This is a genomic window from Methylotenera sp. (genome assembly GCF_013141425.1).
Taxonomy (GTDB): Bacteria; Pseudomonadota; Gammaproteobacteria; order Burkholderiales; family Methylophilaceae; genus Methylotenera.
Map to the genome: position 1 here is coordinate 1 of NZ_JABFRA010000042.1, position 46,102 is coordinate 46,102.

The window sequence follows — 46,102 nt, forward strand, 5'->3', positions numbered from 1 at the left end:
GCTATATAAAGTTAATGACCGACGGTATTTTATTGGCAGAAACGCAGGGCGATAAGTTCTTGAATGCTTATGACACCATTATTATTGATGAGGCGCACGAGCGAAGCTTGAACATCGACTTTCTGCTGGGTTACCTCAAACAGTTGCTGCCAAAGCGCCCAGATTTAAAAATTATTGTGACATCAGCCACCATCGATGCAGAGCGCTTTTCGAATCATTTTGTTGGCGCTCCAATCATAGAAGTGTCTGGGCGGACTTACCCAGTTGAAATTCGTTATCGTCCACTTGGTAAGGCGGGCTTTCGCGCCAGAGAAATCGCGGAAACTGAAAATTCACAGTTTGATTTAGATGATGATACAGACTTTGGGTCTGGTAATCTTTTGGGAATCCCTCGCAAAGTCAAAACAGAAGCACGCTGGCTGGAAGAGGATGACGAAGAGGAAGCGATAGAAGAAGCGATTTTAGATGCGGCGGATGACTTGCTGCGGCAAGGCGATGGCGATATTTTGGTGTTTCTGCCAGGTGAGCGTGAAATACGCGATGTTGCCGACCACTTGCGTAAATATCAAGGACGTTCGACGAAGTTAAAGCATATTGAAGTGCTGCCTTTGTTTGCGCGTTTAAGTATTGAAGATCAGCAAAAGATTTTTAAAAGCCATAGTTCGCGCCGCATTGTGTTGGCAACTAACGTGGCAGAAACGTCACTCACTGTGCCGGGTATTAAGTATGTGATTGATGCTGGGCTGGCACGGATGAACCGTTACAGCACGCGCGCAAAAGTTGAGCAATTGCAGATTGAAAAGATTAGCCAAGCTGCTGCAAAGCAGCGTGCAGGCCGTTGCGGGCGGGTTTCAAGCGGCATTTGCGTGCGTTTGTATTCCGAAGAAGACTTTAACGGTCGCCCAGAATTTACTGAGCCAGAAATTTTACGCAGTTCATTAGCTAGCGTCATTTTACGTATGGCGGCGTTAAAGCTTGGCGATGTTACAGAGTTTCCATTTATTGAAGCGCCTTCCTCAAGATTAATTAGCGATGGATATTTGTTGTTGCAGGAATTGGGCGCGGTGGATGCTAAGCGTCAAATTACTGAAATCGGCTTGCAGCTTGCACGTTTGCCTTTAGACCCGCGAGTAGGGCGTATGATTTTAGCGGCTAAACGAGAAGCTTGTTTGAATGAAATTCTGATTATCGCCAGTGTACTGAGTATACAAGACCCTCGCGAGCGCCCAATGGATAAGCGTGAGGCAGCAGATAATGCACACGCCAAGTTTGCTGGTGAAGGCTCAGATTTTATGAGCTACCTCAAGCTTTGGGATTGGTTTGATAGTGCGTTGAAAAACAAAAAATCAAACAAAGATTTGCTGAACCAGTGTCATAGCAACTTCTTGTCATTTTTACGCTTAAAAGAATGGCGCGAGCTACATAGCCAAATCAAGCAAATCACAGACGAGATGGAGTTTAAGCTCAACGAAAAAGAAGCCAATTTTGAGCAAATCCATAAAGCCTTGTTAGCTGGTTTATTGGGTAATATCGGTTTTAAAGATGGCGATAACGACGCTTATTCAGGCGCACGTGGTATTCGTTTTTATGTAGCGCCCGGTTCTTGCCTCAAGAAAGCGCGACCAAAATGGGTGATTGCCGCGGAGCTGGTGGATACCTCTAAGCTTTATGCGCGTTGCGTGGCAAAGATAGAGCCAGATTGGATTGAGCCGTTAGCGAGAGGTTTAACCGAAAGCCAATATTCGGACCCGCGCTGGGATAGAAAAATGGGTATGGTGAATGCGTGGGAGCGTGTTTCTCTATACGGTTTAACGATTATTCCAAAACGTCGTGTGCATTATGGGCCAATCAACCCAAAAGAGGCACGCGAGATATTCATTCGCGAAGCCTTGGCGAGCGGTGAGTTTGATACCAGAGCTGCATTTTTCACCGCAAATGAACGCCTAATTGCAGAAGTTGAAGAGTTAGAACATAAGGCGCGTCGTCAAGATGTGCTGGTGGATGAGCATCAGTTGTTTGCCTTTTACGATGCAAAAATTCCTGCTGATATTTTTCAAGCTGCGACTTTTGAAAAATGGAGTGAAACGGCTGAAAAAGAAAATCCAAGGTTATTGTATCTCACTCGTGATGATTTGATGCGTCATGGCGCAGATGCTATTACTGCCGTGCAGTTTCCTGAAATGATATTGTTTGATGGCGTTGAAACGCATCTGAAATATCGCTTTGAGCCAGGCCATGTGTTGGATGGCGTCACCGCGACCATTCCGTTGGCTTTGTTGAATCAGTTAAACCCAACGCAAACTGAGTGGCTTGTGCCCGGCATGTTGCGTGAAAAACTTACTTATTTGATTAAAGCATTACCGAAAGCATTCCGTCGTGTTTGCGTGCCTGTGCCTGAGTTCGTGACTGTTTTTTTGGAAGAGGCCTCAAATCCATTATCGTCATTCCGACGAAGGTCGGAAACCGGCGTCGTTATTGCAAAGTCAATGAGTTTAGAAAAGACGCTAGATTCCGACCTTCGTCGGAATGACAGTGTTGAGCTACATAAATTTGCACTGCTGGAAACTTTAGCCACTTATATTCAATATAAAACCACCTTAAAAATTTCAACAGCAGATTGGACAGAAGAAACACCAGCTCACTTACTGATGAACTTCAGTATTATCGATGATGCTGGCCGCGAGCTTGCGATGGGGCGCGATTGGAACGCGCTTAAAAAACAATTAGGTTCTGCCGCGCAACTCACCTTTAGAAACACCTCGCCAGACATTGAAAAAACGGGTCTAAAACAATGGGATTTTGGCGATTTGCCGCAAACCTTAAGCTTTGAGCGTGATGGCTTAAAAGTGGTAGGTTACCCTGCGCTTGAAGATGAAATCGATAGCGTTTCTGTGAAGCTTTTTGATACTGAACGCGAGGCGGTTGTAAATCTACGTAAAGGTGTTTGCCGACTCATTCGATTTGAGTTAAAAGAACAAATGAAGCAGCTGGAAAAAAGTCTACCCAACTTTAACCAATACGCATTAACGCTTAGAAACATAATGTCGCCAGAAGATTTACGTGAAGATATGATTACTGCCATTGCCGATCGGGCCTTTATTGGCGAGGATGATTTGCCACGCACCAACGCTGAGTTCATGAAGTTGAAGCAACGTGCCAGAACACGTCTGCCAGCAGTTACGGATGCCGTAGCTAGACAAGCGCAGGCGATTGCAACTGAATATCAATTGTTGACAGTTAAACAAGGACAAATGACCGCTACTGCTAATCGTTTAAAGCGTGATTTGGATCAGCAAGTTGGGCAATTGGTTTATAAAGGTTGTTTTAGCCAAACGCCTTGGGAGTATTTGCAGCATGTGCCGCGTTATTTGAAGGCTTTAAGGTTACGAATAGAAAAACACCCGGCAAACCCAGACCGTGACGGCAAAAATGCTGGTAGCGTAGGTGTTTTGTGGGAGAAATGGCAGAATAAAATAAACGCACTCAACCAAGCCCATTTAGATATTCCACAAGACTTAAAAGATTACCGCTGGCTGATTGAAGAACTACGCGTTTCATTATTTGCACAAGAACTTAAAACACCATTTCCAGTCTCGATAAAGCGCCTAGAAAAAACTTGGGTAGACCTACGCCTTTAATCCTCCATGAATTTTAATCCATCGTCAGAACTGTTTGATACATTAGAACTTACGTCGCGAGGTGATAAATCGATTCGTATCGACATTAGTCGTAATACTCTGATTGCGATTATTTTTTCGCTCATCGTACACGCGATTATTTTGTTGTTTGTGTTACCTAATATTTTGTTGAATAATGCGGCTTCGCCAGTACCCACGACCATGCAAGTGAGCTTGGCACCACCAAAGCCTCCCAAGGCGATTGCGCCAGTAGAAAAACCTGAAGAACCGGTCAAAAAGCCAGAAATCAAGCCTAAACAAACCAAAGTCATTACACGCAAGCCTAGCCAAGACGTCAAAACACCGACGTTTTCTGTGCCTGATGTCATCGCTACTCCAACTCCTGCGCCTGTTGTTATTACGCCCAAAGAAAACACGCCTGATGCTCCTACAGACATGGCGTCCTATGTTAAAGCGCGGCAAGCGCAGCGATTAGCGCTAGAGGCAGATGCCGCTAAACAAAACGCGGAAGCCGTTGCGCGTGAAATTGGCCCCAGCCCAGAGCAAATTCGGGATGAAAGAATTAAAGCTAATTTTAAAACAGGGACTAATGGAATTTTTGAAATCACCAGTTTAGACGGGCGACATGCGGCATTTTCATTCCGTGGCTGGACCAACGATTATAGCAACGCAAGACGCGAGTCGTTTGAGGTGGAAGCTGCCACTGGCCAAGATGTCAGATTAGTGATGGTTAAAAAAATGATCAGCTTGATCCGACAACATTATCAAGGTGACTTTAACTGGGAGTCGCATCGTTTGAATCGCGTGGTGGTGCAGTCAGCTCGACTGGAAGATAACGCGGGACTGGAAGACTTTATGATGATGGAGTTTTTTGGGTCGAATTATAAAAATAACTCTTAAGTACCGTTGTTTTAACAAAGTAAGTGACTGCATTGCGTAATTTTAAGTTTATTGCGCTAGGTCATATCAAATCCAGCGTAATGCGCTAACATAGCAGCTAATCAATCACGATAGTGTAAAGCCATGAGTCAGCATCACCTGAAACCTTTATTTGAGCCAAAATCAGTCGCCATATTTGGTGCTAGTGACAAAATAGATTCGGTGGGGCAAATCGTATTTCAGAACATGCTGCAAAGTGGTTATCACGGTAGTCTTTACCCAATCAACCCAAATCATACCGAGGTGCAAGGTTATAAGGCTTATGCTTCCATCGCTCAAATCGCAGATTCTGTCGAATTGGCGGTAATTGCAACGCCACCGCATACAGTGCCTGGCATTATTGAAGAATGTGGTAAGCAGCATGTGAAAGCGGCTATTATCATTACGGCGGGGTTTGGTGAAGCAGGGGACGCTGGCAAAGCGCTAGAGCTGGAAGTTTTAGAAATCGCCCAGCGCCATCATATAAGGCTAATTGGGCCAAATTGCCTCGGTGTGATGCGTCCCGATATTGGTCTGAACGCGACTTTTAATAAAGGTAGCGCCATTGCTGGCAATATCGCTTTTATTTCGCAATCGGGCGCATTGTGTACTGCTATTTTGGACTGGGCAAGTGCCAATGATGTAGGTTTTTCCAGTGTAGTATCAATGGGCGCCTCGGTCGACGTAGATTTTGGCGAGATTCTCGATTACCTGATTTCTGACACAAAAACCCGCAGTATCTTGTTATATATTGAAGGCATACATAATGCCCGCAGTTTTATGAGCTCGATTCGTGCCGCGGCTCGCATCAAGCCAGTAATTTTAGTGAAAGTAGGGCGCCATGCGGCAGCCTCAAAAGCGGCGATTTCACATACCGCTTCTATCGTCGGTTCGGATGATGCATTTGATGCGGCCGTGCGCCGTGCTGGTGTGGTACGCGTGCAAACCATTACGCAGTTATTCTCCGCGGCCAAGGCACTTTCATGTGGTTTTGACCCGACGGGTAATCGGCTTGCCATTGTAACGAATGGCGGCGGGCCAGGTGTGATGGCAACGGATTATGCGATTGAACTCGGCTTGGAAATGGCGAATTTATCCGATGTCACCATACAAACACTCAATCAGGTGCTGCCAGCTACATGGTCGCATGGCAATCCTGTTGATATTATCGGCGATGCGCAAGCCGACCGTTACCAGCATGCTGTGCAGGCTTGTTTAGAAGACCCGAATGTAGACGGCGTGCTGACCATATTGACGCCGCAAGCCATGACCAAGCCTTTGGAAGTGGCGAATGTTGTGATTGCGCTCTCGAATCAATATAAAAAACCTTTGCTCACTTCTTGGATGGGTGAGGCACAGGTAGATGAATCTCGTCGGGCATTTAACCATGCCAAAAAGCCCAGCTTCCGCAATCCTGAATCTGCGGTGGATGTGTTCTCATTTCTTTCGGCGTATCATAAAAACCAAAGACTCTTATTACAGGTACCTGGTCCAATTTCACATCATTTGGCCCCAGATGTAGAAAGTGGGCGCATGATTATCGAAGGTGCGCTACAAGAAAAACGAAAGATTCTAGGCGAAATGGAATCAAAAGCATTGTTATCGGCTTTTCATATCCCAGTGGCGCAAACCATGGTGGCGCGGTCACCGAACGAAGCCCTGCTAATCGCGCAGCAATTGGGTTTTCCCGTGGCGATGAAAATCAATTCACCGGATATTACGCATAAATCAGACGTAGGCGGTGTGATGCTTAATCTAGCCAACGCGCCAGAAGTGCGTGCGGCTTATCATGAAATTATCGAGCGCGTGAAGAGCATTCGCCCAGACGCACACATCAATGGTATTTCGATTCAACCGATGGTGGTAAAACCGAACGGACGTGAGCTGATGGTGGGCGTGACAAATGACCCAGTGTTTGGTCCTATTATTACCTTTGGTGCGGGCGGTACTACGGTTGAGATTATGGCCGACAGATCGGTTGCCTTGCCGCCGCTCAATCATTTTTTGGTCAAAGATCTGATTCAAGGCACGCATGTGGCCAAAATGCTGGGAACGTTTCGCAACATGCCACCAGTGAATATTGAGGCACTTGAAAGCGTGTTACTGCGTGTGTCTGAAATGGTATGTGAACTGCCGATGTTAATGGAAATGGACATTAACCCATTGATTCTGGATGAAAATGGCGTATTAGCCGCAGATGCAAGAATCGTTGTAGAGGTGCGTCCACCAAGTGAAGATCGCTATGCACACATGGCGATTTATCCGTATCCAACCCATTTAGTTAGCAATTGGCAACTTGCCGACGGCACGGATGTGGTGATACGCCCGATTCGACCAGAAGATGTGTGGCTAGTGCAAGATTTTGTGAAAAACCTATCTGAAGAAGCCCGTTACTTCCGCTTTATGAAGAGTGTAGAACAACTCAGTGAGACTTTGCTGGTTCGCTTTACGCAAATTGACTATAGCCGAGAAATGGCGCTTATTGCAGTTAAAGACGAACAAGGGCAAGAAATCGAGTTAGGCGTCACACGCTACGCGATTAACCCAGACGGCGAAAGTTGTGAATTTGCCTTGGTAGTGGCAGATAGCATGCGCGGCACAGGGCTTGGCCAGAAGTTGATGACAGCCTTGATGGAGATTGCACGAAGCAAAGGTCTCAAGCGCATTGAAGGGGAAGTATTAAAGAACAATGCCAGCATGTTAAAACTCATGAAACGACTTGGTTTCACTGCGGTCGTTAATCCAGACGATAGCAGCATTAAGAATGTGTATAAAGCACTGTAAGCCCCTGCATGCATACCGCATATATTACCCACCCAGAATTTCTCAAACATGACATGGGGCCAGACCATCCCGAATGCCCGGCACGTATTCACGCGATTCAAGATCAACTGATTGCTTCAGGCTTGTTTGATTTTCTTGTGAATATTGAAGCGCAAAAGGTGACTAAAGATACTTTGGCTCTAGCCCATACGCGCGACTATATTGAATGGGTATTTAGTCAATCCCCTGAGTCAGGTCTCATCGACCTTGACGGAGACACCTTAATGAATCCGTATACCTTGGATGCAGCGTTATATGCTACCGGTGCGGTGGTTCAGGCCGTTGATTTAGTGATTTCAGGGGAAGTGCAAAATGCTTTTTGTAATATCCGTCCCCCTGGACACCATGCAAAGCGGGCGGGGGCCTCAGGCTTTTGTATCTTTAATAACGTCGCTGTTGCGGCGGCTTATGCGCTCGAACATTACGGTTTGGAGCGCATTGCGATTGCAGATTTTGACGTGCATCATGGCGATGGAACGGAAGATATTTTTCACGATGATCCGCGCGTGATGATGTGTTCTACTTTTCAGCACCCTTACTATCCTTATTGCGGCGCCGATAGTGGTAACGAACACATGATTAATATACCGCTTATAGCCGGTAGTACGGGCGAACAATTTCGCGAGGCGATAACCGAACATTGGTTGCCAGCACTTGAGTGTTTTCAGCCGCAGATGATTTTTATCTCCGCTGGCTTTGATGCGCATTGGGAAGACGAGATGGGCGGCTTGGCTCTGCATGAAAAAGACTATTTTTGGGTCACGCAACAGCTCAAAAATGTGGCGAAACGCCATGCTAACAATCGTATTGTTTCTGCGCTAGAAGGTGGGTATTCTTTGCATGCGTTAGGGCGTTGCGTGATGACGCATGTGAAATGCTTGGGTGAATTTTGATAAGACAAAAGATTGTTTATCGTTGGAGGTTTTGATTTTTCAAATTTATCGCATTTCAAATAACTCTTGGTGAAATTGATTCGCAGTTAAGCCCTCCGCCAGAAGGCTGGTTAGAATGGCTTTGCCAAATGATGCTGGTCCACAAAACCAAATATCCGCTGACTTCCAGTCAAACACTTTAGCGCGTATTTTCTCAGATGTTAACTCACCATCTCTTGCACTGATTATGAGGTGTAAGTTTACGCCAGCTGTCTTAGCCAATTCTGAAAGTCGGTCAAACTCTTCATCCCGGAATACTTTAGAACTATGAAAAAAATCAATACTACGTCCATCTGGTTGTAGTGCTAATAACTCCATGCGGGCTATAAATGGCGTAATGCCCACTCCTCCGCTAATCCAAATCTGTCTTTGCATTTTCCCATTAAAATCGAAGCACCCGTATGGCCCCTCAACTTTAACTAAAGCATCGTGTTTTAAAGTAGAAGCTAAAGTCTTTGTATAATCGCCCAGTGCTTTGACAAGAAAGCGTAATTTTCCATCATTTTGCCATGCAGATGAAATGGTAAACGGGTGAGCACCTTCATCGTTATCAAAAGTGACAAAGGCAAATTGCCCGGCCTGATGTCCGTTCCAGCGGCTTTTAAGCTGAACTGAAACTGCATTGACACTTACATTTTCGAGATATTCGATTTTATCAATCACACCCACAGCTATATGATTAATACCGATGTAATTAAATAGGCTTGTAAATGCCGCGGTAGTCCCAATTAGCATTAACGCACCCATGACTATTCCAAGTGGTGATGCCCAATAATTAAAGTCCATCAGCACTACTGAATGCCAAACAAGTGGAAAATATAGTAGTGCTATCCAGCGATGAATTTTATAAAAATACTTGTAGGGTAAACGTTTTACTAAAGCGATTAGAATCATTGCCAATGCTACATAAAATGCCCATTCACCTATCTGCTCTGCTATTTCACGCTGACTCTGAAAGAAACGAAATATTTCAATTGATTGTTCAGGCCTTTTGCCTTTTGGCGGTCGTACAGCCCAGCCAGCTTCGACTAGCCATTTTGGTGTTTTCACCCAAAGCCAGTGACAAATAGAAAGTGCCAAAACACTAATACCTAGCCATTTGTGTAGCCTGTACATTTTATCCAACCCGCCGAGATGTTTTTCGAACCAAGTAGGCCTAACCGCTAAAATTATAGCTAGACTGAATGCCCCAAAAGTTAGTATTCCAAAAAGCTGAGTCATTAAGCCACGCCATGGGAATAATCCAGATGCTAGAGCTATTTTAGTAAAATCGGCATACCACCACAGCGCCGACAAGCAGAATAAAAATAAAATTAGGGTGAATTTAATTGGTTTCATTTAAGTTTTCTTACAGTAGTTGAGATGTATCGCTTCTACTGACAGTACTACCTAAATTTTAATTTTTCTGTTCGGCTCCGAACATAACCGATACTTTAGAATTGCGCATATTAAAACTGCATCAATGCTTTTCTAATCTCAAGTTCGTCCAAACCTTTGCCAATAATCACAATGCGTGAAAGTGCTTCTTCCTCATCCCAACCTTCAAGCAGGGTCGGAGGATAAGGCGTAAAATGTACGGCGTGAATAGCCAGTGGCGCAGGCTGGTCAACTGCGTGAATAATGCCTTTGAGGCGGAGCAAATTTTTACCGTTTTTTTGGCAAAAAGTTAATAAATGAGGTTTGAGTTGCGACCAGTAGAGTGGGCTTGGCATGATGACGGTAAAACTGATAATGTCATCATGCTGGGTTTTTTGCGGCAATGTGCCTTTAGGTTGTGCTTGTTTAATAGGCGCGCGCAACCAGCGTTGTGGCTCTGGTTGTTTAGTTGTTAGGTCATATAAGCCGACATCTACGACAAACACCGGGTCTAATTCACCATGTACGATTTTATGCTGTGTTGCACCAGGGTTGATGGCGATAAGTTTTTCTTTAAGTGCGCTAATTTGTTTGGTGTTCGCTAAATCTGTTTTTGTTAGCACCAACACATCGGCTACGGCGGCTTGTTTTAAGGCTTCGGTGTTTTCTTCAATTTGCTGTAAGCCGTAAACACTGTCTATGGTCACCACAACGGCATCCAAACGATATACAGATTCAATCACAGGTTCATTCATCAAGTTGGCTAGTATCGGCCCTGGGTCAGCCATGCCTGTGGTTTCGATAATCAGACGATTAAATTGTGGAATAGCCTGCAAGGCGCGCTTAAAAAATAAGTCGCGCATGGTATCAGCTAACTCGTTTTTTAGCGTGCAGCATAAACAGCCAGAGCTAAGCAGCACAGTGTTGTCGGCGATATGCTCGTTTTCAATATTTTGCGCTAAGTTGCTATTGGCAAATATTTGGTCTAAGCCTGCATCGCCTAGCTCATTAATAATAATCGCGGTGTCACGCATATCAGGGTGATGCAGTAGCTTGTTGAGCAAGGTTGTTTTGCCACTGCCCAAAAAGCCAGTAAGTAAGGTAACGGGTATGCGTTTATCCATGTCAGCATTTTAAATGTTCCTAAGCGAATTAGCTAATACATCAAGCGAATCAGCTAATACAAGGTAAAATGGCAATAATTTAGTGAATTGATCGCATGTTAAAGTATTTATGAACGTATTTTTTGAAGAAGATGGTAGCTTTAAAGTGGCCTCTGTAATGACCGAAACGCAGGGTTCCTTACAAGTGGAATCCATGAGCGGCAAGCGCACTAAGGTAAAAGCAAGTAACGTGTTAATGCGTTTTGAAATGCCTTTGGCTGGGTTTATGGAATCTGCCAATGCCGAAGCTGAAACTTTAGAGCTTGATTTTTTATGGGAATGCTGTGGTGAGCCAGAGTTTGGGTTTGAGGAGTTTGCGGTTGATTATTACGGGCGCAAGCCAACTTCAATTGAGTCGGCTGCCATTGCCATTAAACTTCATAGTGCCCCCGTATATTTTAATCGTAAAGGCAAAGGCCGTTACAAAGCTGCGCCCGCTGAAATTCTTAAGGCCGCGCTTGCTGGGCTTGAAAGGAAACGATTATTAGCTGAGAAAATGGCAGGATTTGTCGCTGATTTGAAAGCGCACAAAATGCCTGATGAGTTAATGCATAAACTTGACATGCTGCTTTATGAGCCTGACAAAAACGCATTCGAATACAAAACGATAGAAGCAGCCGCAGCCGAACTGCATTTGAGTCATCTCAAATTATTGCAGGTGTGCGGCGCGATTCCATCGTCGCATGATTATCACCTGGGTGCTTTTTTGCGCGAATATTTCGCAAAAGGAACCGACTTCACTGCCGAGGAAATTGCAGAAATCCCCGCAGATTTACAATTTAATGACTTGCCGTTGGCTGAATCAGAAGCTTTTAGTATTGATGATAGTACGACGACAGAAATCGATGATGCTTTTTCCATCCAGCATTTGGCAGATGGCGTAACACGCGTCGGTATTCATATTGCCGCACCAGCGTTGGGTATAGTGGTAGACGGACCGCTTGATATAGAGGTAATGAAGCGTTTATCGACGGTTTATATGCCGGGTCATAAAATCACCATGTTGCCAGAACAGGCAATTCGTCCCTTTAGTCTAGATGCCAAGCAAATTAAACCAGTTTTGTCTTTGTATTTGCATGTGAACGAAGATTTAACCATCACTCAACGTGATAGCAAAGTAGAGCGTATTAAAATCGCTGAAAATCTTCGCCACGATGCGTTAGAGCCATTTTTTAATGAAACTACCTTAGCGGCAGATAGCGGCCACCCCTATTGGGCTAAGTTGCTGTATTTGTTTAATTTGGCGGAATCGCTCGAAAAAGCGCGCGGCAAGTTTGATCCAACGAAACCACCACAAATTGACTACAATTTTTATGTGAATGATGGCAAAGTGAGTATCGTTGGCCGTCATCGGGGTTCGCCCATGGACAAACTGGTCGCGGAGCTAATGATAGAAGCCAACAGTCAGTGGGGCGCTTTGTTAGCTGCACATGAGGTGCCAGGACTTTATCGTGCGCAAACTGGCGGCAAAGTTTACATGACCACCAAGGCTGAGCCGCATCAAGGTTTGGGCGTTGCGCAATATGCTTGGAGTACATCGCCTTTGCGTCGTGCGGTAGATTTAATCAATCAGCGTCAAATCATTAGCGTGGCGCAAAATATAGCGCCAACGTATCCGCAAAATAGCGATGCACTGACCACACACATGCGTAATTTTGAGTTGACCTATAAAACTTACAGTGAGTTTCAGATTCGCATGGAGCGCTATTGGTGTTTACAGTATTTGCTACAAGAAAATGTGCAGGAAGTACATGCAACCGTATGGCGTGAAAATTTGGTGCGGCTGGATAACCTACCTTACATGACTAAAGTGTATGGTCTGCCTGAATTGAAAGCAGGCACGCGGGTAACTTTGCAAGTGCAGGAAGTTGATACCTTGTTGATGGAATTGCGCACTAAATTCTTACAGGTACTTGAGAATGAGCCGGCGCAATTAGACATTAGCTTGAGTGAGGACGAAACGGAAGTGGAGGCTGCCTGATGTTTAGAGTGGCTAAACATTTGATGCGGAACTTCACCAATACGAGTGCCCCTGATGAGCATGTTTATATTAGTGAATCTGACGGAGTGCGCTCCTTGCATTTAGGTTCGGTGACGATTCAAAGCGCGATGCGTGTGCGCGATCCATTTTTACTTGAGCTTAATTACACAAGAGGCATCATGTGTTTTTTGCTATTTAAGGCGAACGTCAAAAGCATGCTCACCATCGGTTTGGGTGGCGGTTCAGTTGCAAAATATGTGTATAAAAACTGCCCAGAAATCGTCAGTACTTTAGTGGAAATTAACCCGCAAGTTATTCAAATGGCGCGTAATCAGTTTTATGTGCCAGAGAACGACGAGCGTTTTGAAGTACTTGAAGCCGATGGTTTGCAGTATTTGGCCGAGCATCCATCAGCCACGGATGTATTGCTGATTGATGCATTCGATAGTAATGGTATTCCACCAAACTTTTGCAGCCAAGACTTTTTTGACCAATGCTCCGTGACTTTAAAACATGATGGCCTATTGGTGATTAATCTTTGGGGCAGTGATAAAAATTTTGATATTTATTTGCAACGTATTGAACAAAGCTTTGAGCACAGAGTGCTAATCATGCGTACGGGCAAACCAGGCAATATTGTGGTGTTTGGTTTTAACCAAGCGCCTAAGCATTTGGAAGTGACTAAGTTGTTAGCACGGGCAAAGTCACTTGAAGACGAGCATCACACGATAGAGTTTATTGCGTTTGTGAATAAGCTCTGTAACGACAATCAAGTGTATCAAAAAAGATTGTTGATGCGCGGCGAGTCTAGCGATGATTAAATATTTAGTCCTTTGGCTGTTGGCTATAAATATTGCGTATGCGGATGATCTAAAATTAGTCAGTGCCGCGCGTAAGCAAGTTGGCATTACCAAACAATATGACCCTAATTACTCTAGATTAGACTATCCTAATGGTGATGTAGCCCGTACTAAAGGCGTTTGTACTGATGTGCTGATAAGAGCTTTGCGTGATGCATACCAGCTGGATTTGCAAAAGTTGGTGCATGAAGATATGGCAAAAAACTTTGTTTTATACCCAAAAAAATGGGGCTTAAAAAAGGCAGATACTAATATCGACCACAGACGAGTTCCTAATTTACAAGTGTATTTTGCTCGGCATTGGCAGAAAGTAGCCTTAAGCCAAGTGGCAGCCGACTATCATGCAGGTGATGTGGTTACCGTAATGCTGCCAGGTAATTTACCTCATATTATGTTGGTGAGCGATAAGCTGGATTTGTTAACAAATACGCCATTCGTCATCCATAATATCGGCCGTGGTACGCGCGAAGAAGCTGGTTTGTTTTCTTACCCCATGACTGGTCATTACCGCTTGCGCATTTAATCGCTCCATCAGGCAGTAGTTAACTCTTTATTTTTAAGAATATTATTATGATACCTAATCGTTATTTCGCCACTTGTCCACGTGGATTAGAGCCGTTGCTCGCAGATGAACTCATCGCTGTGAACGCTAAGTCCATTAAGTTAACCGATGGTGGCGTGAGCTTTGATGGTGATTGGGCGGTTTGTTATGCGGCCAATTTACACTCGCGCATCGCAACTCGCATTTTGTGGCAAGTAGCGCGTGGTAAGTATTTGAATGAAGAAGATTTATTTGAAGCGGCTTATAAAGTCAATTGGCCACAATGGTTTGATGTTAAGAATGATTTTATGGTAAAAGTCACGGGTGTAAAATGCCCACTTAAAAGCCTAGAATTCGCTACATTGAAAATTAAAGATGCGGTGTGTGACAAGTTTAGATTAGCTGTTGGTAGTCGTCCTTATATTGATACCAAAACGCCAGCGGTACGTATTCATGCTTATTTGGCGGCGGAAGAGTATCAATTTTATTTAGATACGTCCGGCGCGGCTTTGTATCAGCGCGGCAACCGGGGTGCAAGTATCGAGGCGCCGTTGCGTGAAAATCTGGCTGCTGGCATTTTAAAATTATCGGGTTGGCAGGTCGGGCAGCCATTATTAGATCCCATGTGTGGTAGCGGAACATTTTTATTAGAAGCAGCCATGGTGGCGCTCGATATGGCCCCCGGTTACAAACGGAGTTTTGGTTTTGAAAAACTGAAAAACTTTGAAGTCAATGTTTGGAATAAAATTAAGAGCCAGGCAGCGAGTAAAGTTAAAGCCGTATCTTTTCAAAAAATATACGGGTCAGATGTTGATTTACGCGCAGTCAGGATTAGTAAACAAAATCTTGAGGATGCAGGCTTACTTGCAGCTGTTCAGCTTTCGCATGTTGATGTTGTTAATGTTATTCCACCTGCGGATAGCGGTGTTCTAGTCGCAAATCCCCCCTATGGCGTGCGTATCGGTGAGGGCGATGATTTAGCTTTACTTTATCCTAAATTGGGAGAGGCCCTTAAACGCAAGTTTGCCGGCTGGAACACTTACTTTTTAACCAATGATTTAGCCATGCCAAAATTGATGCGCCTGACCCCTAGTAAGCGTACACCGCTTTATAACGGACCACTGGAATGCCGATTGTTTGAAATTAAAATGGTGGCGGGCAGTAATAGAAAATAAGGGAGTATTGAAAATACGATGGCTGATTCAATTGATGAATTAAAGCAAAAGTTACAGCAATTTGTTGATGAGCGCGATTGGGCGCAATTCCATTCACCCAAAAACCTCAGTATGGCGATGATAGTAGAAGCAGCCGAATTAGTAGAACATTTTCAATGGAACACAGAGGCGGAAAGTAGCGAATTAACTGCTGAAAAACTTGAGCAAGTGAGCCATGAGTTGGCAGATACCTTTGTGTATTTGTTAAGAATCTCGCAAGTGCTGGGGATTGATTTAATAGAGGCGGCGAATAAAAAAATTGCACTGAATGCACTTAAATATCCAATTGAAAAAGCGCGTGGAAAAAATAATAAATACACTGATTATGAATAGCTTTGTTAACCAATGAAAAAGCCCAGCATTTTCTGGGCTTTTTCATTGGTTATTAATTTTATTTTAAGGCTGCTAATGCGGCCTCGTAATTTGGTTCGCTGGTGATTTCACTTACAAGCTCGATGTATTTAACGATATTGTTTTCATCCAAAATAATTACAGCACGCGTTGCCAGGCCAGCCAGTTTACTGGTTCTAATTAGTACACCGTAATTAATTAAAAAATCACGGCCACGAATGGTGGACAAGTTTTGTACATTTTCCAAGCCCTCGGCGGCACAAAAACGTGTTTGCGCGAAAGGCAAATCTGCTGAGATATTTAGTACGACGGTGTTGTTTAAGCTGCTGGCATGTTTGTTGAATGCACGCACAGAAGATGCGCATGTGGGCGTGTCGATACTAGGAAAAATATTCAGCACTTTACGCTTCCCAGTGAAGTTTTCTAAACTGACATCTTGCAATGCTTTGTCTACCAACGTGAAATCTATTGCTTGCGCTCCCACGGTAGGCAAAGTGCCTGACAATTCTACGGGATTACCTTTTAATGTGACGGTGTTTGTCATGATTATTCCTTTTGCATTGTTGAGTGTACAATCTTTTTATTAGATTATGTATCATAAAACAAAACGCCCGAAATGTATCGCGCGTTAGTAAATATAATGCTTGGCGTGGCGATTAGCTAAAATTTAACCTTATCTAAATCAGGGATAAATTGAAGTCTAGCAAACTGGGAATTTGCTTAACCTAGGCAAATAAATCTTCGCTTAAATAGCCGATCGTCATGGTTTGATTGTGGAGCACGCTATCTCGCGTTTCGGGCCGCGGCGCAAATTCTCCGTATGAGTAAAAGCCGCTAATTGCAGTTTGTGAGCCTAAAATCTGTTTCACCAGTTTTACTTCGTCCACCACCAGTTCGGCCATTACACCCTTGCGGCCTACACAACTAACACAGATAGCCAGGCCTGTTTGACTGGTACTGGTTTGACCAGTAACTAGATGTGCGGCATCGCCAGCACCTTCAACCAGTCTATCGTGGGTTGCTTGACAAAAGCGGACCGTTTCCCCTTCATCCACGTTGCCAGCGAAGGTGAGGCTGTTTTTTGTGCTATCAATGGCTAAAAGCGTGCGGATTTTTTCAATGTCGCGCTTGCCTTCTTCAATAATGGCGAATGGAAATTTTAGGCCACTACCTGGCAAACCTTTTGCAGTTTGCGCGCCAATGTACATGTTATATAAAGGCAGTGCAGGTTTTCCGTCAAGTTCAAGAACGATGTTTTTTTCAGATTTCGTGACAGTGCGTGGTGGACCATATGGTTTCCAGCCTCTGCCTACACCAGTCGCGGCCACTAAGTTTTTACCATACAAACCAACGGCAATAACTAGACCACTTGAAATGTTATCGTTAAAAATCTGAACGGTCTGGCTAAAGTTAAAGCCATCGCCAGCCATGCCGCCCATTAAGGGAATGTCACCAAGCACACTTTTAAATCCTTCCAGCAACTCGGAGCCGTTCACGCTTAAGCCATCAGAATAAACCAACACAGCTCTTAATTGCGGTAAGTTTAACTGACTGGCTAAGCTAGCCGCTGTTTCAAATGAGTTCTGCATGCTGGTCATTTTGGTGTGCGTGACGCGCTGTATAGTTTTTTCCCATAAAACTGCGGTTATTTGCAGGCTGTCGTCAAATACGCCATCAGCAGTTATTTCACCTGAGGTAGAACAGCCGATGATTTGTGCAGTTGGGTAGCGTGTTTTTAATGTGTTGCTGAGTTTAGCTTCGCCAAAGCGCTTGACTGATCCAAACACAATAACCAAGTTTGCCGTTGGTAACGGCGAGGCGGCAGGCAAATCTTTTAATGTCATCTTAGCGGTTAATGATTCTTGTTTTACTATCATTACGAATCCTTATAATTGGTTGCTTCAAACATCAAATAAAAAAATATGTTAAAAAATGTTAAGAAATATTATATGCTACCCATTCGGGTGAATGGTGAAAATTTATTATTTTTTTGCATATTATAGTAAAGTTGAAAAATATCATATAACTTAATATATTGCGTAACTTTGTTAAACCTATTGCTTATTACACGACTCTGTATATACAATGAGTCAAAATTAACGCAATCAAATTTAATTTAATTTTACTGCGCATAAATAAGGGAGCTTGCTGGTGAGCCAACAAAAGCCAAGTCAAGAAGATCAAAATCAGTTGTTACATCTAAAGTTAACACTAGAACAGCTTTCTAGTATTAAAGTGATGGTGATTGATGACAGTAATACGATACGTCGTAGTGCAGAGATTTTTCTTAAATCTTCAGGCTGTGAAGTGATTTTAGCTGAGGATGGTTTTGATGCTTTGGCTAAGATTTCAAACGAACATCCCGATATTATTTTCGTTGATATTATGATGCCAAGGCTCGATGGCTATCAAACCTGCTCACTCATTAAGAGAAATGCGCGCTATAAAGCTACCCCAGTCATTATGCTGTCAAGTAAAGACGGCTTGTTTGACCGTGCGCGTGGTCGCATGGTGGGCTCTGACCAATACTTAACCAAACCTTTTACACAAGAAACGCTGATTGATGCTGTGCAAACTTACGCAGCAATCAGTCGGGCAACCCAACAGAAGGCAGACTAGCGATGGCAATTGAAACAATTTTAGTGGTTGATGATTCTGCGACGGATCGATTTTTTTTAACCGAGCTGCTCGAGACGGCTGGTTTCACCGTAATTGGGGCTGAAAGTGGCGAAGAATGTTTGGCTAAAGTTGCGGCAAAGCATCCAGATTTGATTTTGTGTGATGTGGTGATGCCCGGTCTGACGGGTTTTCAAGTGACGCGCACCTTAACTAAGGATGCCACGACGGCGCACATCCCAGTGATTTTATGTACCGGCAAGTCGCAGGCTACGGATTTGGCATGGGCCTTGAAAATGGGCGCAAAGGCTTGTGTAACTAAGCCGGTTGCAAGTGCTGATTTGTTATCGCTGATAAAAACTTTAGGCTAACAACTGGGGGCTCATTTTCATTGATTGATAAAAACGGTTCATTTAACTCAACATGTAACTAGACCAAATTATGGCAAAAACCTCAAATTTACGTGAATTTCAAGAAGCTATCCTTTTGCGGCTTAAAGAAGCCACTGCAAAAGGCGGTGCGGTGTCGACTTCACGTTTGGGGGTTAATGTCAGTTCAAGAAAAGTGTTAATCAATTTAAGCCAGGTCAGTGAGGTTTTGCCTGTACCGCCAATACAGTTCGTACCATTAACGCAACCTTGGTTTTTGGGTGTTGCAAATGTGCGTGGTAATTTATACAACATAACCGATTTGGCGCTGTTTATGGGTTTGCCACCCACACAAAAATCAGCGAATAACCGTATTGTGTTAATCAACTCAGAAACCACCACGCAATCAGCTTTGTTAATTGATAGCTTGGTAGGTTTACGTAGTGTTGAAGCAATGCAAGCGTTGGAAGAATCTGCTGAAAGCAATGAAACGTTTTTTAGTAATAAAACTTACCAAGATGCAGATAAAAATAAATGGTTTGAGTTAGATGTAGAAGTGTTAGTGCAAGATAAGTCGTTTATTCAGCCAACGATAACTTAAGTTTGTTTATTGGGTGGTACTGTTTAGTTGGAAGCGTTTAGTGTTTAGAAAAGCTAAAAATAGCTTGTATAAAGCATAATCATTTTGTGAATTGGGGTTCAAAATGGCATTAGATCTAGCGGTTATAAAAAACTTGCCTGTAAAAATCGGTGAATTCTTAATCAGTTTAAAAAACAGGGCCAGTGAATTAAATACTTCGCGAACTGAGGGCTTGTCAGCGAGTTTTAGGCAACTTTACCTACAAATTGTCGCATTTATTGTGTTTGCAGCCTTGAGTTTCTGGGTGATTAACCAAGTGCGTGTAAATGGTTCGGTTTACAACGACTTAAAAGCCTATCAAGATTTATCGGCCGATAGTTCACCGCCATCACTATATCCGGTCGATGCCTTCGCTTATTACAATCAAGCTTATATTGCTTCTACTAACTTTAATAATGAGAAACGTGACAAAGCACTCGAGAATGCAGCAAAATATGAGGCCCTATTTAAAGAGCGTTCCGCCTATTGGCAAAAAAATCTAGATAACGCTAAGTTGCAAGGCGCCTTAGATGAAGCGATTAAAGCAGGCGAAAACTTTTTCCAGGTGGCGCATACCCGCTATATTCCGTCCTTGCCTTTAGGTACTGTTTCCGCATCCGCTCCGCTATCGGATTTAACTGCAGCCTTTGAAGTGGCTCAACAAGCGGGTATTGTTTTTATTGCCGCAGTTAAGCAAGAAAATGACAAGTTGGTTCAATCGCAATCTAATTTTATTAAATTGGTATTGTTTGGCCTGTTATTACTAGCCTTAGTTTTAGTGTTGTTAATGTACTTTTTTGGTCGAAAACAAGTTGAGCAATCGAGTGTACTTACTGATCAATTGGCAAAAGAGGGTCAGGACAACCAAGAAGCTGTGTTGCAGTTACTGGATGAAATGGGTGACTTGGCAGATGGCGATTTAACTGTAAAAGCAGAAGTACGCGACAGCATTACTGGCGCGATTGCCGACTCAATTAACTATACCATTGATAGCTTGCGTGACTTGGTAGTTGAGATTAATCGAGCTACCGAACAGGTGACTTCTGCCACTTCGGTTGCGCAAAATACCTCTTCTCAGTTGTTATCTGCGGCAGAGACGCAATCGGAACAAATTCTGCAAACAACAGATGCGGTAACTGACATGACGCGCTCCATCTTGCAGGTTTCAAGTAACGCGGCGCAAGCTTCTCAGGTGGCACAGCGCTCCCTAGAGGCGGCAAATCAAGGTTCGCAGGCGGTACAAAACACCATTTCTGGAATGAACGAAATTCGTACGCAGATTCAGGAAACCTCTAAACGTATTAAACGTTTGGGTGAAAGCTCTCAAGAGATTAGTGAAATTGTGGAGCTGATTTCAGACATTACCGAACAAACCAATATTCTAGCCTTGAATGCGGCGATTCAGGCGGCTTCAGCGGGTGAAGCGGGAAGGGGCTTTACCGTGGTTGCGGAAGAGGTGCAACGCCTAGCGGAACGTTCATCAGAAGCGACTAAACAGATTAGTGCGATTGTGAAAACCATTCAGACCGATACGCATGGCGCGGTGGTGGCGATGGAGAAAAGTACCGAAGGTGTGGTTGAAGGGGCGCGCGTTGCGGATGCGGCAGGTCAGGCCTTGACTGAGATCGAAACCGTGACCAATAATCTGGCGCGATTGATTCAATCGATTTCCATCGCAACAAATGCGCAAACGGAATCGGCGACTACGGTTGCAAATAACATGCAGTTGATTCAAGAGATTACGACGCAAACATCCGAAGGTACGCAATTGACTGCAGAATCGGTTGGCCAGCTAACTTCATTGGCGGAAGAACTGCGGGCTTCTGTGGCTGGCTTCAAGCTTTAACGGCGTTTCCTTTGTAAAAAGCTTGCTAGTTAATCAGGAAGATTCATCACCCAATGACAATGAAGCATCATCATATTAGGGCTAAAAATGGCTGAAGCATTCGATATTGGCCCATTGTCTTGGGTAAAAGATGAAATTTATCAGTCGCTTAAAAAAGCACGAGATAGTTTTGTTGTTGTAGCCGATAAGCCAAGTGAATTTGCTAGCTTACGCTTTACTACGGCCCATCTTTATCAGGTGAGTGGTGCGTTAGATATGGTCGGTCTTGAAGGCTGTAAACGCTACTGTTCTGAAATTGAAAAACTCACCAGTAAAATAGAAAAACAGCAAATCGCCGTTTCTGACTCTGTTATGGCTGCTTTGATACAAGCCGTTGATACGCTAAACTTGTATTTACAAGACCTGTTGAACGGCATGCAGGACACGCCTACCAAGCTTTATGAAAGCTTAAAGCCTTTGGTCGAATTACAGGATGAACCCTTAGATATCAGTGATTTGTTTTATCCGGATACCAGTTACACCGCCCCTAAAGATTTACCAGCGAATCCTATTGCAGAAACGGCTGTACCAATATTTGTTGCTGAACAACGTATTGTTTTCCAAAAAGCATTGTTAGATTGGCTGCGAAGCAAAGACTCTAGCTCGTTAAATACGATGCGCCAGGCGATTGCGAATGTACAACAGGTACAGCAAAAAAGTGCACTAAAAACGCTTTGGTGGGCGGCAACTGCTTTTGCAGATTCGCTCGGGCAAAATAAAATCGCTGAAGATTCTGGTGCGAAAAAATTGTGTAGCAGGCTCGATCAGCAACTGCGTAAAATGGCTCTAGGTGAGGCAAAGGCGCCCTCACAGCTATTACGAAATGTGCTTTATTATGTAGCGATTAGTGATAGCAAAACGGAAGATATCGCCAAGGTTAAAAAGCTATTTGAACTTGAAGAATTATTGCCTTCGTCAGAAGGCTCTGCAGGCAATACTGGCACTTCAGCCGAGCGTGCTGCATTGGCGCAATTGAATGCGGAGTTACCAAGTCTAAAAGATTTATGGACGACGATTAGTACAAGTAGTTATTTTGTTGATTTAGAAGCCTTTGCCGATAAAATTGATCATTTAGCCATGTTGCTATTGAGTTTAAGTAATAAAAAAGTACTTAAGCTGATAAATGCGATTCACTCGACCGTAATGGCCTTAAAAGCGGATAAGAGCAAAATCAATGAAACGGCATTTATTGAAATTGCCGCCTCACTCAATTTGCTGGAATATATCAGTGAATATTATCTGCAATTAGATGCTGAAGCTGAGCAGAAAATCACGACGCAAACTGCACGTTTAAAATCATTCGTCAAAGGCAAAACGCTTGCGCCCGCTGTTGAAGCTTTTGCCACCGCTAGCTTGGATGCAAATGTTATTGGTGCAGTGGCTAAGCAAATTATTGGTGCCTTGCAAGTTGCTGAAAAAGCCTTGGATACATTTTTTAGAAATCCTAATAACGTAGTTGTACTGGACGAGACAAATAAACCATTGCAACAGGTAGTGGCGGCGTTCGATATGCTGGAAATGCCTTTACCAAAAACTATCGCTCAATTGAGTGCGGCTTATGTGAATCATTTTAAAACGTCTGAAGCAATAGAGGTACGGGCTACACAATTCGAACTCGTCGCCGAGAGTTTAAGTATGTTAGGACTGTATGCCGAAGAACTGCCTAAAGTGCGAGTGGAGTCAGAGCAGGCGCTTTCAAATGCCTTAGCAAGGCTAGAGCAAGGTGCAAAAGCATTCAACATTCGTTTTGAACTCGATGAATACCTAGAAGTGAAAACTGAGGCTGAAGAAACTCAAAGTCAAACTCAAGTTAGGCTCGCTGAAGTTGAATCTACAGCTCAAAATTCTTCACTTCCACTTGCGCAGGATGATACTGTAATTCCACCTGAATCGGAAGGTGTGACAGATAAAGCAGTTGATTTGGAATTGCAAGATATTTTCTTGACGGAAGCAGAAGAAGTATTAGCCAGCTTAGCACAAAATTTGCAAGCTTTACGCGTAAATGCCACTGACAGCGAAGCCTTGGTTGAAGTGCGTCGCGACTATCACACCTTAAAAGGTAGTGGACGTACTGTGGGTCTGGTCGGGATGAGTGAGGTGGCATGGTCAGTCGAGAAGCTGTTAAATTTAGTGATGGAGCGTAAGGCTTTTCCAACGAATGAGCAGTTAGGCTTTGTAGAAAATACCAGTGCAGCTTTTGCTTGCTGGGTAGCCGAATTGCAAGCGAATAATACCGTAACATTAAATCCAGAACCGTTTCAAAAGCGTGCGGCTGAACTTGAACAAGCTTTTGAGCATGCTTTGGCTGTTACAAAGCCTAAGCCACAAAAAGAAGAAGTGCTGATTGGTGGCACGCGTACTTTAAGTAAAGCGTTCTTCAATATATTCTTGGCAGAGGCTCAGCAACATTTAGCGGTGTTGATTGAAGCACAAAAATCTTTAGCCACCGATACCCATGAATTGCCGTCCGAAGCAAGCCGTCGTGCCGCACACACTTTAGGTAGCAATGCCCTCACTGCCGGCTTTAAATCTACGGGTGATTTGGCACGCGCTTTGGAGCATTGGCTTGATGAGCATGCGGGGGGATGGACCACACAGTCTATCGCGTTGTATGGAAATGTAGTGAAAGCGTTAGCCGATGGATTGGAAAAGGCAAAAGCTTTAAAAAATCCTAAATCAACCCGTGCATTGATTCTGGCTTTGAGTGAGTCTACCGCCAAAATGCAGGCTATTGCAACACAACAGGCAGAAGCGGCAGTTCAAGAGTTGGAGCAAGAAGAAGTTGCCGAAAAATCAGCCAAAAAATCAAAAGCAAAAGTAGCGGAAAATACGGGTGTTCGAGTAGATTCTGTTCTGGACTCTGCCTTAGATGACGCACAAACTGTTCAGGCAGAGGTTCAACCAGAGCCTGTGTTAGATGAAACTGCCATAGTGGAGGCACTTCAAGCGAGTAAGACGCGTGATGGTGCTGTCGATCAGGAATTATTAGGCTTGTTTGTAGAAGAAGCGCGTGAATTAGTGCCACAAGTAGGACGAGATTTACGTGGTTGGCGAGCTAACCCACAGGAAGCAGAATTTGCCGATTCACTTCAACGTGCACTTCACACCTTAAAAGGTAGTGCACGCATGGCCGGGCAGGGGAATATCGGCGACAGTGTTCACAAAATGGAAGATAGAGTCATTCATGCGCTACGACACAGGGCGACTTCAGATGATTTTGATGAGATGTTTGCCGAGTTTGATCGCATTGGTTATATGTTAGAAGATATTACCGGCGGCGTAAAAGTCAATGCTCAGGAGGTTGATGGTGCAGCAACTGATGTCACGCCAACTCGTTCGATTGAACGTAAATCACAATTTTTGCGGATGCGCGCAGATGTTTTAGATCGTTTAATCAATGAGGCGGGTGAAGTTTCTATCATGCGTTCACGCATGGATAGAGAAATGCAATATTTCAAACAGTCCTCTGTAGATTTAACGGATAGCATAAGCCGAATGCGTAGCTATTTGCGTGAGCTGGAAATTGAAGCGGAAACGCAAATGCAGTCACGAATGAGCTTGTTACAAGAAGCGAATGAGACATTTGACCCCTTGGAATTTGACCGATTTACCCGCTTGCAAGAATTAACGCGGATGATGGCGGAAAGTGTCAACGACGTTTCAACGATACAACATGGCTTACTACTAAATCTAGACCAGACTGACGCAGCATTGCAGCAACAAAACCGCATGAACCGTGAATTGCAGCAGGGCTTGATGGGTGTTCGTATGTTGCCCTTTGCTACCATTTCTGAGCGCTTGCAACGTATAGTACGGCAAACCGCGCGAGAACTGAACAAACGCGTTGAAATGAGCATTGAGGGCGAAAATATCGAGCTTGACCGTAGCGTGCTAGACAAAATGGGCGCTCCATTAGAACATTTATTGCGTAATGCCGTTGCACATGGCTTAGAGTCTAGCGAAGAACGTAAACGTTTAGGTAAACCGGAGACGGGCCAGATTTCGCTAAAAGTTAGTTTGGAAAATGATGAAATTACCTTGGTAGTGACGGACGATGGAGCCGGCATTAATCTAGAAAAAGTTAAACAAAAAGCCATTGAAAAAGGACTTTTTACGGTAAATCAAGAGTTGTCTGACCAGGCTTTAATGGCGGTGATATTCGAGCCCGGTTTTACTACCGCAGATAGCGTATCGCAGATTGCAGGCCGTGGCGTCGGTCTGGACGCGGTAAGGAGCGATATTGCCGCATTGAGTGGACGTATTGATGTGAGTAACATTGCTGGCAAAGGCGCCATGTTTAATGTTTACTTGCCGGTGACGTTATCGGTTGCGCAGGTAATTATGGCGCGAGTAGGCAATAAACTGTTTGCCATTCCATCGGTGATGGTGGAGCAAGTGCAAAAGCTCAAACAAAACGACTTAATTACAGCCTACCAAGCACACAAAGTCAGCTGGGCTGGACGAGATTATCCAATACACTTTTTATCTAAATTGATCGGTGAAGTTGATCATGTTGCGCAACAGCATGTATACACTCCAGTGGTGTTGTTGCGAAGTGGTACTTATCGTACCGCGTTGCATGTCGATGAAATTATCGGCAACCAAGAGGTGGTGATGAAGCAGATTGGATCTCAACTTGCACGTGTACCTGGCATGATAGGCGCTACAGTGTTGGGGGATGGTGTTATCGTCTTAGTGATTAATCCAGTGCAATTGGCTAACCGTGAAGCACTTTCTGTTGGTGCAATTAAAGTGACTACAGTAGCACCAGTAGTCGAGCATGTGAAAAAAATCGCACTCGTGGTGGATGATTCGCTGACCATGCGTAAGGTGCTATCGCGCGTATTGGAACGTGAAGATTTTGAAGTGGTGACCGCCAATGATGGTATGGATGCGATTCAAAAGCTTCAACTCCTTACCCCGGATATTATTCTGACTGACATTGAAATGCCACGCATGGATGGCTTTGAATTCTCACGCCACGTTCGAGATAATCAAAAAACTACCAATATTCCCTTGATTGTGATTAGTTCGCGTACTGCAGAAAAACATCGTAACGTAGCTAAAGAATTAGGTGTAAATGCGTTCTTGGGTAAACCAGTGCAAGATGAAGAGCTTATCGAGCAGGTGAATGCCTTATTGCAAGTTAAAGGCTAGTTGAATTTTCAAAATCGATTCGAATGACTCGAATAAAGAAATACATTTATTTTTGTGAAGCTTGTATTTTTCTATATTCGGCAAAGCATGAAGCGGGCAGGCTAATTTAATCTTACTACCAGAATTAGATTGGTTTTGCCTACCTACTTCACTTGGCAGAAATTCACGATTGGAATCAGATTCACTACTTAAGTAGACGGAATTGTCTAGATTTAATGGGTGCGAATCGTTTTTAGAGCTCACTGCATTTTCAGTTGAACCAAACATAACACACCCTTTTTTATTTAGAAATTTCACCAAACTGAATCGCCACTAGTTTGCTATACCAGTATTTATCTAGTTTTAATTAAGTTAAACCTATTTTTTAATTGTTAAATATAAGCTTTTACTGAGTACTATTTTAAATATCAAATGGAAAGTCTGTATTGATGTTTATGAGCCTTATCAGGATTCAATAACTAGAATTAGTCTGATCTAGCAGACTTTATATGACGTTTCAGTGGTAAATCAAATTTATTGTCAATACCAATATTCTTGCTAAGGCAAATTTATTGTCATTAACTCACCCAATTTTAGCTCTCTAAAACTTCACCAATAAGGTAAAATTTGCCTTATGTTACAAACTAGTCAATTCGATTTAAAAGCCCTTTCATTTGTGCATTTGCGCTGTCACAGTGAGTATTCCATTGTGGATGGTATTGTGCGAATTGATGACTATGTAAAGCACGCGCTGAACGACAACATGCCTGCGTTGGCGTTGACAGATTTAAGTAATCTATTTGGTGCGATTAAATTCTATAAGGCCGCTCGTGGCAAAGGTATTAAGCCTATTCTAGGTTGTGATATCTGGCTGGAAAATTCAGCCAATCGCGATCAGCCCTCGCGAATTCTGTTGTTGTGCCAATCGCACGCAGGCTATTTATTGTTATGCCAATTATTGAGTCGCGCCTACCTTAGCAACCAATACCGAGGCCGTGCTGAATTTAAGCGCGAATGGTTTGAAGAAGCAGGGACAGAAGGATTAATTTTATTATCTGGCGCTTTGGCAGGGGAAGTGGGTCTGGCTTGCGCACAGGATAACCAAAAACTTGCACTTCAGTTAGCGTCTGATTGGGAAAGATTGTTTCCAAATCGATTTTATTTAGAAGTGCAACGCGTTGCTAGCACTGCAGATAACGGCGGTTTAAAAACTTTGCAAGAAAACTACATTCAGCAGGTGCGTTCCATTGCAAATGCTTTAAATCTGCCAGTGGTTGCCACCCACCCAATACAATTCACCACCCCCGATGATTTTAGAGCGCATGAGGCGCGTACCTGCATTTCAGAAGGCTATGTGCTGGCCGATACACGTCGCCCGAAAAACTTCACTATGGAGCAATATTTTAAAACCCAAGCTGAAATGGCAGCTTTATTTGCCGACATGCCTGAAGCGCTAACCAATAGTGTGGAAATTGCAAAACGTTGTAATTTAACACTCACACTTGGCAAGAATTATTTACCTAATTTTCCAACGCCGAATAATGAAAGTTTAAACGAATACTTAGTCACAGAAGCTCGTAGAGGCCTCGCAAAACGTTTAGAAGTGCTTTATGCAGAGGAAAGTCTAAGACTCACAAAAAAACCGGCTTACGATGCACGTTTGGACTTTGAAACGAACGTGATCAATCAAATGGGTTTTGCAGGTTACTTTTTAATTGTGGCTGATTTCATTCAGTGGGCAAAGCACAATGGCGTGCCAGTTGGTCCAGGACGCGGTTCGGGTGCTGGTTCTGTAGTGGCTTATAGTTTGGGCATTACCGATTTAGACCCGCTAGAATACAACTTGCTGTTTGAGCGGTTTTTGAACCCTGACCGTGTTTCGATGCCCGATTTTGATATTGATTTTTGCCAAGAGGGGCGAGATCGTGTCATTGATTACGTTAAACAAAAATATGGTTTAGATGCGGTTTCTCAAATCGCCACTTTTGGTACCATGGCGGCAAAGGCTGTGATTCGAGACGTGGGGCGTGTATTAGATTTACCGTTTCATTTTGTAGATGGCATTAGCAAACTGATTCCGATGGAGTTGGGCATTACGCTTTCCGATGCGCTGGTGAAAGAGCCGCAATTGGCCGAGCGCCGTGAGAGTGAAGAGGAACTGCGCGAACTATTAGAATTGGCTTTGAGGTTGGAAGGCTTGACCCGCAATATCGGCATGCATGCTGGAGGCGTATTAATTTCACCCGGTAAAATCTCTGATTTCTCCCCAGTGTATTGTCAGGCGGATGGCGCAAGTTTAGTTAGTCAGTACGATAAAGACGATGTCGAAGCAGTTGGTTTAGTGAAGTTTGACTTTTTAGGCTTACGTACACTGACTATTTTAGAATTGGCGTTGGTGAATGCAAATAAACAGCGTGCTATTGAAAACTTGCCGCCACTCTCGTTTGAAACTTTACCATTGAATGACAAGGCAACTTTCCAACTGCTCAAAACTGCGAATACCACAGCCGTATTCCAGCTCGAGTCTAAAGGCATGAAAGACATGCTCAAGCAAGCGATGCCTGATTGTTTTGAGGATATTATCGCTTTGGTAGCTTTGTATCGCCCGGGCCCGATGGATTTGATTCCAGACTTTTGTCGCCGCAAGCATGGTAAACAACGCGTGGAATACCCACATCCGCTCACGGAGCCTATCTTAAAAGAAACATACGGCATTGCTGTTTACCAAGAGCAGGTAATGCAGATCGCGCAAGTCGTTGCAGGCTACAGCTTAGGTGGAGCTGACTTGCTACGTCGTGCAATGGGTAAAAAGAAGCAAGAAGAAATGGATGCGCAGCGTAAAACCTTTACCGAAGGTGCTATTAAAAATAATATGACGGAGCGGCAGGCGACAGAACTGTTTGATTTGCTGGAGAAGTTTGCTGGCTATGGTTTTAATAAATCACACGCTGCAGCCTATGCGTTGGTTGCGTATCAAACCGCCTATTTAAAAGCCCATTATCCAGCGGCGTTTCTCGCTTCTACCATGTCTGCTGACATGAATAATACCGACAGTGTGCATATCTTTTATGATGATTGTGCACCGAATCAGATTGAAGTCTTGCCACCAGACATCAATCAAAGTGAGTACAAATTTACGCCTGTAAGTAAAACACAAATCTTATATGGCTTGGGCGCAGTAAAAGGGACTGGACAAGCGGCGATTGAGGTGATTCTGCAAGCCCGCAAAAAAGACGGACCATTTAAAGATTTATTCGATTTTTGCAATCGATTAGATTTGCGTAAAGTGAATCGGCGCGTGGTGGAATCATTAATTCGCGCCGGGGCATTTGATCAATTATCACCAAGCCGAAACGCTTTATTGGCAGGAGTATCCATGGCGATGGCGGCAGCAGAGCAAAATAGTGCAAACAGCAATCAAAATAGTTTGTTTGGCGAAATTGCCGATAAAGCGGCAAATATTTTGCCAACCGTGCCAGATTGGTCTGAGCAACAAAGATTGCAGGAAGAAAAAGCTGCACTTGGTTTTTACTTTAGTGGCCATCCTTATTGGGCCTATCAAAAAGATTTGAGCCAGTTTATTTCGACGACGCTTGCAAATTTAACACCGAAAGAACAACCGCAATTGTTAGCGGGGATCGTGTCAGGGGTGCGTATTCGTATGACAGGCCGTGGTAAAATGGCGATTGTTGGTTTGGATGATGGCACGACACGAGTTGAAGTGGTTGTTAACAATGAATTGCTAAATCAGCAGCAAGCTTTTTTAAAAGATGACCAACTAGTAATTATTGAAGGTCGTGTCAGTAATGATGAGTTTTCTGGAGGCGTAAGAGTTAATGCTAGAAAGATTTATGATTTACCAACACTCAGAAACAGTAAAGCCAGTTTCCTAAAGATTTCATGCAATGGCCAAGCGGATGCCGTTAAATTAAAAGAACTGTTAAAACCTTACTGCAAAAACACAGCCGATGAGCAGCGCGGTTGTGCAGTTAAAATTGAATATCATAATAAAACCAGTAAAGTAGAATTAATGTTAGGCAATGACTGGCGTGTTGATTTACATGAAGAACTGATTGCGGGATTAACTGCGTGGTTAAGTCGTGAAAACGTAAAAATCCTATATAATTAAGCATTGTAGGATATAGACTTGTAAGTAAAAGTTACGATTATTAAGTCAGATAGATGAAAACCAATATATGAAAATAAGTTACCTAGACTTTGAACAGCCTATCGCAGAGCTTGAAAGCCAAATTGAAGGTTTGCAAGCTGCGCACGACGCGAATGAAGCGTTAGATATTTCTAAAGAGCTGATTGCATTAGAAAAGAAAAATAAAAAACTGTCGGAAGATATTTACGGCAATTTAAGTGCGTGGCAAATTTCCCAACTAGCGCGTCATCCACAACGTCCTTATACATTAGATTACATTCAAGGCTTGTTTACTGATTTTGAAGAGTTGCATGGTGATCGAGCTTATGCGGATGATCCCGCGATTGTAGGAGGCTTGGCACGGTTTGAAGGTCAGCCTGTGATGGTAATAGGCCATCAAAAAGGCCGCGATGTTAAAGAGCGTCAATACCGTAACTTTGGTATGCCACGACCAGAAGGATATCGTAAGGCACTACGCTTATTCCGTTTGGCAGAAAAATTTGGTATCCCTATCATTACCTTAATTGATACTCCGGGTGCTTATCCTGGCATCGGCGCTGAAGAACGCGGTCAATCAGAGGCCATTGCACGTAATTTATACGTGATGGCGGAACTCAAAACGCCTATTATCGGGGTGATTATTGGTGAGGGGGGCTCAGGCGGAGCATTGGCGCTGGGTGTGGTTGACCAGCTATTGATGTTGCAATACGGCACATATTCTGTTATTTCACCTGAAGGCTGTGCTTCGATTTTGTATAAGAGCGCAGATAAAGCCTCTGTAGCGGCCGAATCGCTTGCAATTACCGCCACGCGCCTCAAAGCTTTGGGTTTGGTTGACCGTATTGTGCCAGAACCCCTTGGTGGTTCGCATCGTGCGCCAGAAGTGGTGATGGAGACACTGCGTGGTGCATTAAAAGAAGAGCTTGCCAAATTAAAACCGAAATCAATTAAATCCTTATTGGTTAGCCGTTATGAGCGCTTAATGGGCTATGGCAAATTTAAAGAAGTCGCAGAAAAGTAACAAGAAGGTTACAGTTTCTGTAACCCATCCTTTAGTTTTACAACTCACTCAATTTTTAAGTAGTCACTTAATGTCCAATCAGCATGTGCTGTTGGCATTAAGTGGCGGCTTAGACTCTAGCGTCTTATTGCATCTACTCACCGCCGTTAAACAAGTAATCCCTTTTGAATTGCATGCATTCCACGTCCATCATGGTTTAAGCAAAAATGCCGATACTTGGGCAGAATTTTGCCAGGCACAATGCCTGCTTGTTAAGGTGCCGCTTCAAATTAATCGTGTTAATGTCGATAAAAACGCCAAATTAGGCATTGAAGCCGCTGCTAGGCAACTGCGATATGATGCTTTACTCAACTATCAGATAAATGGAACTGTGCCAGATTTTATTCTGACCGCACACCATCAAGACGATCAAGCTGAAACGCTGCTTTTACAATTATTCCGAGGCGCAGGTGTTAAAGGCCTGTCTGCAATGGCGACAATAGACACGTCTCGACGCTTGCTGCGCCCATTGCTAGATGTTTCGCGCAAGAGCTTACACGCTTATGCATTGCAGCATAATATTGCGTGGTGTGAAGATGAAAGTAACGATGACACGCAATACGAGCGTAATTTTGTGCGTCATGAAGTAATGCCAATTTTAGAGGCTCGATATGTTTCAGTTAAGCCAGTTCTCGCCAGAACCGCTGCGCATTTAGCAGAAGCGAATGATTTGCTTGATGCTTTGGCGCAGCTTGATGCTAAAAAAATTCTGCAAAAGAATAGCTTGTGTGTGCAAGGATTAAGTGCACTAGACCAGCCTCGCGTTAAGAATCTATTACGCTGGTGGTTCTCGCAAAATCAACTTGCGATGCCTACTTCTGACCATTTAAATGAAATCATTCATCAATTACTCAATGCCAAATCCGATGCAAATATTGATATTCAGCTACAACATCTAAGTTTGAAACGCTATCAACAACGTGCGTACTTGTGTACAGAATATATGGCCAAATCATTTGATATGGTTTGGAATGGAGAGCCGCATTTAAATTTACCCAGTGGTGGTCAATTGCATTTTAGGCAAGTTCTTGGTTCAGGTTTGGCGCTAAAGCATGGCATGACTAAACTAAGAATTACCAAGAGAGCAGGTGGCGAACGCTTTAAACCAGACGCACTCAGACCTACCCGTACACTTAAGCATCTACTGCAAGAAGCAAATATTCCACCATGGCAACGTGAGCATTTACCACTTGTTTACTGGCACGATAACTTGGCTTTTGTGCCGAGTATTGGTGTTGCACATGAGTTGCAAGCGTCTAAGAGTGAGCTAGGTTTAGAGATTACATGGCAAGATTCCGTAATAGAACCACAACTATTTATTTAACATCACTATTAGCTTTGGCCAGATGTTGTTGAGTATCAGTGGTTGTCCCAGTGCATTCGGGTGCAAGCTATCATTTTGAATCAAATGAGGTTTTGCTGCGATATTTTCTAGCATAAACGGTACAAGTGCCACTTGATGCTGCAGACTTAATTGCAAATAGGTTTGATGAAAGGTCTCCGTATACTTAGGGCCATAGTTAGGCGGTATGCGCATGCCAAGCAGTAGCACTTTTACTTTTGCTTTTTTGCAGAGTGATATCATTGCGCTCAGGTTGGCTTTCATTTCTGTTACTGGCAAGCCTCGCAAACCATCGTTAGCACCGAGTTCTAAAATGATGAGGGTGGGCTTTGTTTTGGCGAGCGTATTTTTAAGGCGAGTTAAGCCGCCGCTTGTGGTTTCGCCGCTAATGCTGGCGTTGATGACATCGTAATGATAACCTTGTTGCTGGAGTTTGTTTTGTAATAACACTACCCAGCCTTGTGGCTGGGCTAGGCCATAGGCAGCCGATAAACTATCGCCATAAACTAGGATTTTAGTCTTAGCTAGTGTTTTAGGGTTTTCTGCATTTAATGTTGCAGCGCATGCAACGAAACTGAACCCGAGTAGACTAAACAAAGCTATTGTTGAATGTAGCGCCTTCAAAGCCTGAAGTCCTAAATAAATTTGCTTAGACATTCGACCAACGAACGATTGAAAAATTAATAAAAAGCGGAAAAAAATCAATGCAACAATCTCCTATCATTCAAGCACAACGCCTGACCTATGAATTTATTAGCCATGATAACCATATTCGCGTACTTGAGAATTTAAATTTATCTATTTTTGCTGGTGAGCAAGTGGCGATTATTGGTAGTTCAGGTTCAGGAAAATCAACCTTATTGAGCTTGCTAGCCGGTTTGGACGTGCCAAGTAGTGGTAGCGTTCAAATCCTAAACAAATCATTTAGCAGCTTAGATGAAGATGGCAGGGCGGCGATACGCGCGAGCAGTATGGGGTTTGTCTTTCAGTCATTTCAGTTATTGCCTTCTTTAACAGCCTTAGAGAATGTGATGTTACCACTGCAATTAAAAAATCATCCCCATGCAAAAGAGCTGAGCTCAGGGGCGCTAAATAAAGTTGGATTAAGCGCGCGAGTGCTGCATTATCCTAAACAACTTTCAGGCGGCGAGCAGCAACGTGTAGCAATCGCACGTGCTTTTGCCACGCAGCCTGCCATATTGTTTGCGGATGAACCGACAGGTAATCTTGATAATGCGACTGGGCAAGTGATCATCGAGTTATTGTTCAAAATGAACGCTGAGGCTGGGACCACCTTAGTTTTAGTGACACACGATGCGGTATTGGCGAATCGATGCCAACGCCAGCTTAAATTAGTGAATGGCGTGCTAAATGAAGTGGTGACTGCATGAATTTAAGTGTTCGTTTGGCATGGACGCAAACCCTTAATTTGTGGCGTTCAGGCGCGTTGCGTGTTTTAGTTTTTTCGCTAGTTTTGGCAGTAGCTGCCATTACTTCAACAGGGTTTTTTACGCAACGTGTCGAAACCTCGCTTAACCAGCAAGGCGGATTATTGCTCGGCGGTGACCTTGCGGTATTGTCCGATCATGAAATTCCAGATAGGTTTTTGAAACGTGCTATGAATCAAGGCATAGCAACGGTTAAAACCTACGAGTTTGCCAGTATGGTGGTATTTGGCGAGACAAATCAACTTTCAGAAATCAAGGCGGTTGCCGCAGGTTTTCCGCTTAGAGGTGATTTAACAATCGGTAAAGGCCCAACAGATATAGGTCAGGTGGTGAAAACGACTCCAAACCTAGGCGATGTTTGGCTTGAGCCTAGATTGGCGAATTTACTCAATGTGAAAATTGGCGACAAAGTTGAAGTAGGCGAGCGTCAGTTAGCCGTTAGTGCAATATTAATACGTGAGCCATCACGTGGCGGAGATATGTTTGGTTTTGCACCTCGCTTGATGATGAATGCAGCCGATTTGCCTTCTACCAAACTGATTCAATATGGCAGTCGAGTGAAATACCAACTCTTGCTTGCTTCCAGTCCGCAGAAAGTAAATCAATATTCTGCGCAAACCAAACCAGAATTAGGCCGCGGCGAGAAAATACAAGATGTGCGAAATGCGCGTCCGGAAATTAAATCAGCACTCGAAAAAGCGCAGCAGTTTCTAGGCTTGTCTGCCATGGTCAGTGTGATTTTGGCAATGGCTGCGATGTTGCTTTCCAGCTTGCCCTATATAAAGCAAACTTTGGATGCATTTGCATTAATGCGCTGTTTTGGCGCCTCTAAAAATGTAGTGTTGCAAGTGTTAGCCATACAAACGCTTTTAATTGCATTCTTTAGTGCCTTGTTGGGCGTGGCGTTCGGATATATCGGCCAGTTGGGGTTAGCAAAGTTAGCAGGTAGTTTGTTTTTAGAAGCGCTGCCACCCGCTTCTGCCATGCCTGTGTTGCTTGGCATCATCACCAGCGTTGCAATGATGTTTGCCGTGGTATTGCCGCACGCCTGGCAAATGCGCAATCTCACGGCGATGAACATTCTGCGACGCGACACGCTGACACAGCCAGTTTCTGCTCAAGCTAAATTTCTGCCTGCTATCGTGGTGATGGTTGCAATGATTTTTTGGCAAGCGCGTGACATCAAGTTGGCTTACTCCACAATCCTTGCCTTATCACTACTCTGCATAGCTATTGTTGGTATTTCGTATCTTCTGGTAGGTTTAGCGTATCGATTATTCAATTTATCAACACAAAGACCCATGCTCAATGATATTAAGATAGGCGTACTTGGTCTTAAGCGTCGCTTTGGCTTGTCTACCTTGCAGATGATAGGTTTCAGTATGGGACTTATGGTGCTGATGTTGTTAGCCTTGATTCGCGGCGATTTGATACGAAACTGGCAGGCCTCGCTGCCTGCTGATGCGCCCAATCGGTTTGTCATTAATATTCAACCTGCGCAAATTGCGGGGGTTAAGCAATTTTTTGAGCAACAACACATTAAGGGGGGCACGATTTTTCCGATGGTACGAGGCCGTTTGATTCGTCAAAATGGCAAAGATCTCGGCAAAACGCAGTGGCAAGATGAGCGTGCTAAACGCCTAGCAGAACGTGACTTCAACTTATCGTGGGCGGCACAAATGCAAAGTGACAATAAGTTATTGTCAGGCCGTTGGTGGACATCACAGGAATATGGCAAGCCTTATTTGTCAATTGAGCAAGATTTAGCCAAGACCTTAGGCATAAAACTAGGCGATCAATTGGATTTTGATGTGGCAGGAACGCCACTTACGCTGACCGTCACCAGCCTTAGAAAAGTTGAGTGGGACACCATGCGCGCTAACTTTTTTGCAGTGGCACCGCCGGGCGTGTTGGAGGGTTTTTCTGCCAATTATATTAGTAGCTTTCATTTGCCTTTAGGGGCTGATGCCCCGATGAATCAACTGATTCGCACTTATCCGAACTTGACCGTGATTGACGTTGCAGCACTGATGCAGCAAGTGCGCGGTATTATGCAAAAAATGAGCAGTGCCATTGAGTATGTGTTTATTTTCAGCTTAATCGCGGGGATGGCCGTGCTCTACTCAGCCTTAGTAGCTACTCGGCAAGAGCGTGTAACGGAAGCGACGCTGATGCGCGTATTTGGCGCTTCTCGGTGGCAGGTGAGTGTAGCTTATATTAGCGAGTTCGCTAGTATTGGCATAATCGCTGCAGTCGTCGCTACGGTGGCGGCTAATCTTCTGGCGTATTATCTTAGTGCGTATGTGTTGGATATTCCGTTTCAATTTAACCTGACATTAGCCCTGAGTGCTATGTTGGGCGCTGCGATTCTAATTCCGCTGGCGGCTTGGTTAGTACTGCGTGGGTTTTTGAATGTAGCTCCGAGACAGTTGTTGAATAGTATTTAAATAATTTCTCTATTTAATCACACATTAAATTAACAACTACGCTTATTCTGCAATGACGCCGAAATGCCTCACATGTTATGATTGAGGCAATCAAAAACTGGAAGAATGTCATGCAAATTGGTACCCCATTAAGTCCAAGCGCCACACGTGTTATGTTGCTTGGGAGCGGCGAATTAGGTAAAGAAGTTATTATTGCGCTGCAGCGCTTAGGTGTAGAAGTCATCGCAGTAGACCGTTATAAAAATGCACCAGGTCATCAAGTAGCGCATCGTGCCTACACCATCGACATGACGAATGATAAGGCTTTGCGTGAGTTAATCGCGCAAGAAAAGCCCCATCTAATCGTGCCTGAGATTGAAGCACTAAATACCAACACGCTTGCGGATATTGAATCTGCAGGTATCGCAATAGTAATTCCAACGGTTAAGGCGGTACAACTCACCATGAATCGTGAGGGCATTCGCAGGCTGGCGGCGGAAGAACTTAAACTACCAACCTCACCTTATGCTTTTGCGCGTAGCGAAGCTGAACTGCAAGCCGCCATTGATTCAGGAATAGGCTACCCATGCTTCATTAAACCTACCATGTCGTCGTCTGGTAAAGGGCAATCTCGCATCACTAATGCAAGCGAAGTTAAAACGGCGTGGAATTACGCAGCCTCTGGCGGTAGGGTGAATCAAGGTGTGGTGATTGCAGAAGGTCAGATTGATTTTGATTACGAAATCACTTTGCTCACGGTACGAGCAAAAAATGCCCAAGCTGAAGTGCAAACCTATTTCTGTGAGCCTATCGGCCACGTGCAGAAAAATGGCGATTACGTTGAAAGCTGGCAACCACAGGCAATGACTACAGGCGCATTGCAAGAATCTAAACGTATCGCAAAGGCTGTAACTGATAGCTTGGGTGGCCTTGGTCTATTCGGTGTGGAATTGTTTATCAAGGGCGATAAGGTCTGGTTCAGTGAAGTTAGCCCGCGTCCGCATGATACCGGCATGGTGACCATGGCCAGCCAGCGCTTTAGTGAATTTGATTTACATGCTCGCGCCATTTTAGGTTTGCCTGTCGATGTGAACTTACGCGAACCAGGTGCGAGTGCGGTAATTTACGGCCAGCACGAAACCAAGAGCCTGGTGTTTGATGGTGTTGAAGCCGCATTGGCTGTGCCTAGTAGCGATATTCGTCTATTCGGCAAGCCAGAATCTTTTGTTAAAAGACGTATGGGGGTGGCTTTGGCAACGGGTTCTAATACCGACGAAGCACGAAGCCGAGCACAGTTAGCCGCCAGTCTAGTAAAACCTAAAGTCGCCTAAACAAATAAAAGTCAGATTGAAACAACAGACATGCTGAATAAAGTAGAAGAAGCGGGCGCGAGTAAAACTACGTTTTTTGAATTGCTAGGCGGCGAAGCGAAAGGCACAGAAAACATCCGTAAATTGGTGGAAGCATTTTACGATGTGATGGACAGTGACCCTAAAGCCGCACCCATTCGGGCCATGCATCAAACTGATTTAACCTCGGCACGAGAGAAACTGTTTATGTTCCTCACTGGTTGGACCGGTGGCCCACAGTTATATATTGAACGCTACGGCCACCCCATGTTGCGTAAACGACACCTACCCTTTGCAATTGATGAATCCGCACGCGACCAGTGGATGTACTGCATGATTAAAGCCATGCATCAATTAGCTTATGATGAACTGCTGATGAAGCGGTTGGCAGAACAGCTTTACGGTGTGGCTGATTTCATGCGCAATCAGTAAATTTTAGTATTTACTTAGTTGGTTCTTAACCACTCAATAACAACTTCAGCATTTTTGTCTGGTGGGAATACTGGATAAAACACTTTGACTATGTGATTTTTATCAATAATCATCGTTAAGCGTTTATAGAGTTCAAGTTCTCCCACATTAAATACAGGCAGACCAAGTAGATATTTAAGTTGTAATTGACTATCGCTTAATAACTCAAATGGCAGATGTAAGCGCAACTTGGCTTCAAGTTGATACTCTGTGGTTTGTGAACTAACCCCATAAATATTCGTGTTTAATAATTTTAATTCAGCAAAATAATCTCTGAAACTGCATGACTGTGGTGTACAGCCTCGTGCGCCAGGGATAGTGTCCCAATCATCAGGTAGCGCAACATTAGGCTGCCCTGTCATTGGGTAAAAGTAAAGGACAGATTTGCCAGTCAAGTTGTCAATATTGATAAAACTGCCATCCGTTGATCTTAACTGTATGCTAGGTAGACACAGCCCTTCTATGTGTTTAGCAGCCCCATCATCTATTGGTGTAGGTAGGTTACTTGGTAATCCTGAAAGGTTCAAAATTTAGGTATTCTGAATCACAATATTAGGAAACTTACCGCTGTGATCTAAGCTGGCATTGGCAATCTTTATGGCTGCTTTACGGGCTATTTCTTTATAAATACCTGATATTTTAGAGTCTGGAGTTGCTATCACCGTGGGTTTTCCACTATCCGCTTGCTCGCGGATGCTAATGTTTAGAGGCAAACTACCGAGTAAATCTACATTGTAATCTTTACACATCAGCGCGCCACCACCTGCGCCAAAAATATGCTCTTCATGTCCACACTGGCTACAAATGTGCGTACTCATGTTTTCTACAATGCCTAAAATAGGAATGCCAACTTTCTCGAACATTTTTAAACCCTTGCGTGCGTCGAGTAAGGCAATATCTTGTGGTGTAGTAACAATAATGGCGCCAGTAACAGGAATTTTTTGTGCAAGTGTCAGTTGAATGTCGCCCGTGCCTGGCGGTAAGTCGATGATCAGGTAATCCAAATCGCGCCATTTTGTTTCGCGCAATAATTGTTCTAGTGCACCCGTTACCATAGGTCCGCGCCAAACCATCGGCGTGTCAGCGTCAATTAAAAAGCCAATTGACATGGCTTGAATGCCATGTGCCTGCATTGGGTCCATAGTTTTACCATCGGTGCTTTCTGGGCGACCATGAATGCCTAGCATTTGCGGCTGGCTAGGGCCGTAAATGTCGGCGTCTAGTAGGCCTACTGTTGCGCCTTCAGCAGCTAATGCCAAAGCTAAGTTAACCGATGTCGTTGACTTACCTACACCGCCTTTACCCGAAGCCACTGCAATGATATTTTTCACATTTGGCAACAAAGTCACGCCTTGTTGGGCTTTATGTGCCACGATGCGGCTGCCAATGTTCACGGTCACATTGGCAACGTCGGGCAAGTCTTTGAGCGCATTATTCACTAGTGTTTTTACGTCTGACATCACAGATTTTGCTGGATAACCGAGCACAATATCAACACTCACATCATTGCCGTTAATTTGAATGTTTTTCGCAGACTTGCTGCTTATGAAATCTTTACCGGTATTTGGGTCTATGCAAACCTTTAGTGTGCTTTGGATGAGTAATTCTGAAATTGCCATGCCGAAATTCCTGATTAAAAATAAATAGTGTTACTTGAGTAAAAAGATAAGGTATTTTAACCGATTGTATGCGTAATTGTCAGATTGATTCTAGCGTTTAAAATTCAATTTTGCCTAAACCTATCACTTGTTGGAATGTGGATTCTCGGTTCATTTCGCACAAATCAACAATCAGCGCTGGGTTAAGCCTGCGTCATTTGCTAGAATAGCGATTTAGCTTAATAGATCCATTTATCTCATGGCAACTGCAAATACTCCTCGTAAAATTCTCGTTACCTCTGCGCTTCCGTATGCAAATGGCAGCATCCATTTAGGTCATTTGGTGGAATATATTCAAACTGATATTTGGGTGCGTTATCAAAAAATGCAAGGAAATATCGTGCATTATGTTTGTGCGGATGACACGCACGGAACGCCGATTATGTTACGCGCAGAAAAAGAAGGCATCACTCCAGAAGCTTTGATTGACGGTGTTCATAAGGAGCATTTGGCCGATTTTAGCGAATTCCTGGTTGCGTTTGATAATTACCATTCAACCAATGCGCCTGAAAATAAGGAGTTGTCGGAAAGTATTTATAAAAAATTAAAAGCTAACGGAAAAATCGCCACAAAAACCATAGAACAGTTCTACGATCCAGTTAAAAACATGTTTTTGCCAGACCGTTTTATTAAGGGTGAGTGTCCAAAATGTCATGCAAAAGACCAATATGGCGATTCGTGCGAAGTCTGTGGCGCAACTTATAACCCAACAGAGTTGATTAATGCTTATTCGGCCGTTTCAGGGGCAGCACCAATACGCAAAGAAACAGAACATTACTTTTTCAAACTTTCAGAATGTGAGCAGTTTCTAAAAGATTGGACACGTTCAGGCACGCTTCAGGGTGAAGCAGCCAACAAAATGGGTGAGTGGTTTGAAAATGGTTTGAATGACTGGGATATTTCCCGTGATGCGCCATATTTTGGTTTTGAAATTCCAGATGCCCCAGGAAAATACTTCTATGTGTGGCTAGATGCACCTATCGGCTATATGGCGAGTTTCAAAAACCTTTGCCAAGCTAAAGGTCTGGATTTTGATGAATATTGGTCTAATGACAGCAAAACAGAGCTCTATCATTTTATCGGTAAAGATATTCTGTATTTCCATGCGTTATTCTGGCCGGCAACGCTAGAGTTCAGCGGACACCGTAAACCTACACAAATTTTTGCGCATGGCTTTTTAACCGTCAACGGCGAGAAAATGAGTAAGTCGCGGGGTACCTTTATAACGGCTCGTAGCTATTTAGACCACGTTAAAAATCCAGAGTATTTGCGTTATTACTATGCAGCAAAAATTAATAGCACCATGGAAGACATTGATTTAAGTTTGGATGATTTTGTAGCGCGTGTGAATAGCGATTTAGTAGGAAAATACATCAATATTGCCAGTCGTACGGCTGGCTTTATTAATAAACGCTTTGATGGAAAATTAGCGCCCTCAGTCAATAATGTGGTAGTTAATGAAATTAAATTATCTGCGCAGACCATCGCTGAAAATTATGAGATTCGCGAGTATGGTAAGGCCTTGCGCGAAATTATGCGCTTGGCAGACGCTGCTAATGGTTTTGTCGCAGAAAAAGCGCCTTGGGTAATCGCCAAGCAAGCAGGGCAAGATGCGGTTTTGCAGCAGGTTTGCTCAGATGCCCTTGAAATGTTTCGCTTGTTGACTTTGTACCTTAAGCCTGTCTTGCCTAAACTGGCTGAAAATATTGAAAAATTTCTTAATATAGCTTCCTTATCATGGAATAGTGTAGATAGTTCACTGGTGCAGGATCACACTATTAATGCCTATGAGCACTTGATTACACGTATCGACCCAAAACTCATTGAAACGATGACAGAAGCAAATAAGGAAAACTTACAAGCCACAGCAGCCCCACAAGCGCATTCGGAACAGCACCATGCAGCACATCAGCAAAATGAAGCCAATGCAGAAATCGCGGAGGCCGAATACATCAGCATTGATGATTTCACTAAAGTAGATTTACGTATCGCTAAAATCGTTAGTGCTGAACACGTGGAAGGTGCGGAAAAATTACTTAAATTAACGCTTGATATTGGTGAAGATAAGCCTAGACAAGTATTCGCTGGTATTAAATCGGCATATGACCCTGCAACATTGATTGGACGACTAACAGTCATGGTGGCTAATTTGGCGCCACGTAAAATGAAATTTGGTTTGAGTGAAGGTATGGTGTTGGCTGCAAGTGATGAACAGGGAGGCCCCTTCATTTTGAGTCCAGATGCAGGTGCAACGTTAGGCATGCGCGTTAAATAATGATATGATGCTTAAAAAGTTAGGCGTGGGAAAAATTCACACGAGTTCATGATTAAATGTCATTCAGGTGAATACATAAGTGCCTGCTTAACTTTTGTTTAGTAGTTTTATGCTAAATAACAATTTTTGCCTTAGAAAAGGAAATGTAAATGAAATTTATAAAAATTCAATTATTGCTAGCACTATTGTTTTCTGGCCAAGTAATGGCAGATGATAGCAATGTTAAAACTATATTAGGTGGTGGCTTAGGTGCCGCTGCGGGTACTGCAATTGGCGGTGTCGTTGGCGGTAGCACGGGAGAAGTTGTTGGTGGTGCGGTCGGTGGTGGTTTGGGTGGTGCCGTTACTACAAAAGGAGAAGGTCAAACGGGAGCTGTTATCGGTGGTGCTGTTGGCGGGGGTGGCGGTGCTTACGTGGGCCGTAAGGTGACTGGAAGTAAAACGGGAGCAATTGTTGGTGCGGGTGCAGGCGGTGCTGGTGGGGCTGTAATTGGCAAGGTCATTGCCGAGCCAGATCGATACTCCAATCGAAATTATGACAATCGTCGATACAACAAACATAAAAAACATAAAAGACATAAGCGCCACCATGATCAACACGATGATTAATACCTAGTACAGATATGCTATTCAAAGTAGCCTAAAAAAAACAAAAAGCCCCGAACAGGGGCTTTTTGTTTTAGTAATGTCGCTAACGGATTATTTTTTAGCGGCTTCTTTTCTAGCTTTTTCTGCGGCTTCTTTATCTGCTTTAGCTTTTGCTTTTTCAGCCTTTGCTGCCTCTTTGGCTGCTTTTTTATCTGCTTTTTCTTTCTCTTTAGCTGCTTTTTTCTCCGCTTTTTCAGCTTCTTTAGCCGCTTTTTTATCTGCTTTTTCTTGCTCTTTCGCAGCAGATTTGTCTTCTACTTTTTCTGACTTCTTAGCATCTTTATCTTTCGTTGATTTTTCTGCTTTTGCTGGTTTGTCGGTAGTCACGGCCGCTTTGTCAGTTTTTTCTGCTTTTTCCTTGGCTGGCTTAGCCTCTTTTGTTGATTTGCTATCTGTTGATTTGGCAACTGCAGTTGTAGCGCCATTTACTGAGATGTCTTTACGTACGTTTTGCAGTGTTACTGGACCAACGCCTTCGACTTTTTCTAAATCATCAATCGATTTGAAATTACCATTTTTTTTGCGGTAATCGATAATTGCTTGTGCTTTTACTGGTCCAATGCCATCTAGGCTTTCAAGTTCCGCTTGGCTGGCGGTATTGATATTTACACCGGCTAGCGCGCTTAAGCTAAAGCTTAAAAAGGTTAGTAAAGCTAATAACATTTTTTTCATTTTTATTTCTCCGTAAGATAAGTAAATTAAGTTAAGTTAAGTTAATTAAGATGCAATTAGTAAATCTAAACACGGTAATAAATCATTATTCAACAAATTTGAATTAATGCTAAATCATAGCTTATAAAGTAACCATTATACAAATAGCAGTAATTTATAATGCTATAACAAAATCATCTTATGTTTTTGCAGAAATACATTCGTTATAGATGGCTTCTAATGCTTTTTGTGGATTCTCGGCTTGAGTAATTGGCCGACCTATTACTAAATAACTCGATCCATTTTTAAGTGCATCCGCTGGCGTGACAACGCGTGACTGATCGTCTTGGTTGACATTTGCAGGGCGTATACCGGGAGTTACTAAGCAGAAATCATCACCGAACTGTAAACGCAACATATTTGCTTCAAGCGCAGAGCAAACTACGCCATCTAAACCTGCCAGTTTCGTTAATTTGGCAAGATTGAGTACATGCGTCGTTAACTCTGTTTGAATGCCAATTTGATTTAGGCTATGTTGATTCATGCTGGTTAGAACGGTGACCGCAATGAGTAGTGGTTTGGAATTGGTATTTTGAATGGCTTGCTGTGCAGCCTGCATCATTTCTAAGCCGCCGCTCGCATGAACGTTTAGCATCCAAACACCTAGATTGCTGGCCGCCGAACAAGCTTTTGCGACAGTATTAGGAATGTCATGGAATTTTAAATCTAAAAAAACACCAAAATTGGCATGAGTCAACTGCTCAACAAACTTCGGACCTGTGCTGGTAAAGAGTTCTTTACCAACTTTCACTCGACAGAGTGATGGATCAAGTTGATTGACTAAGTTGAGTGCGCTTGCTGCGTCTTGATAATCTAGTGCAACAATAATTTTTTGGTCGTTTTTCATGGTGATTAATTTTTATTAGATTGCACTGGGTTCGGCAGGTAACGCTTCCCACGCGTTGCAAGCCGGACATTGCCAATGGTGGTATTTGGCTTTAAAACCGCATTGTTCGCAGTGGTAGGCTGTTTTATTGCCAATGGCATGCCGAACAGTTTGTTGCATTAATTGAAGGTCGTTAAATTGAATGTCTTTAAAAGTAGTATTTTCTGCTTGGTCAGTTTGTTGCTTAATTGCAATCGTTCTGGCCTGCAAAAGTTGATCTAAAACACTTAAACTAGGCATTTTAATAAGCTCAGTACGCGCTAATATGGCTGCACTTTCAGGCCCATTTTCTGCTAATGTAGCTTCATAAAGTACATTAATCAGTGTGGGTAATTTATAATTTTGCAAATAGGACTGCAGAAGTGCTAAACCTTCTGCTGTTTGTTTAATTGCGCGAAAGCTAGCAAGCAATTTAGGTGCAATTAAGCCTAAATATTCGGGTTGTTGAAATTCGATTCTGCGCCAAGTTGAAATAGCTTCTTTATGGGCATCGGCTTCGGCTTCCATATCACCCAAAAGCACGTTTGCGCGCACACAATTTTTATTTGCATTTAGCGCCTGATCCAGTTCGAATCTGGCGGTATGTGTGTCATTGGCAAGTTTTGATTTGATCGCCATTTCGCAATAGTAATGTGAAATTTCAATACGAAATGGTACGCCTGAGAGTCTTTCCAACTCCGTTGCAGCTTTAATTGCCCGTTCCCATTCGCGTTCACGCACGTAGATTTCAAGCAGCGCACGCAAGGCAGGTTGGCGATACCGATCATCATTGAGTGACTCAAAGAGTTCCTCTGCGCGGTCAAGCAGCCCCGCTTTTAGGTAATCTTGTGCAAGTTCAGCGGTAACCGCTAATTTTTGTTGCGGTTCGAGTTCCTTTTTTTCGAGTAAATTCAGGTGTAAGTGAATGGCTCGGTCAACTTCGCCACGTTTTCTAAATAAACTGCCTAATGCAAAATGTAATTCGAGTGAGTCGGTATTTGCTTGTACCGCCTCGGTAAAGGCTTCAATAGCTTTGTCCTGTTGATTGGTAATCAGGAAATTTAAGCCTTTAAAATAGGCTGCAGGTAATGCGGTGGATTCCGCTAACAATTGCTTAAGGTCAACTCTAGCTGCCAGCCAGCCAAGGCTGAAAAATAGCGGTAGTGCTAATAACCACCAAAATTCAAATTCCATGTAGATTCACTTTATTGATATTTTATTGTGGAAAATATTTAATGGAGACATGCTTGATTAGGTATTAAAGACATGATGTATTCCACAACTGTAATTTTAGCTTAAATT

33 protein-coding genes are annotated in these 46,102 nt (G+C 43.5%); 23 read left to right on the plus strand and 10 right to left on the minus strand.

What is annotated here, in order from left to right; translation table 11 throughout:
- The 4 genes from hrpA to HOO90_RS03455 form a co-directional block, all read left to right on the plus strand.
- The coding region (hrpA, locus tag HOO90_RS03440) for an ATP-dependent RNA helicase HrpA (protein WP_292839491.1) at positions 1-3,638 on the plus strand (3,638 nt) is incomplete at its 5' end.
- Between the two features lie 6 nt (positions 3,639-3,644).
- Positions 3,645-4,538, plus strand: a complete 894-nt coding sequence (locus HOO90_RS03445; protein WP_292839493.1) for a hypothetical protein — start codon at positions 3,645-3,647, stop codon at positions 4,536-4,538.
- A gap of 123 nt (positions 4,539-4,661) precedes the next feature.
- Positions 4,662-7,340 carry a bifunctional acetate--CoA ligase family protein/GNAT family N-acetyltransferase gene (locus HOO90_RS03450; RefSeq protein WP_292839495.1) on the plus strand — a complete coding sequence of 893 codons (2,679 nt, stop codon included), beginning with the start codon at positions 4,662-4,664 and terminating at the stop codon, positions 7,338-7,340.
- A gap of 8 nt (positions 7,341-7,348) precedes the next feature.
- A complete protein-coding gene (locus HOO90_RS03455; protein ID WP_292839497.1) occupies positions 7,349-8,272 on the plus strand; it encodes a histone deacetylase family protein in 924 nt (307 codons plus the stop codon).
- Between the two features lie 45 nt (positions 8,273-8,317).
- Here the strand turns inward: HOO90_RS03455 and HOO90_RS03460 are convergent, their stop codons facing one another.
- Positions 8,318-9,649, minus strand: coding sequence for a ferredoxin reductase family protein (locus HOO90_RS03460; protein WP_292839499.1), 1,332 nt, complete (start codon positions 9,647-9,649; stop codon positions 8,318-8,320).
- A 110-nt stretch (positions 9,650-9,759) separates the two neighbouring features.
- The gene (locus tag HOO90_RS03465; RefSeq protein WP_292839501.1) at positions 9,760-10,791 is read right to left on the minus strand and encodes a GTP-binding protein; all 1,032 of its coding nucleotides are present in this window, start codon (positions 10,789-10,791) and stop codon (positions 9,760-9,762) included.
- A 109-nt stretch (positions 10,792-10,900) separates the two neighbouring features.
- On the opposite strand from HOO90_RS03465, the gene HOO90_RS03470 reads away from it, so the two are divergent.
- The 5 genes from HOO90_RS03470 to HOO90_RS03490 are packed head-to-tail and all read left to right on the plus strand — an operon-like array spanning position 10,901 to position 15,759.
- Positions 10,901-12,811, plus strand: coding sequence for an RNB domain-containing ribonuclease (locus tag HOO90_RS03470; RefSeq protein WP_292839503.1), 1,911 nt, complete (start codon positions 10,901-10,903; stop codon positions 12,809-12,811).
- On the plus strand, positions 12,811-13,632 hold the full coding sequence (locus tag HOO90_RS03475; RefSeq protein ID WP_292839505.1) for a polyamine aminopropyltransferase: 822 nt from the start codon (positions 12,811-12,813) through the stop codon (positions 13,630-13,632). The genes HOO90_RS03470 and HOO90_RS03475 overlap by 1 nt, the downstream gene beginning before the upstream one ends.
- A complete protein-coding gene (locus HOO90_RS03480) occupies positions 13,625-14,194 on the plus strand; it encodes a DUF1287 domain-containing protein (protein WP_292839507.1) in 570 nt (189 codons plus the stop codon). Before HOO90_RS03475 ends, HOO90_RS03480 begins: the two co-directional genes overlap by 8 nt.
- Positions 14,195-14,241: 47 nt before the next feature.
- The gene (locus HOO90_RS03485) at positions 14,242-15,387 is read left to right on the plus strand and encodes a THUMP domain-containing protein (RefSeq protein ID WP_292839509.1); all 1,146 of its coding nucleotides are present in this window, start codon (positions 14,242-14,244) and stop codon (positions 15,385-15,387) included.
- Positions 15,388-15,405: 18 nt separating this feature from the next.
- A complete protein-coding gene (locus HOO90_RS03490; RefSeq protein WP_292839511.1) occupies positions 15,406-15,759 on the plus strand; it encodes a nucleotide pyrophosphohydrolase in 354 nt (117 codons plus the stop codon).
- A gap of 58 nt (positions 15,760-15,817) precedes the next feature.
- Here HOO90_RS03490 and tpx read toward each other — a convergent pair whose 3' ends face one another.
- Together tpx and HOO90_RS03500 are read right to left on the minus strand one after the other, a co-directional pair.
- Positions 15,818-16,321: a thiol peroxidase gene (gene tpx, locus HOO90_RS03495; RefSeq protein WP_292839512.1), complete on the minus strand. Its 504-nt coding sequence runs from the start codon at positions 16,319-16,321 to the stop codon at positions 15,818-15,820.
- Positions 16,322-16,502: 181 nt separating this feature from the next.
- Positions 16,503-17,654, minus strand: a complete 1,152-nt coding sequence (locus tag HOO90_RS03500; protein ID WP_292839514.1) for an FIST N-terminal domain-containing protein — start codon at positions 17,652-17,654, stop codon at positions 16,503-16,505.
- A gap of 361 nt (positions 17,655-18,015) precedes the next feature.
- On the opposite strand from HOO90_RS03500, the gene HOO90_RS03505 reads away from it, so the two are divergent.
- The 8 genes from HOO90_RS03505 (at position 18,016) to tilS (ending at position 32,932) form a co-directional block, all read left to right on the plus strand.
- On the plus strand, positions 18,016-18,396 hold the full coding sequence (locus HOO90_RS03505) for a response regulator (RefSeq protein ID WP_292839552.1): 381 nt from the start codon (positions 18,016-18,018) through the stop codon (positions 18,394-18,396).
- A 2-nt stretch (positions 18,397-18,398) separates the two neighbouring features.
- Complete coding sequence (locus HOO90_RS03510; protein WP_292839516.1) at positions 18,399-18,764, plus strand: response regulator; 366 nt, start codon at positions 18,399-18,401, stop codon at positions 18,762-18,764.
- Positions 18,765-18,834: 70 nt separating this feature from the next.
- Complete coding sequence (locus tag HOO90_RS03515; protein WP_292839518.1) at positions 18,835-19,362, plus strand: chemotaxis protein CheW; 528 nt, start codon at positions 18,835-18,837, stop codon at positions 19,360-19,362.
- Between the two features lie 103 nt (positions 19,363-19,465).
- Positions 19,466-21,226, plus strand: a complete 1,761-nt coding sequence (locus HOO90_RS03520) for a methyl-accepting chemotaxis protein (RefSeq protein ID WP_292839520.1) — start codon at positions 19,466-19,468, stop codon at positions 21,224-21,226.
- 87 nt (positions 21,227-21,313) lie between these two features.
- Entirely contained in the window at positions 21,314-26,422 is a 5,109-nt protein-coding gene (locus tag HOO90_RS03525) for an Hpt domain-containing protein (RefSeq protein WP_292839522.1), read from the plus strand.
- A 613-nt stretch (positions 26,423-27,035) separates the two neighbouring features.
- Complete coding sequence (gene dnaE / locus HOO90_RS03530; RefSeq protein WP_292839524.1) at positions 27,036-30,530, plus strand: DNA polymerase III subunit alpha; 3,495 nt, start codon at positions 27,036-27,038, stop codon at positions 30,528-30,530.
- A 67-nt stretch (positions 30,531-30,597) separates the two neighbouring features.
- A complete protein-coding gene (locus HOO90_RS03535) occupies positions 30,598-31,569 on the plus strand; it encodes an acetyl-CoA carboxylase carboxyltransferase subunit alpha (protein ID WP_292839526.1) in 972 nt (323 codons plus the stop codon).
- Positions 31,538-32,932, plus strand: coding sequence for a tRNA lysidine(34) synthetase TilS (tilS, locus tag HOO90_RS03540; protein ID WP_292839528.1), 1,395 nt, complete (start codon positions 31,538-31,540; stop codon positions 32,930-32,932). Before HOO90_RS03535 ends, tilS begins: the two co-directional genes overlap by 32 nt.
- On the opposite strand, the gene HOO90_RS03545 is transcribed toward tilS, so the two are convergent.
- Positions 32,921-33,607, minus strand: a complete 687-nt coding sequence (locus HOO90_RS03545; RefSeq protein ID WP_292839529.1) for an arylesterase — start codon at positions 33,605-33,607, stop codon at positions 32,921-32,923. The genes tilS and HOO90_RS03545 overlap by 12 nt on opposite strands.
- 47 nt (positions 33,608-33,654) lie before the next feature.
- On the opposite strand from HOO90_RS03545, the gene HOO90_RS03550 reads away from it, so the two are divergent.
- The 4 genes from HOO90_RS03550 (at position 33,655) to HOO90_RS03565 (ending at position 38,605) form a co-directional block, all read left to right on the plus strand.
- Entirely contained in the window at positions 33,655-34,341 is a 687-nt protein-coding gene (locus HOO90_RS03550) for an ATP-binding cassette domain-containing protein (RefSeq protein ID WP_292839531.1), read from the plus strand.
- A complete protein-coding gene (locus HOO90_RS03555; protein WP_292839533.1) occupies positions 34,338-36,845 on the plus strand; it encodes an FtsX-like permease family protein in 2,508 nt (835 codons plus the stop codon). The genes HOO90_RS03550 and HOO90_RS03555 overlap by 4 nt, the downstream gene beginning before the upstream one ends.
- 110 nt (positions 36,846-36,955) lie before the next feature.
- A complete protein-coding gene (gene purT / locus HOO90_RS03560; RefSeq protein WP_292839535.1) occupies positions 36,956-38,155 on the plus strand; it encodes a formate-dependent phosphoribosylglycinamide formyltransferase in 1,200 nt (399 codons plus the stop codon).
- Between the two features lie 30 nt (positions 38,156-38,185).
- Positions 38,186-38,605 carry a group II truncated hemoglobin gene (locus tag HOO90_RS03565; RefSeq protein ID WP_292839537.1) on the plus strand — a complete coding sequence of 140 codons (420 nt, stop codon included), beginning with the start codon at positions 38,186-38,188 and terminating at the stop codon, positions 38,603-38,605.
- A 14-nt stretch (positions 38,606-38,619) separates the two neighbouring features.
- On the opposite strand, the gene HOO90_RS03570 is transcribed toward HOO90_RS03565, so the two are convergent.
- Positions 38,620-39,171, minus strand: coding sequence for a peroxiredoxin (locus HOO90_RS03570; RefSeq protein ID WP_292839539.1), 552 nt, complete (start codon positions 39,169-39,171; stop codon positions 38,620-38,622).
- Positions 39,172-39,174: 3 nt separating this feature from the next.
- Positions 39,175-40,263 carry an iron-sulfur cluster carrier protein ApbC gene (apbC, locus tag HOO90_RS03575; RefSeq protein ID WP_292839541.1) on the minus strand — a complete coding sequence of 363 codons (1,089 nt, stop codon included), beginning with the start codon at positions 40,261-40,263 and terminating at the stop codon, positions 39,175-39,177.
- Positions 40,264-40,501: 238 nt separating this feature from the next.
- Between apbC and metG the strand changes: the two genes are divergently transcribed.
- Complete coding sequence (gene metG, locus HOO90_RS03580) at positions 40,502-42,577, plus strand: methionine--tRNA ligase (RefSeq protein ID WP_292839543.1); 2,076 nt, start codon at positions 40,502-40,504, stop codon at positions 42,575-42,577.
- A 149-nt stretch (positions 42,578-42,726) separates the two neighbouring features.
- Positions 42,727-43,185 carry a hypothetical protein gene (locus HOO90_RS03585; protein ID WP_292839545.1) on the plus strand — a complete coding sequence of 153 codons (459 nt, stop codon included), beginning with the start codon at positions 42,727-42,729 and terminating at the stop codon, positions 43,183-43,185.
- 90 nt (positions 43,186-43,275) lie between these two features.
- Here HOO90_RS03585 and HOO90_RS03590 read toward each other — a convergent pair whose 3' ends face one another.
- The 3 genes from HOO90_RS03590 to lapB all read right to left on the minus strand — a co-directional run bounded on the left by HOO90_RS03590 (position 43,276) and on the right by lapB (position 45,994).
- Positions 43,276-43,896: a helix-hairpin-helix domain-containing protein gene (locus tag HOO90_RS03590; RefSeq protein ID WP_292839547.1), complete on the minus strand. Its 621-nt coding sequence runs from the start codon at positions 43,894-43,896 to the stop codon at positions 43,276-43,278.
- A gap of 178 nt (positions 43,897-44,074) precedes the next feature.
- Positions 44,075-44,782 (minus strand): orotidine-5'-phosphate decarboxylase, encoded by a 708-nt coding sequence (gene pyrF, locus HOO90_RS03595; protein WP_292839548.1) that lies wholly within the window; start codon positions 44,780-44,782, stop codon positions 44,075-44,077.
- 15 nt (positions 44,783-44,797) lie between these two features.
- A complete protein-coding gene (gene lapB / locus HOO90_RS03600; RefSeq protein ID WP_292839550.1) occupies positions 44,798-45,994 on the minus strand; it encodes a lipopolysaccharide assembly protein LapB in 1,197 nt (398 codons plus the stop codon).
- Between the last annotated feature and the right edge of the window lie 108 nt (positions 45,995-46,102).

What these genes read in the sequence shown, in the direction of transcription:
- HOO90_RS03555 (WP_292839533.1), top strand. Translation starts at nt 34,338, where the DNA reads ATGAATTTAAGTGTTCGTTTGGCATGGACGCAAACCCTTAATTTGTGG.
- HOO90_RS03545 (WP_292839529.1), bottom strand. Translation starts at nt 33,607, where the DNA reads ATGTCTAAGCAAATTTATTTAGGACTTCAGGCTTTGAAGGCGCTACAT.
- HOO90_RS03565 (WP_292839537.1), top strand. Translation starts at nt 38,186, where the DNA reads ATGCTGAATAAAGTAGAAGAAGCGGGCGCGAGTAAAACTACGTTTTTT.
- HOO90_RS03550 (WP_292839531.1), top strand. Translation starts at nt 33,655, where the DNA reads ATGCAACAATCTCCTATCATTCAAGCACAACGCCTGACCTATGAATTT.
- metG (WP_292839543.1), top strand. Translation starts at nt 40,502, where the DNA reads ATGGCAACTGCAAATACTCCTCGTAAAATTCTCGTTACCTCTGCGCTT.
- HOO90_RS03525 (WP_292839522.1), top strand. Translation starts at nt 21,314, where the DNA reads ATGGCTGAAGCATTCGATATTGGCCCATTGTCTTGGGTAAAAGATGAA.
- HOO90_RS03475 (WP_292839505.1), top strand. Translation starts at nt 12,811, where the DNA reads ATGTTTAGAGTGGCTAAACATTTGATGCGGAACTTCACCAATACGAGT.
- HOO90_RS03585 (WP_292839545.1), top strand. Translation starts at nt 42,727, where the DNA reads ATGAAATTTATAAAAATTCAATTATTGCTAGCACTATTGTTTTCTGGC.
- HOO90_RS03450 (WP_292839495.1), top strand. Translation starts at nt 4,662, where the DNA reads ATGAGTCAGCATCACCTGAAACCTTTATTTGAGCCAAAATCAGTCGCC.
- HOO90_RS03535 (WP_292839526.1), top strand. Translation starts at nt 30,598, where the DNA reads ATGAAAATAAGTTACCTAGACTTTGAACAGCCTATCGCAGAGCTTGAA.
- lapB (WP_292839550.1), bottom strand. Translation starts at nt 45,994, where the DNA reads ATGGAATTTGAATTTTGGTGGTTATTAGCACTACCGCTATTTTTCAGC.
- pyrF (WP_292839548.1), bottom strand. Translation starts at nt 44,782, where the DNA reads ATGAAAAACGACCAAAAAATTATTGTTGCACTAGATTATCAAGACGCA.
- tilS (WP_292839528.1), top strand. Translation starts at nt 31,538, where the DNA reads ATGGCAAATTTAAAGAAGTCGCAGAAAAGTAACAAGAAGGTTACAGTT.
- HOO90_RS03445 (WP_292839493.1), top strand. Translation starts at nt 3,645, where the DNA reads ATGAATTTTAATCCATCGTCAGAACTGTTTGATACATTAGAACTTACG.
- HOO90_RS03455 (WP_292839497.1), top strand. Translation starts at nt 7,349, where the DNA reads ATGCATACCGCATATATTACCCACCCAGAATTTCTCAAACATGACATG.
- HOO90_RS03485 (WP_292839509.1), top strand. Translation starts at nt 14,242, where the DNA reads ATGATACCTAATCGTTATTTCGCCACTTGTCCACGTGGATTAGAGCCG.
- HOO90_RS03490 (WP_292839511.1), top strand. Translation starts at nt 15,406, where the DNA reads ATGGCTGATTCAATTGATGAATTAAAGCAAAAGTTACAGCAATTTGTT.
- HOO90_RS03505 (WP_292839552.1), top strand. Translation starts at nt 18,016, where the DNA reads ATGGTGATTGATGACAGTAATACGATACGTCGTAGTGCAGAGATTTTT.
- HOO90_RS03480 (WP_292839507.1), top strand. Translation starts at nt 13,625, where the DNA reads ATGATTAAATATTTAGTCCTTTGGCTGTTGGCTATAAATATTGCGTAT.
- purT (WP_292839535.1), top strand. Translation starts at nt 36,956, where the DNA reads ATGCAAATTGGTACCCCATTAAGTCCAAGCGCCACACGTGTTATGTTG.
- HOO90_RS03465 (WP_292839501.1), bottom strand. Translation starts at nt 10,791, where the DNA reads ATGGATAAACGCATACCCGTTACCTTACTTACTGGCTTTTTGGGCAGT.
- HOO90_RS03510 (WP_292839516.1), top strand. Translation starts at nt 18,399, where the DNA reads ATGGCAATTGAAACAATTTTAGTGGTTGATGATTCTGCGACGGATCGA.
- HOO90_RS03470 (WP_292839503.1), top strand. Translation starts at nt 10,901, where the DNA reads ATGAACGTATTTTTTGAAGAAGATGGTAGCTTTAAAGTGGCCTCTGTA.
- HOO90_RS03515 (WP_292839518.1), top strand. Translation starts at nt 18,835, where the DNA reads ATGGCAAAAACCTCAAATTTACGTGAATTTCAAGAAGCTATCCTTTTG.
- apbC (WP_292839541.1), bottom strand. Translation starts at nt 40,263, where the DNA reads ATGGCAATTTCAGAATTACTCATCCAAAGCACACTAAAGGTTTGCATA.
- tpx (WP_292839512.1), bottom strand. Translation starts at nt 16,321, where the DNA reads ATGACAAACACCGTCACATTAAAAGGTAATCCCGTAGAATTGTCAGGC.
- HOO90_RS03500 (WP_292839514.1), bottom strand. Translation starts at nt 17,654, where the DNA reads ATGATAGTAAAACAAGAATCATTAACCGCTAAGATGACATTAAAAGAT.
- dnaE (WP_292839524.1), top strand. Translation starts at nt 27,036, where the DNA reads ATGTTACAAACTAGTCAATTCGATTTAAAAGCCCTTTCATTTGTGCAT.
- HOO90_RS03590 (WP_292839547.1), bottom strand. Translation starts at nt 43,896, where the DNA reads ATGAAAAAAATGTTATTAGCTTTACTAACCTTTTTAAGCTTTAGCTTA.
- HOO90_RS03460 (WP_292839499.1), bottom strand. Translation starts at nt 9,649, where the DNA reads ATGAAACCAATTAAATTCACCCTAATTTTATTTTTATTCTGCTTGTCG.
- HOO90_RS03520 (WP_292839520.1), top strand. Translation starts at nt 19,466, where the DNA reads ATGGCATTAGATCTAGCGGTTATAAAAAACTTGCCTGTAAAAATCGGT.